46 protein-coding genes (1 of these 46 cut by a window edge) are annotated in these 57,671 nt (G+C 71.8%); 24 read left to right on the forward strand and 22 right to left on the reverse strand.

Translation table 11 applies throughout. The annotated features are described in order from the left end of the window. The first annotated feature begins 158 nt into the window (after window positions 1-158). From JW613_RS02505 to JW613_RS02515, 3 genes are all read left to right on the forward strand, one after another. Window positions 159-1,634, forward strand: coding sequence for an APC family permease (locus JW613_RS02505; RefSeq protein WP_209209009.1), 1,476 nt, complete (start codon window positions 159-161; stop codon window positions 1,632-1,634). A 275-nt stretch (window positions 1,635-1,909) separates the two neighbouring features. Further along, on the forward strand, window positions 1,910-2,830 hold the full coding sequence (locus tag JW613_RS02510; RefSeq protein WP_245224795.1) for a hypothetical protein: 921 nt from the start codon (window positions 1,910-1,912) through the stop codon (window positions 2,828-2,830). Next, window positions 2,827-3,996, forward strand: a complete 1,170-nt coding sequence (locus JW613_RS02515) for a S8 family peptidase (RefSeq protein ID WP_209209010.1) — start codon at window positions 2,827-2,829, stop codon at window positions 3,994-3,996. Before JW613_RS02510 ends, JW613_RS02515 begins: the two co-directional genes overlap by 4 nt. Window positions 3,997-4,066: 70 nt before the next feature. Here JW613_RS02515 and JW613_RS02520 read toward each other — a convergent pair whose 3' ends face one another. Together JW613_RS02520 and JW613_RS02525 are read right to left on the reverse strand one after the other, a co-directional pair. Next, complete coding sequence (locus JW613_RS02520) at window positions 4,067-5,422, reverse strand: CapA family protein (protein ID WP_245224796.1); 1,356 nt, start codon at window positions 5,420-5,422, stop codon at window positions 4,067-4,069. Window positions 5,423-5,660: 238 nt separating this feature from the next. Then, window positions 5,661-6,821: a polyprenyl synthetase family protein gene (locus tag JW613_RS02525; RefSeq protein ID WP_209209011.1), complete on the reverse strand. Its 1,161-nt coding sequence runs from the start codon at window positions 6,819-6,821 to the stop codon at window positions 5,661-5,663. A 372-nt stretch (window positions 6,822-7,193) separates the two neighbouring features. Here JW613_RS02525 and ku point away from each other — a divergent pair, with 372 nt between their 5' ends. From ku to nrfD, 4 genes are read left to right on the forward strand one after another with little or no spacing between them, the layout of a single operon-like run. Next, entirely contained in the window at window positions 7,194-8,234 is a 1,041-nt protein-coding gene (gene ku / locus JW613_RS02530; protein ID WP_209209012.1) for a non-homologous end joining protein Ku, read from the forward strand. A gap of 37 nt (window positions 8,235-8,271) precedes the next feature. Then, complete coding sequence (fdh, locus tag JW613_RS02535; RefSeq protein ID WP_209209013.1) at window positions 8,272-11,577, forward strand: formate dehydrogenase; 3,306 nt, start codon at window positions 8,272-8,274, stop codon at window positions 11,575-11,577. Further along, entirely contained in the window at window positions 11,574-12,530 is a 957-nt protein-coding gene (locus tag JW613_RS02540) for a 4Fe-4S dicluster domain-containing protein (RefSeq protein ID WP_245224797.1), read from the forward strand. Before fdh ends, JW613_RS02540 begins: the two co-directional genes overlap by 4 nt. Further along, a complete protein-coding gene (gene nrfD, locus JW613_RS02545; protein ID WP_209209014.1) occupies window positions 12,527-13,531 on the forward strand; it encodes an NrfD/PsrC family molybdoenzyme membrane anchor subunit in 1,005 nt (334 codons plus the stop codon). Before JW613_RS02540 ends, nrfD begins: the two co-directional genes overlap by 4 nt. On the opposite strand, the gene JW613_RS02550 is transcribed toward nrfD, so the two are convergent. After that, entirely contained in the window at window positions 13,511-14,035 is a 525-nt protein-coding gene (locus JW613_RS02550; protein ID WP_209209015.1) for a VOC family protein, read from the reverse strand. The two genes, nrfD and JW613_RS02550, sit on opposite strands and share 21 nt — an antisense overlap. 90 nt (window positions 14,036-14,125) lie before the next feature. Then, window positions 14,126-14,548: an ATP-binding protein gene (locus tag JW613_RS02555; protein ID WP_209209016.1), complete on the reverse strand. Its 423-nt coding sequence runs from the start codon at window positions 14,546-14,548 to the stop codon at window positions 14,126-14,128. Between the two features lie 487 nt (window positions 14,549-15,035). On the opposite strand from JW613_RS02555, the gene JW613_RS02560 reads away from it, so the two are divergent. The 3 genes from JW613_RS02560 (at window position 15,036) to JW613_RS02570 (ending at window position 17,909) form a co-directional block, all read left to right on the forward strand. Further along, entirely contained in the window at window positions 15,036-15,536 is a 501-nt protein-coding gene (locus JW613_RS02560; protein ID WP_209209017.1) for an STAS domain-containing protein, read from the forward strand. Window positions 15,537-15,649: 113 nt separating this feature from the next. Next, entirely contained in the window at window positions 15,650-16,909 is a 1,260-nt protein-coding gene (locus JW613_RS02565; protein ID WP_209209018.1) for a PP2C family protein-serine/threonine phosphatase, read from the forward strand. A gap of 151 nt (window positions 16,910-17,060) precedes the next feature. After that, window positions 17,061-17,909, forward strand: a complete 849-nt coding sequence (locus JW613_RS02570) for a metallophosphoesterase family protein (protein WP_209209019.1) — start codon at window positions 17,061-17,063, stop codon at window positions 17,907-17,909. A 38-nt stretch (window positions 17,910-17,947) separates the two neighbouring features. Here JW613_RS02570 and JW613_RS02575 read toward each other — a convergent pair whose 3' ends face one another. After that, a complete protein-coding gene (locus JW613_RS02575; RefSeq protein WP_209209020.1) occupies window positions 17,948-19,669 on the reverse strand; it encodes a hypothetical protein in 1,722 nt (573 codons plus the stop codon). Continuing rightward, window positions 19,666-20,394 (reverse strand): ABC transporter ATP-binding protein, encoded by a 729-nt coding sequence (locus tag JW613_RS02580; protein WP_209209021.1) that lies wholly within the window; start codon window positions 20,392-20,394, stop codon window positions 19,666-19,668. Before JW613_RS02580 ends, JW613_RS02575 begins: the two co-directional genes overlap by 4 nt. Before the next feature lie 343 nt (window positions 20,395-20,737). Here JW613_RS02580 and JW613_RS02585 point away from each other — a divergent pair, with 343 nt between their 5' ends. The 8 genes from JW613_RS02585 (at window position 20,738) to JW613_RS02620 (ending at window position 36,257) form a co-directional block, all read left to right on the forward strand. Then, window positions 20,738-23,119, forward strand: coding sequence for a fibronectin type III domain-containing protein (locus JW613_RS02585; RefSeq protein ID WP_209209022.1), 2,382 nt, complete (start codon window positions 20,738-20,740; stop codon window positions 23,117-23,119). After that, window positions 23,110-24,120, forward strand: a complete 1,011-nt coding sequence (locus tag JW613_RS02590) for an AAA family ATPase (protein ID WP_209209023.1) — start codon at window positions 23,110-23,112, stop codon at window positions 24,118-24,120. The genes JW613_RS02585 and JW613_RS02590 overlap by 10 nt, the downstream gene beginning before the upstream one ends. Continuing rightward, window positions 24,120-25,295: a DUF58 domain-containing protein gene (locus JW613_RS02595; RefSeq protein WP_209209024.1), complete on the forward strand. Its 1,176-nt coding sequence runs from the start codon at window positions 24,120-24,122 to the stop codon at window positions 25,293-25,295. The genes JW613_RS02590 and JW613_RS02595 overlap by 1 nt, the downstream gene beginning before the upstream one ends. After that, window positions 25,292-27,853, forward strand: coding sequence for a transglutaminase TgpA family protein (locus JW613_RS02600; RefSeq protein ID WP_209209025.1), 2,562 nt, complete (start codon window positions 25,292-25,294; stop codon window positions 27,851-27,853). Before JW613_RS02595 ends, JW613_RS02600 begins: the two co-directional genes overlap by 4 nt. Continuing rightward, window positions 27,850-29,400 (forward strand): serine/threonine-protein kinase, encoded by a 1,551-nt coding sequence (locus JW613_RS02605; protein ID WP_209209026.1) that lies wholly within the window; start codon window positions 27,850-27,852, stop codon window positions 29,398-29,400. Before JW613_RS02600 ends, JW613_RS02605 begins: the two co-directional genes overlap by 4 nt. A gap of 156 nt (window positions 29,401-29,556) precedes the next feature. Further along, window positions 29,557-31,572, forward strand: a complete 2,016-nt coding sequence (locus JW613_RS02610; protein WP_209209027.1) for a hypothetical protein — start codon at window positions 29,557-29,559, stop codon at window positions 31,570-31,572. A 14-nt stretch (window positions 31,573-31,586) separates the two neighbouring features. Beyond that, on the forward strand, window positions 31,587-31,835 hold the full coding sequence (locus JW613_RS02615) for a hypothetical protein (protein WP_209209028.1): 249 nt from the start codon (window positions 31,587-31,589) through the stop codon (window positions 31,833-31,835). A 21-nt stretch (window positions 31,836-31,856) separates the two neighbouring features. Then, window positions 31,857-36,257 (forward strand): FtsK/SpoIIIE domain-containing protein, encoded by a 4,401-nt coding sequence (locus JW613_RS02620; protein WP_209209029.1) that lies wholly within the window; start codon window positions 31,857-31,859, stop codon window positions 36,255-36,257. Between the two features lie 118 nt (window positions 36,258-36,375). On the opposite strand, the gene JW613_RS02625 is transcribed toward JW613_RS02620, so the two are convergent. Beyond that, window positions 36,376-36,642: a WXG100 family type VII secretion target gene (locus JW613_RS02625; protein ID WP_099885218.1), complete on the reverse strand. Its 267-nt coding sequence runs from the start codon at window positions 36,640-36,642 to the stop codon at window positions 36,376-36,378. 332 nt (window positions 36,643-36,974) lie between these two features. On the opposite strand from JW613_RS02625, the gene JW613_RS02630 reads away from it, so the two are divergent. Together JW613_RS02630 and JW613_RS02635 are read left to right on the forward strand one after the other, a co-directional pair. Next, on the forward strand, window positions 36,975-37,412 hold the full coding sequence (locus tag JW613_RS02630) for an SPW repeat protein (RefSeq protein ID WP_209209030.1): 438 nt from the start codon (window positions 36,975-36,977) through the stop codon (window positions 37,410-37,412). A 259-nt stretch (window positions 37,413-37,671) separates the two neighbouring features. Further along, entirely contained in the window at window positions 37,672-38,793 is a 1,122-nt protein-coding gene (locus tag JW613_RS02635; RefSeq protein ID WP_245224798.1) for a YihY/virulence factor BrkB family protein, read from the forward strand. Window positions 38,794-38,796: 3 nt separating this feature from the next. Here the strand turns inward: JW613_RS02635 and JW613_RS02640 are convergent, their stop codons facing one another. The 9 genes from JW613_RS02640 to JW613_RS02680 form a co-directional block, all read right to left on the reverse strand. Continuing rightward, the gene (locus JW613_RS02640; RefSeq protein ID WP_209209244.1) at window positions 38,797-39,021 is read right to left on the reverse strand and encodes a hypothetical protein; all 225 of its coding nucleotides are present in this window, start codon (window positions 39,019-39,021) and stop codon (window positions 38,797-38,799) included. 49 nt (window positions 39,022-39,070) lie between these two features. Continuing rightward, window positions 39,071-39,277: a hypothetical protein gene (locus JW613_RS02645; protein ID WP_209209031.1), complete on the reverse strand. Its 207-nt coding sequence runs from the start codon at window positions 39,275-39,277 to the stop codon at window positions 39,071-39,073. Window positions 39,278-39,299: 22 nt separating this feature from the next. Further along, entirely contained in the window at window positions 39,300-39,908 is a 609-nt protein-coding gene (locus JW613_RS02650) for a DUF5947 family protein (protein ID WP_209209032.1), read from the reverse strand. Continuing rightward, entirely contained in the window at window positions 39,905-40,453 is a 549-nt protein-coding gene (locus tag JW613_RS02655; RefSeq protein WP_209209033.1) for a NifU-related iron-sulfur-binding protein, read from the reverse strand. The genes JW613_RS02650 and JW613_RS02655 overlap by 4 nt, the downstream gene beginning before the upstream one ends. Next, complete coding sequence (locus JW613_RS02660; protein ID WP_209209034.1) at window positions 40,446-42,260, reverse strand: nickel-dependent hydrogenase large subunit; 1,815 nt, start codon at window positions 42,258-42,260, stop codon at window positions 40,446-40,448. Before JW613_RS02660 ends, JW613_RS02655 begins: the two co-directional genes overlap by 8 nt. A 52-nt stretch (window positions 42,261-42,312) precedes the next feature. Beyond that, entirely contained in the window at window positions 42,313-43,404 is a 1,092-nt protein-coding gene (locus JW613_RS02665; RefSeq protein WP_209209035.1) for an NADH-quinone oxidoreductase subunit B family protein, read from the reverse strand. Then, complete coding sequence (locus JW613_RS02670; RefSeq protein WP_209209036.1) at window positions 43,401-44,006, reverse strand: hemerythrin domain-containing protein; 606 nt, start codon at window positions 44,004-44,006, stop codon at window positions 43,401-43,403. Before JW613_RS02670 ends, JW613_RS02665 begins: the two co-directional genes overlap by 4 nt. Beyond that, entirely contained in the window at window positions 43,978-45,564 is a 1,587-nt protein-coding gene (locus tag JW613_RS02675) for a hypothetical protein (RefSeq protein WP_245224799.1), read from the reverse strand. Before JW613_RS02675 ends, JW613_RS02670 begins: the two co-directional genes overlap by 29 nt. Before the next feature lie 124 nt (window positions 45,565-45,688). After that, on the reverse strand, window positions 45,689-46,255 hold the full coding sequence (locus JW613_RS02680; protein WP_209209037.1) for a hemerythrin domain-containing protein: 567 nt from the start codon (window positions 46,253-46,255) through the stop codon (window positions 45,689-45,691). 186 nt (window positions 46,256-46,441) lie between these two features. On the opposite strand from JW613_RS02680, the gene JW613_RS02685 reads away from it, so the two are divergent. Continuing rightward, on the forward strand, window positions 46,442-47,074 hold the full coding sequence (locus tag JW613_RS02685; protein WP_307865758.1) for a HemK2/MTQ2 family protein methyltransferase: 633 nt from the start codon (window positions 46,442-46,444) through the stop codon (window positions 47,072-47,074). Beyond that, window positions 47,055-47,369 carry a CDGSH iron-sulfur domain-containing protein gene (locus JW613_RS02690; protein WP_307865759.1) on the forward strand — a complete coding sequence of 105 codons (315 nt, stop codon included), beginning with the start codon at window positions 47,055-47,057 and terminating at the stop codon, window positions 47,367-47,369. The genes JW613_RS02685 and JW613_RS02690 overlap by 20 nt, the downstream gene beginning before the upstream one ends. A gap of 27 nt (window positions 47,370-47,396) precedes the next feature. On the opposite strand, the gene JW613_RS02695 is transcribed toward JW613_RS02690, so the two are convergent. The 3 genes from JW613_RS02695 to JW613_RS02705 all read right to left on the reverse strand — a co-directional run bounded on the left by JW613_RS02695 (window position 47,397) and on the right by JW613_RS02705 (window position 51,697). Further along, window positions 47,397-48,299 (reverse strand): SDR family oxidoreductase, encoded by a 903-nt coding sequence (locus JW613_RS02695; protein WP_209209040.1) that lies wholly within the window; start codon window positions 48,297-48,299, stop codon window positions 47,397-47,399. A 103-nt stretch (window positions 48,300-48,402) separates the two neighbouring features. Further along, entirely contained in the window at window positions 48,403-50,670 is a 2,268-nt protein-coding gene (locus JW613_RS02700) for a catalase (protein ID WP_209209041.1), read from the reverse strand. Between the two features lie 160 nt (window positions 50,671-50,830). Beyond that, a complete protein-coding gene (locus tag JW613_RS02705) occupies window positions 50,831-51,697 on the reverse strand; it encodes a Rieske (2Fe-2S) protein (RefSeq protein WP_372447890.1) in 867 nt (288 codons plus the stop codon). 247 nt (window positions 51,698-51,944) lie between these two features. On the opposite strand from JW613_RS02705, the gene JW613_RS02710 reads away from it, so the two are divergent. Both JW613_RS02710 and qcrB read left to right on the forward strand, forming a co-directional pair. Beyond that, window positions 51,945-52,361 (forward strand): CBS domain-containing protein, encoded by a 417-nt coding sequence (locus JW613_RS02710; RefSeq protein ID WP_209209043.1) that lies wholly within the window; start codon window positions 51,945-51,947, stop codon window positions 52,359-52,361. A 204-nt stretch (window positions 52,362-52,565) separates the two neighbouring features. After that, window positions 52,566-54,263, forward strand: a complete 1,698-nt coding sequence (qcrB, locus tag JW613_RS02715) for a cytochrome bc1 complex cytochrome b subunit (RefSeq protein WP_209209044.1) — start codon at window positions 52,566-52,568, stop codon at window positions 54,261-54,263. Here the strand turns inward: qcrB and ctaF are convergent. The 3 genes from ctaF to JW613_RS02730 form a co-directional block, all read right to left on the reverse strand. After that, window positions 54,208-54,597, reverse strand: coding sequence for an aa3-type cytochrome oxidase subunit IV (ctaF, locus tag JW613_RS02720; protein WP_209209045.1), 390 nt, complete (start codon window positions 54,595-54,597; stop codon window positions 54,208-54,210). The genes qcrB and ctaF overlap by 56 nt on opposite strands. Beyond that, complete coding sequence (gene ctaD, locus JW613_RS02725; RefSeq protein ID WP_209209046.1) at window positions 54,594-56,312, reverse strand: aa3-type cytochrome oxidase subunit I; 1,719 nt, start codon at window positions 56,310-56,312, stop codon at window positions 54,594-54,596. Before ctaD ends, ctaF begins: the two co-directional genes overlap by 4 nt. 307 nt (window positions 56,313-56,619) lie before the next feature. Next, window positions 56,620-57,671, reverse strand: the final stretch of a protein-coding gene (locus JW613_RS02730; RefSeq protein ID WP_209209047.1) for an FAD-binding and (Fe-S)-binding domain-containing protein. Its footprint extends 2,122 nt past the window's final position; the window shows 1,052 of its 3,174 coding nt (coding positions 2,123-3,174); its start codon lies beyond the right edge, outside the window; its stop codon occupies window positions 56,620-56,622.

Genomic DNA, 57,671 nt, shown 5'->3' on the forward strand with positions numbered 1-57,671 from the left:
TCCGTTGAATGGAGGTCTTGACTCCGCTTCCCTTCAACAGCTTGTATGCGCGGACCGGAACGCGTTTTCCGGCACCACCACCCCCCGCACCACGGCTCGGTGCGCCACCGGAGGCGATACCGCTCCCCGCCCAGTACGCAGAGTACGAACGGACCAGCATGACCGACACGCTCGAAGACAACAGCAAGCCCAAGCTCACCCGCTCCATCGGTGTCGTGGGCGGCACGCTGCTCACCCTGTCCTGTCTGACCCCGGCGTCATCACTGTTCGTGATCGTGCCGGACTCCTTCAGCACACTGGGCACCGGCACGGCGCTCACCATCACCGTCGCCGCGCTGTTGTGTATCGGCGTCGCGTTCGCCTACTCCGAACTGGGCACGCTCATCCCGAGCTCGGGCGGTGAGTACGCCATGGTCGGCACCCTGATGGGGCGGCTGGCGGGCTGGCTGGTCTTCATCCTGTCGCTGATCGTTGTCATGATCGTGCCGCCGATCATCGCGTTGGGCACCGCGGACTATCTCGCACCGGTGGTACGCCTCGATACGGAGTTCGCAGCCGCCGCCGTCATGCTGCTCTCCACCGCCATGGGCCTGCTGGACCTGCGGGCCAACGCCTGGATCACCGGCGTCTTCCTGGCCCTGGAGGTCGTGGGAGCCGCCATCGTCGCCTTCCTGGGCTTCACCCACACCCAGCGCTCCGCCTCGGTGCTGGTGCACCCGGTCATGGACGGCGGTCAGGGCCACACCTCGCCGGTCACGGCCGGTCTGATCGTCGCCGGGCTGGCCACCGCGCTGTTCATCCTGCAGGGCTTCTCGACCGCCGTGTACCTCGCGGAGGAGATGGAGAACCCGCGGCGCACCGTCGCCCGCACCGTGCTGTGGACGCTCGCCATCGGGTTCGCGGTCGTCATCGTCCCCGTCGTCGCGATCACCCTGGGCGCACCCGACCTGCACGCCCTGGCGGGTGGCGACATCGCGGGCATGGTGCAGCAGTGGAGCAACTCGGCCGTCGGTACGTTCATCAGCCTGTGCATCGCGCTGGCGATCGTCAACGCGGCGATCGTCATGGTCATCCAGAACTCCCGGGTCGTCTTCGCCTCCGCCCGTGACTCGGCCTGGCCCACCCCGGTCAACCGCGCCCTCTCCCGGCTCGGCAAGCGCTTCGGCTCCCCGTGGGTGGCCACACTGGTGGTCGGCGTGCCGGGTGCGCTGCTGTGCTTCGTCGACCTCGGTGTGCTGAGCGAGGTCACCGGAGTGGCCGTGGCGGGGATGTACGTCTTCGTCGCACTCGGCGCCCTCGCCGCGCGCCGTACCGCCTTCAAGCACCGCGCCGCCTGGCGGATGCCGCTGTGGCCGGTGCTCCCCGCGCTGCTGATGGCGGTACTGCTGTGGGTGCTGTGGCAGCAGAGCACCGAGAGCCTCGCCATCACCGGCGGCATCATCCTCGTCGCGGTCGCCTATTGGGCGCTCTATCTGCGGCCGCGGCAGGACACCCACTGGGTGATCTCCGTGCCCGAGGACGAACAGGCCCCGGCCCCCTTCCACGACGCCGACAACGGAGACGGTGACGGTGACGCGGACGGGGACGACCGGGACGACCGCTCGGACGCCCTCCAGCCGGCCTCCCGGTCCTGAGCGGCCCCGCGCGTCCGAGCGGCCCCGCACGGCGCATTCCAGCCACCCGGAAAGGGTGTGTGCGCACAACGACCTTGTATGTCCGGAACTGTTCTGACCTGCGGTTCTGTGACACAGACGAGACTTGGGATCGATCGTCTTGTCACCGAACGTGGCCGATAGTGTCTGCTACGCAAAGGCGGGGGCCCGCGCGTTGAGCGAGTGTGCGCAGACGACTCCCCCCGCTGCTCAGCACCCGCGCACCGGGTGCCGAACACCGAGGAGGGAGCCGGAGCATGTCCTACCCGAGCCCGCCCGGAGCCCCCGGCAGCGCCGGGGGCTCCGGGCAGCAGCCGAGCCCACCTCCCCCGCCGCCGGAATACGGCCGTCACGCGTACCCGGCGGCGACACCCGGCGCCGGAATGCCCGGGGTAGCGACGCCGCTGCCGCCGCAGCCGAGGAAGAACACCGGCCGCAACTGCCTCACGGCCTTCCTCGGCATCGTCGGCGGTCTGGCTCTCCTCGCGGGCGGCGCACTGACCGCGCACACCGTCTCCAACGCCAACCAGGACATTCCCAACCGCTCCGGCTACGGCCCGGTGATGTGGCGCAACGAGCCGGTGGACAAGCTCTTCCCCAAGACCCTCGGCCCGAAGACCGACTCGCAGTCGGGTGCCGACGATCCGAAGAACGCCGAATGGCACCGCCTCGGGATATCCCCGCGGACCGACTGCGCCGAGGGGCTGACCGGAGCGCTGGCGGCCGAGGCGAAGAAGCGGGGCTGCAAAGCGGTGCTGCGCGCCACCTACACCGACCCGACGGGCAACCTCGTCGCCACCGTGGCGCTCATCGTCCTGCCGAAGGTCGACGACCCCGAGGACGGTATGGGCGCCTTCTTCGACGCGCAGCAGGACAAGCGCACCCCCGGCCACGGCGTCAAGACGTTCCCGGTGCCGGACTCCCTCGCCGCCGACTGGAAGGACGCCAACCGCAACGGCTCGGACGGCGTGCAGGTCGGCGGCCCGTCGCTGCCCTACGCCATCGCGGTCAGTGCCGGTTCCGTGGACGGCCGCAAGGCGGGCCGGCTGCCCGGCGAATGGGGCAGGACGCAACTGGACGCCAAGTCGGACCGGATGCCCTGGCGGGAGGCCGCCGCCACCCTCGCCGACGATCTGAACCTGCATCTCGGCGATCTGCTGCTCGAGGAGACCTCATGAACCGACGGCGCCTCGGCACGCTGGTCGTCGCCGCCTGGCTGGGTCCGCTGCTGTGCACGGCGACCGCGACGCCCGCCCGGGCCGACACGCCCACCAGTTGGGAAGCGCGGGCCCTCGGCCTGTCCTCCGCACAGCGGACCACCCAGGGAGACGGCGTCAAGGTCGCCGTCCTGGACAGCGGTGTCGAGAAGGACCATCCGGCTCTCGCGGGCAAGGTGACCACCGGCCCCGACTTCCTCAAGGACGGCCTCCGGCCCGGCGACCCGCGCTGGGGAGGCCACGGCACCGCCATGGCCTCGGACGTGCTCAAGGTCGCCCCGAAGGCCGACATCCTCTCGGTGCGGGTGATCGACGACAAGAAGGAGCACGACCCCGACGACTGGAAGACCGGCCCCAGCCCGGTGGCCCAGGGCATCGAGTACGCGGTCGACCACGGTGCCGACGTCATCTCCATGTCGCTGGGCGGCGACTCCTTCGGATCCAGCTTCAACGAGGAGGAGACCAAGGCCCTGGCCCACGCCGCCTACAAGGGCGTGACCGTGGTGGCCTCGGCGGGCAACGACGGCGACGTCCTCAACGACTCCTCCTACCCGGCCGGCTACCCGGGTGTCATCGCCGTCGCCGCCGTGCAACAGGGCGGCAGCCGCGCCGAGTTCTCCACCGTGCGGACGTACAACACCCTCGCGGCGCCCGGCGTCGGCATCGTCAGCGCGAAGAACACCGGCGGCTACGCACCCGTCAACGGCACCTCGCCCGCGGCGGCCCTCACCTCCGGTGTGGTCGCGCTGATGCTCGGCAAGGATCCCGAGCTCAGGCCCTCGCAGGTCCGCGCCATCCTCACCAGGACCGCCGAGCACCCGCCGGGCGGCTACGACCCCCGCGTCGGCCACGGGGTGGTGAACGCGGCGGCGGCCGTCCGCGCCGTCTCCGACCCACCGGCCGACGGAGCGGCGCCCGCCGAACACAAGGGCAGGTCGCAGCTGGTCTCCCCCGCCGACGTGGAGCCCACCGTGCATCCGCCGATGGAAACGGCACCGCTGACCGTCGGCCTCGCCGCGGCGGGTGTCGGGCTGCTGATGGTGGCCGGTGCCGTCCTCGTCAGCCGGGCGGGCCGGCGCCGCGCCGCCACCCCGGCCGCCGGCCCCCGGTTCCCCGGACCGCAGTAGGCGGTCCGACGGCGGCGCCGGGCCTCTTCCGGTCCGGCGCCGCCGCGCCGCGTCAGGGGGCCATGCCGCGTCAGGGGGCCATGCGCAGCCCGTCCTCCTTGGCGCCCCGGCTGAAGACCACCTTGCGGATGGACTCGTAGGCCTCGTCCTGCGCCGGATCGCCCGCGCTTCTGCTCGCCTTCGACGCGAGGTTGATCAGGGTGTGCCGGGGCGAGGTCTTCATCATGAAGGGGGTGAACCGGGCCTTGTCCACCCTCCAGGCACCGGCGCCCCGCCCACTGGCCGCACCGGCCTTGTCGTTCCTGCTGTTCTTGCTGTCCTTCTCGTTCCCGTCCGCCTTCGGGGGGACGAAGCGGAAGCGGGCCGCCGTACCCATGCTGCCGCGCGGGTCGTTCATCTTGCCGGCGATCTGGTCACCCATCCCGTAGACGACCCAGGTCCCGTTGATCTTCTCGTAGGCCTGGGGCACATGGGCGTGGGTGCCCAGGATCAGATCGATGTCCCGCCGCCCGTGGGAGCGGGAGGCGGTCAGCTTCTTGGCGACGGAGCGCTGCAGTTCGTCGGGGTCCTCCTGCCACTCGGTGCCCCAGTGCAGACTGGCCACCACCACGTCGGCGCCCGCGCGGCGCGCGGCACGGGCGTCCCGGATGATGCGTTCGGGCTCGATCAGGTTGACGAGCCAGGGCTTGTTCTCCGGGATGGAGATGCCGTTGGTCCCGTAGGTGTAGGAGAGCTGTGCGACCTTCGCGTCGCCCGCCCGCAGCATCGCGGGCCGGCTGCGCTCCCGGGCCGACCGGGCGGACCCCACATGCTTGAGGCCGACGGCGTCCATCGCCTTCAGGGTGCGGCCGACGCCGTCGGCGCTGTCGTCCAGGGTGTGGTTGGAGCCGGTCGAACACGAGTCGTAGCCCGCGTCCTTGACGGAGCGGGCGAGCTGCGGCGGCGTCTGGAAGAGGGGATAGCCGGTGAACGGGCCGCCGTCGGGTCCGTAGATGGTCTCCATGTGGCAGATGGCCACGTCCGCCTTCTTGGCCAGTGGCTCGGCGGCGGCGATCATACGACCGAAATCGTAGCCCGAGCCGCCCGCGTCGGCCCGGGCCTGACGGATGATCGAGTCGTGGACGAGCAGGTCGCCGGTGGCGAACAGCGAGAACCCGCGCCGGGCCTGCTCCGCACGCTCTCCGCGCGCCTGCGCGGCCTGCTGCCCGTCGCCCTGCCCGCTTCGGCCGCCGTCCCGGCCGGAGCCCGAGCCGCTGCCGGCCTCCCCGCACCCCGCGACGCCGCCGAGCAGCGCGGCGAGGGCCAGCGCCGCAGTGGCGTGCCGCAGCCGGGCGGGGGTCCGGTTCCGGCTGCGGGCCCCGGCTCGATACCCGGATCGGGCGCGGTGGCCGGCGTGGCCGGGTGCGGGAGGGTGGCTGGTGCGCATGGGAGCTCCTCCGGGACGCGAAAGTCATACAAGCCGATAAACGGACTGGTGATGACTCGTCCCCGTTGTCCCGCTGCCACACCGCACCTGAGGCCGAACGGCCTACAAGGTGCACCCGGTCGATCGTTCGACGCGGTGCTGAATGCGCACTGCTACCGGGGCCCCGGCGCCCCGAACGCAGCAGGGAACGGCCAGGTCAGCAACGGGACCCGGCCCACAGGAACCCCGGCGTGCCGGGTCAGGCGCGGGTGACGGTGTGCCGGAAGAGCACCCGGAGTGCGGCGTGCGAGGCGGGCGGAAGAGCTGCCTTGTCCAACTGCGTGTAGGCCTCCGACAGCTGCCAGGCGGATATCTCGTGCGCTGCGGCGCGCCCGCCCGCGTTCTCGATGAGGTCGGCCAGCTCGTCCGGCGGCGGTGGGCAGGCCGGGCCGCCGCCCAGCGACTGGGCGAGCGTACGGGCGGCCGGATTGCCCGCGCGCAGGGCCGCGATCAGCGGCAGGCTCGGGCCGCCCTCCCGTAAACCGCTCATGACGGGCCGTCCGCTCAGTCCCGTACCCGACCACAGATCCTCGATGTCGCGGGCCGCCTGCACGGCTATGCCCAGATGGTGACCGGCGCGGCTCAGCGCCTCGACGACCCGCTCCTCGGCACCGCCCAGCAGCGCCCCGCCCGCCAGCGCACACTCCAGCAGTGAACTGGTGCGCGCGGCAGCGACCGCCGCGTACTCCTCCACACTGATCCCCTCCGGGGCCCGGCGCCGCAGAGCCAGCTCGGCCGAACGGCCGCCGATCAGCCGCGAGGTGGTGCGGGTCAGCATCTGCAGTACGGCGGCGCGCGCCTGCCCGGCCGCCTCGGTTCCGGCAGGCTCCGCGCTCCGGGCACCGGACGGCTCCACGTCCAACGTCCCGCCCCCGGGTCCGTCCGTCGCCTCCGGCTCCGCGGACGCCAGCAGACAGCGGGTGGCCGCACCGAGCAGCGCGTCCCCGGCCAGCACCGCCCAGCCGGTGCCGTAGACGGCCCATACGGCAGAGCGGCCCCGGCGCAGCGCCTCGCCGTCCATCACGTCGTCGTGCAGCGCCGCCCAGTTGTGGACCAGTTCCACGGCCGCGGCCCCCGGCAGTGCCGCGGCCGTGGAGGCTTCGGGCAGCCCGCCGTCCCGCTCCGCCTCGCCCGCGCCCGCCGCGTGCAGGGTGAGCGCCGCGTGCGGATACGGACCCGGGGTGACGCCGTAGGTGGGACTGCCGTCCGGGCGGGTCCAGCCGAAGTGATAGCCGCAGACGCGCCGCAGTTCGGGCTGGAGCGCCCCGACGGCCTCCCTCAGTGCGGGTTCGGTCCGCTCGTGCGCGTACGCCAGCAGGGAGGGTGCGGCGGGGACGTCGGAGAGGTCGTGAGTCGTCATACCGGAGCGGCTTCTCCTTTCTCCGGCCCAGGCGCGCCAAGCAGCGCGAAGCGTGTGGGAATGGTGCGCTCTCAGTAATCGGCTTTCCCTCCCTCCGGCCCGGTGACTCCCACTCGGCGGGGCCAGTACGAAGCACGTGGGGGCGCAGGGGGCGGCAGGGCGCGGCAGGGGGCGGCCGGGTGCGGCGGGGCCCGCGGAATTCCCAGGTGTAAGGCGCGCATGGAGTGCAACCCGGGACGCATTTGCACGGCTCCCGGATGCGGGCGTGTGCGCCAGAGGCGAGAGTGAGAGCGCGTGCGCGCGCGATCGCAGCGGTCGGCGGGACACGTGACGTCTCGTACGCACAACGGGGCAGGAAGGGCAGGAGGAGCGATGGCACGTCCGGTCTGGAGCGGAGTGATCACCTTCGGGCTGGTCACGGTTCCGGTGCGGATGTACGCCGCGACCGAGGACCACACCACCCACTTCCACCAGCTGCAGCGCGGCACCAACGACCGGGTGCGCAACAAGCGGATCAACGAGCGCACCGGCAAGCGGGTCGAGTACGACGACATCGTCAAGGGGTACGAGATCGCCGAGGGCGAGTACGTCACCGTCGAGCCGGAGGAGCTGGCCGAGATCGCGCCCGGCAAGTCCCAGGTGATCGACGTCAGCGGATTCGTGGAGGCCGCGGAGATCGACCCGGTCCACTATGTGCGCGCCTACTACCTCTCCCCCAGCGGCGACCAGTATGGCAAGCCGTACGAGTTGCTGCGGGCGGCGCTCGCCGAGTCGGAGAAGACCGGTATCGCCACGTTCGTGATGCACAGCAAGGAGTACCTGGTGGCGCTGCGGGCCGGCGAGGAGGCGCTGACGCTGCACACCCTGCACTGGGCCGACGAGGTGCGCGACCCGCGCGAGGAGCTGCCCGAGCTGCCGAGCCGGGAGCGGTCCGGCAGCAAGGAGCTGAAGACGGCGCAGCAGTTGGTCGAGAGCATGAGCATCCCCTTCCGGCCCCAGGAGTACACCGACACCTACGAGGACCGGGTGCGCGCGCTCATCGAGGCCAAGGCCAACGGCGAGGAAGTCACCCCGGCGGAGGGGCCGCCCGAGGCCACCAACGTCGTCGACCTCAGCGAAGCCCTCAACCGCAGCATCGAGCGTGCCCGCTCGGGCAAGCCGGAGCCCAGGCGCAGGTCCGGATCGAAGGCCGGGTCCGGATCGAAGGCCGGGTCCGGATCGAAGGCCGGGTCCGGGTCCAAGGGCCGGGGCGCGGGCAAGGGCAGGAGCACCCCGCGCAAGGGCCCGGCGCTCACCGAACTCAGCAAGGACGAGCTGTACCAGCGCGCCACCGAGCGGGGCGTCAAGGGCCGTTCGAAGATGAGCCGAAAACAGCTGCTCGAAGCACTCGACGGCTCCCGCGAGGCCGCCTGAGCCGCCGGACCACCGAGTACGTGCAGGAGGACGTGGGATGGGCGTACGCACCTGGCTGAGCGAATGGCCCGTGTACCGGCAGCTGACCGGGGACGATCCGACGGGCCGGGGCGGCGCCGCCTCGTCCGCGTACACCCGCGCGCTGCGGTCCCGCACCGGCGACGCCGACCGGGTGGTCAAGTCGATCTGCCCCTACTGCGCCGTCGGCTGCGGCCAGCAGGTGTACGTCAAGGACGAACAGGTGGTCCAGATCGAGGGCGACCCGGACTCACCGGTCAGCAGGGGCAGGCTCTGCCCCAAGGGATCGGCCACGCTCCAGCTCACCACGGGCGACGCGCGCCGCCATGAGGTCCTCTACCGGCGCCCGTACGGCACCGAGTGGGAGCGGCTGGATCTGGAGACGGCCATGGACATGGTGGCCGACCGGGTCGTGCGCACCCGACGCGAGACTTGGGAGAGCGAGCGGGACGGCGTCCGCGTCCAGCGCACCCTCGGGCTGGCCTCGCTCGGCGGCGCGGCGCTGGACAACGAGGAGAACTACCTCATCAAAAAGCTGTTCACGGCGCTGGGCGTGGTGCAGATCGAGAATCAGGCGCGGGTCTGCCACAGTTCGACCGTCGCCGGGCTGGGCACCTCCTTCGGCCGCGGCGGGGCCACCACCTTCCTCCAGGACCTCCAGCACGCCGACTGCATCGTCATCGAGGGCTCGAACTTCGCCGAGGCGCACCCGGTCGGTTTCCAGTGGGTGATGGAGGCCAAGGCGCGCGGGGCGACCATCATCCACGTCGACCCGCGCTTCACCCGTACGAGTGCGCTGGCGGATCTGCACGTGCCGATCCGGGCCGGCACCGACATCGCCTTCCTCGGCGGCATCATCAACTACGTACTGACCCGGGAGGCCGACTTCCGCGAGTACGTTCTGGACTACACCAACGCCGCGACCATCGTGGGCGAGGACTTCCGCGACACCGAGGACCTGGCCGGCGTCTTCTCCGGACTCAACCAGGAGACCGGCCACTACGACGTGGCCAGTTGGCAGTACGAGGGCGACATCGTGCAGGCGGCGGCGGGGCAGCGGGACGCACTGTACGAGGAGCGCACCCAGCAGGGCCGTACGCTCGCCGGGGCGGGCAAACCCGAGTCGCACGGCTCCGGCGGCGCCCCCGTGGCCGGGAACCGGGAACACGACCGCACCCTGCGACATCCGCGCTGCGTCTACCAGATCCTCAAGCGGCACTACGCGCGCTACACGCCCGAGATGGTCGAGGAGACCTGCGGCATCCCGCGTGAGACGTTCGAGGCGGTGTGCCGGACGCTGGTGGACAACTCCGGCCGGGAGCGGACCTCGGCGTTCGCGTACGCCGTCGGCTGGACGCAGCACACGGTCGGCGCACAGTACATCCGGGCCGCGTGCGTGCTCCAACTGCTGCTCGGCAACATCGGCCGCCCCGGTGGCGGAATCCAGGCGCTGCGGGGACACGCCAGCATCCAGGGCTCCAGCGACATCCCCACCCTCTTCAACCTGCTGCCCGGCTACATCCCCATGCCGCACGCGCACCAGCACGAGGATCTGGACACCTTCGTGGAGGCGATGCGCGCCGACAAGGGGTACTGGGGCGAGCTGCGCTCCTATCTCGTCAGCCTGCTCAAGGCGTACTGGGGCGAGGCCGCCACCGCCGAGAACGACTACTGCTTCGGCCACCTCCCCCGGCTCACCGGCTCGCACAGCACGTACGACACCGTGCTCGCCCAGCTCGCCGGGGAGTGCAAGGGCTACTTCCTGCTGGGCGAGAACCCGGCCGTCGGCTCGGCCAACGCCAAGATGCAGCGGATGGGCATGGCCAATCTGGAGTGGCTGGTGGTCCGCGACTTCTCGCTGATCGAGTCGGCGACATGGTGGAAGGACGGCCCGGAGACGGAGACCGGCGAACTGCGCACCGAGGAGAACGGCACCGAGGTGTTCTTCTTCCCCGCCGCCTCGCACACCGAGAAGGCCGGCTCGTTCACCAACACCAACCGGATGCTCCAGTGGCACTACCCCGCCAAGGAGCCGGACGGCGAGGCACGCAGCGACCTGTGGTTCATGTACCACCTGGGGCGTCGCATCCGGGAGAAGCTGCGCGGCTCCACCGACCCGATCGACCGCCCGGTGCTCGATCTGACATGGGACTATCCCGTCGACGGGCCGCTCCAGGAGCCGGTCGCCGATGCGGTCCTCGCCGAGATCAACGGTCGGCACGCCGACGGCAGCCCGCTCTCGCGCTACCAACAGCTGCGCGACGACGGCTCGACCTCCTGCGGCTGCTGGATCTACTGCGGCGTCTACAAGGACGGCGTCAACCAGGCGGCCCGCAAGAAGCCGCACACCGAACAGGACTGGATCGCCGCCGAATGGGCCTGGTCGTGGCCCGACAACCGGCGCATCCTCTACAACCGCGCCTCCGCCGACCCGGACGGCCGCCCTTGGAGCCGGGCCAAGGCGCTGGTGTGGTGGGACGGCGAAGACGGCGAACCGGGTGAGGGGGCAAGGGCCGGGGCGCGGGGGAACGGGAAATGGAGCGGCTACGACGTCCCCGACTTCCCCGCCGACCGGCCGCCCTCCTACCGTCCGGCTGCCGACGCCACCGGGCCGGCGGCCCTCTCGGGCATCGACCCGTTCATCATGCAGGGTGACGGCAAGGGCTGGCTCTACGCTCCCGCGGGGCTGGTGGACGGCCCGCTGCCCACCCACTACGAGCCGCAGGACTCCCCCGTGCACAACCCGCTCCACCCCGGGCAGCAGCGCAATCCCGTGCGCGAGGCACATCCCCACCCGGCCAACGCGCACCACCCCAGCGGGCGGGAACCGGGCTCGGACGTCTACCCGTACGTGGTGACGACCTACCGGCTCACCGAACACTTCACCGCGGGGGGCATGAGCCGCTGGTCGCCGTATCTGTCGGAGCTGCAGCCGGAGTTCTTCTGCGAGGTCTCCCCGCAGCTCGCCGCCGAACGCGGGCTGGAGCACACCGGCTGGGCGACCGTGATCACCGCCCGGGGCGCCGTGGAAGCGCGTGTGCTGGTCACCGAGCGGATGCGGCCCCTGCGGGCCGGCGGCCGGGAGGTGCACCAGATCGGCCTCCCCTACCACTGGGGCCGCAACGGCTACGCGCGCGGGGACGCGGCCAACGAGCTGACGGCCATCGCGCTGGACCCCAACGTGCACATCCAGGAGGTCAAGGCGTTGACGGCCGACATCAGGCCGGGCCGCCGCCCCCGCGGCCCGGAGCTGCTGACCCTCCTGGAGAGCTACCGCGAACGCGCGGGCGTCACGGACCGCACGGGTACGGAGGTACGCGGATGACCCACTCCCACGACGCACCGGGTCCGGCCCGGACGGCGACCACCCCGGACACGGCGACGGCGACCGAACGTGTCGGCTTCTTCACCGACACCTCGGTGTGCATCGGCTGCAAGGCCTGCGAGGTGGCCTGCAAGGAGTGGAACGCCATCCCGGAGGACGGGATGGAGCTGACCGGGATGAGCTACGACAACACCCAGGGCCTCGGCGCCTCCACCTGGCGGCACGTCGCCTTCATCGAGCAGAGCAAGCCGCTGGTGGAGCGCGCGGAGCAGCAGCACCAGGCGGAGGGCGAGCAGGAAGGCGCCGACGTCTTCGCCCTGGCCGCACAGGGCTCCGGCTCCTCCGAGCTGCGCTGGCTGATGTCGTCGGACGTGTGCAAGCACTGCACACACGCCGCCTGCCTGGACGTGTGCCCGACCGGCTCCCTCTTCCGCACCGAGTTCGGCACCGTCGTGGTGCAGGAGGACATCTGCAACGGCTGCGGGTACTGCGTCCCCGCCTGCCCGTACGGCGTCATCGAGCAGCGGCCGCACGACGGGCGCGCCTTCAAGTGCACGCTGTGCTACGACCGGCTGGGCGAGGGACAGACACCCGCCTGCGCCAAGGCGTGCCCCACCGAGTCGATCCAGTTCGGTCCGCTGGAGGAGCTGCGCGAGCGTGCCGCGGCCCGCGTCGAGCAGCTGCACCGCGCGGGCGTCCCGGACGCGCGGCTGTACGGGCACGACCCGGACGACGGCGTGGGCGGCGACGGCGCGTTCTTCCTCCTCCTGGACGAGCCCGAGGTCTACGGGCTGCCGCCCGACCCCGTGGTGACGACACGGGACCTGCCCGCGATGTGGAAGCGGGCGGGAGCCGCAGCGCTCACCCTGCTGGGCGGCCTGGCCGCCGTCTTCGCGGCCGGCGAAGCGATCGGTGGCCCGAGCGGCCCCAACGGAAGGAGGCACCTTCGATGACAGCGGCCCCCGACGGCGGCAGGCGGCGCCGCAAGCGGCGGGGTGAACGAACGGTCGTCCCGGACGCCGAGTTCACCTCGTACTACGGCAAGCCCATCCTCAACACACCGGAGTGGAAGCCGCTGGACATCGGCGGCTACTTCTTCCTCGGCGGGCTCGCCGGCGCCGGATCGCTGCTGGCGGCGGGGGCCCGGCTCACCGGCCGACCGGCGACGGCGCGGGCGATGAAGGTCTCCTCCACGGTGGCCATCGCCGCGTCCACCGCGGCGCTCATCCACGATCTGGGCCGCCCCGCCCGGTTCGTCAACATGCTGCGGGTCATCAAGCCGACCTCCCCGATGAGTACGGGTTCCTGGCTGCTGGCCGCCTACGGGCCGCTCACCGGGGCGGCAGCCGTCTGCGATGTGGCCGGCGTGCTGCCCCGGGCCGGGGACGCCGCCACGGTGGGCGCGGCCCTGCTCGGTCCCGCCGTGGCGACCTACACCGCCGTGCTGGCCGCCGACACGGCCGTACCGGCCTGGCACGAGGGCTACCGGGAGCTGCCCTTCGTCTTCGCCGGGTCGGCCTCCGCCGCCGCGGCCGGAACGGCACTGCTGGCCGGACCCGTGCGGGAGAACCGCCCGACGCGGTACGCCGCGCTCTTCGGCGCCGGGCTGGAAGCGGTAGCCAGGCGCCGGATGGAGTCCCGGCTGGGCATGATCGCCGAGGCCTACCGTACGGGGCTCGCGGGGCGGCTGATGCGGTCGGCAGAGGTGCTGACGGCGGCCGGGGCGCTGGGCGGGGCACTCCTCGGCGGCCGGGGCCGGCCCCTGGCGGCGCTGAGCGGCGCCGCGCTGGTCGCCGGGTCGGCGTGCACCCGGCTGGGAGTCTTCCACGCGGGGAAGGCCACCATGGCCGACCCCAAGTACTCGGTGGTGCCCCAGCGTGAGCGCCTGCGCGCCCGCCGGGAGGCGGCAGCCGCCGTGGATCAGGGACGTGGGTCAGGGCCGCCAGCGGCGTAGCGGTGTGTGGCGCTCGTACGGCATGGGGTCGGGGTAGGTGAGCAGCTCCAGGGTGCTGCCCCAGGGCGTACGGCAGTAGACGAACCGGTTGCGCGGCCCGGCCTCGGGGCCGGGCAGGTCGTGCGGCTCGTCGAGCAGGCTCCCGCCCGCCTCGCGGACCGCCTCGCACGCGGCGGGCAGATCCTCCACGTAGCAGGCCAGATGCTGCCAGCCCAGATCGCTGGGGACGGCCGCCTCGCGCTGCCGGGGGCCGCGGAACTCGAACAGCTCCAGACCGGGGCCGTGCGGCAGGCGCAGCATGCGCATGGCGACCTGAGCGGTGCCGGGCGGCACACCCAGCCGCCGGGTGGTCTCCTGGTCGCCCTTCGGCCCTTTTGCACGCGGCAGCGTGTCGTACAGGCGCTCGGCGCCGAGCGTCCGGGCGAAGAAATCGGTCGCCTTCTCGATATCAGGGACGGTCACGCCGACATGATCGATTCCCCTGGGCACATGCGTATGCCGCATGTACGCGCTCCTTTCGTTCTCGAGGACGACGCGAGAACACCCGGACCGCATAAGGGAGTTCGGTACGGCGCGGCAGCGCTCACGGCACCGCTACAGCGGAATATCGGCGCAGACGGTCTTTCCGGTCTCCGGGTGTGCTCGAATGGTGACGTCCCGGGCCAGATGACAGACGATGGGCCAGCCGAACCCACCGTCTTCTCCCTCGGTGAAATCCTGCGGACTGCGGTCACGGGGCAGCACCGAACTGGAATCGGCTACTTCGACTGTGACGGTCTCGTGCCCGATGCTCAACCGGAAGTCCCGTACCCCGTCACCGTGCCGGAGCGCGTTGGTCACCAGCTCGGACACGACCAGCAGCACGGTCTCGGCGGCTTCGGACGAGGGTGGTGGTGAGAGCGTGGCCAGAAAATTGCGGGTGAGCCGACGCGCTTGAAAACTGCTGCGCAAATAACGCGTCCGCACTGTTCCGGTTGCAACACTCTCCCCGTCGCGAAGGTCCGCTACCTGTTCCATGCCTGTCTCCCGTCTCCGCAGGGCTGTTGCCACTGAAAGCGACCTGACCCGCGAATGTGGGGGTCTTTCCTCTCCCGGCGCGGTCTCGCACCTGCGCGAATACCTCGCCGCCCGCTGAACGGTGCCCCGTGTGAACGCTCGAACGGCTGCAGGGTCAGTTACCCGGGGCTTTCGTCTTCATGCATGGTTCGGCACGGATGGTACGGACAAGGAAAGGTCAGACCATTCCGGTGACGGTTGACGATCATCTCTTCGGATGTTCGTCGGCGCGGACCGAAGGGACGCCAGGGGCAGGTGCGAGAGCTGCGGCTGCTGGAAGGTGTCACCCCGTCCGGCGGCAGGACGTACGATCACTGCTGCGGGGAGGCGACGGCGGGCGAGAGGCCCGGTCCGGCCACCGCCGGATTTGGGATACTCGAAGGACCGCAGGTCCGCATCAGGGCGGGATGCGTACAAGACCGGCCCCGTGCCGGGGGACGGAGGCGGAGTGAGGTCGCGGGAGAACGACCGTCTGGCCATCACGCCGCTCGCCGTCAAGGACGAGTGCGCGGTCATCCGCTTCAGCGGGGAGCTGGACCAGGGGTCCGAGGAGTTCTACCTGGACCGCATCGGCGCCGTGGTCGCCACCGGGTACCGCCACCTGGTGCTGGATGTGACAGCCCTGGTCTTCTGCGACTCACGGGGGCTGAACTGCCTGCTGGCCCTGCGATGGCTGCTGCAGCGCCGGGAAGGCAGTCTGCTGCTCGCCTGCGTCGGACGGCGGCTCGCCGCGGTGCTCGCCCTCACCGGGAGCACCGACATGCTGCCCGTCTTCTCCAGCGTCAGCGAGGCGCTGCGCTCGCTGCCCGCCGACCAGCGTCCCGACTGGCCTCCCACCGAGAGCGCGGGCCCGGACATTCCGCTGCACAGCCCGGAGCCGCTGGAGACCTCCTGGCAGAAGGACGCCAACCCACACTTCCCCCGGGACCCCGAGGGCATGGACTCCTAGCCGCGGCCGCGGTGTCGCGGAGGGCGGTGGGCCGGGGGCGAGTGAGGATGGAGGGTCCGACCGCACACCCTCCAGCAGCGCAGTGTCGCCGCACCGCACCCTAGGAACAGGCCATGGAGCAGCAGCAACCGGCCGTCAAGCAGCCGCAGCAGTCCTTCGACCAGGCGCAGCGGGCCCTGGAGCACCCGCAGCCGAAATCGCTGTCCACCCGGGCGTTCCTGCTGTGGGGGCTCGGCCTCACCCTGCTGGTGGTCGGCCTCAGCCTGGTGGCGGGGTCCGAGGTGCGACTGGTGGGCCTGCTGATCTTCCTGCCGGCCATCGCGGCGAGCGTGGGCACCGTACGGCAGACGCAGGCCGCCTCCGGCTGGGCGACGGCCGGAGCCGTCGTGTCCATCGCACGCGCACCCGGCTACCACCTGGACGACGCCATCACTTTGGTGCTCACGCTGCTGTTCGCGGGGCTCGCCGTGTTCGGGGCGCGCTGGCGCATCGCGCGGGACACCGAGCTGCTGCGGCTGCGATCGACCGCCGCCGTCGTCCAACAGCACATCCTCCACCCGCTGCCCGAGGTGACGCCCCAGGTGCGGGTCGACGGGGTGTTCGAGCCGCTGCAGGAGGACAAGCTGTTCGGCGGCGACATCTACGACGTGGCCGCCACCCCCTTCGGGACCCGGGTGCTGATCGGCGATGTGCAGGGCAAGGGGCTGTCCGCGGTCGGTGCGGCCTTCGCCGTACTCGGCGGGTTCCGCGAAGCGGCCCACCGGGAGCCCACGCTGACGGGCCTGGTGGACGCGCTGGAGACGTCCGTCGTCCGCCACAACGCCTATGCCCGCCGCTCCGGTGAGCCCGAGCGGTTCATCACGGCCCTGGTGCTGTCGGTCGACCCGCTCGACCGGGGCACCGCACAGGTCGTCAACTGCGGTCATCTGCCGCCGTTCCTGGTGCGGGACTCCCGGCAGCCGTGTCAGGTGCGGCTCGGGGAGACGGGGGTGCCCCTCGGGCTGGCCTCGCTGGTGGGCGAGGAGCGCTCGGCAGCCGGTTTCAGCTTTCCGCCGGACTCGGTTCTGCTGCTGTACACCGACGGCCTCTCCGAGGCCCGGGACGGTGCGGGCACCTTCTATCCGCTCGCCGAGCGGCTCACCGCGCTGGTGAAGGGCGCCGACCCGGCCTCCCGGCCCGCTCCCGGCTCCGGGAGCGACGAGGCGCCCACCGAGCTGGCCCAAGCGCTGCGCGACGACGTACGTGCCTTCACCCACCCCTATCAGCAGGACGATCTCGCCATCCTCACCCTGCGGCGGCACCCCGCGACCGACCGCGCCGCCGGGGCGGCCGAGACGGCCGGCTCGACACCGCCCCGCCGCCAGGAGCCCTGAGGGCGGCGCCAGGAGCCACCGTCGGGCCCCGTGCGGCCTCCGGGACGGCGGCGCCCCTGCGGACAGCGGCGACGGCCGTTATCGTCGGTGCGGACGGGGACGGTGGCAGCGCCCGGGTGCTGCGCCGAGGGGGATACGGAGGGGGAAGCGCATGACGTCCGGCCGGGGTCGGCTGCTCGCCGTCAGCGACCTGCACGTGGGGATGGCGGCCAACAAGCCCGTCACCGAAGCCCTCCGCCCGCAGACCGACGACGACTGGCTGATCGTCGCGGGAGACGTGGCGGAGCACTTCGAGGAGGTGGCCTGGGCGCTACGGCTGCTCGCCGGGCGGTTCGCCCGCGTGGTGTGGACGCCGGGCAACCACGAGCTGTGGACACCGCGCGGCGACCCGGTGCAGCTGCGGGGCACCGAGCGGTACGCGCAACTGGTCGAACTGTGCCGGTCCTTGGGGGTGCTGACACCCGAGGACCCCTACCCGCGCTGGGTGGGGCCCGAGGGCGAGGTGGTGATCGCGCCGGTCTTCCAGCTGTACGACTACTCCTTCCGGCCGCCCGGCACCCACACCAAGGAGGAGTCGCTGGCCCGCGCCCACGCCTCGGGGGTCGTCTGTACGGACGAGTATCTGCTGCACCCCGACCCCTATCCCGCCGTCGACGACTGGTGCCGGGAGCGGGTGGCCGCCACCGAGAAGCGGCTGGACGCCCTGGACCCCGGCACCCCGCTGGTGCTCGTCAGCCACTGGCCGCTGCTGCGGGAGCCGACCGAGGTGATGTGGTATCCGGAGTTCGCGCAGTGGTGCGGCACCCAGCTGACCGCCGACTGGCACAAGAGGTACAACGTGGCCGTCTCCGTCTACGGCCATCTGCACATCCCCCGCACCACCGAGCACGACGGGGTCCGCTTCGAGGAGGTCTCCATCGGCTACCCCAGGGAGTGGCGCCGCCGGGGCCACCCGCGCGGGCTGCTGCGGCAGATCCTGCCCACGCCGGACGAGTACTGACGGGGACGGGCTGCCGCCGCGAGGGCGGGCCGCCCCTGTCAGCCGACCGGGCCGTGCAGCTTCCTCGCCCGGCGCACCGTGGCGAACAGCAGCGCCGAGGTGAGCCCGACAGCGGTCACCACGGGCCGCAGCATCGCCCCCGCCTGCGCCCCGGGGTCGAGAGCGCCGCTCAGCCCCAGCCCGGCGGTCAGCGAGGCGACCGCCGTCAGGAACGGTGCGGCGTACCAGAGCAGGAACACGAAGACGCTGGCGTCCCCGGCGGGAGTCACCAGGCCCAGGGACAGCAGATCCGTCCGCACCGGGCCGCGCGCCGCCGCCAGCACCGCCGCGGCTGCGAAGGGCGGCGCGCACAGCGGCATCAGCAGCAGCGCCCATCCGCCGCCGTGCAGCGCGAAGGGGACTGCCGCCAGCAGGGCGAACACGGCACCAACCAGTGCCGGGACGATCGCATGCTGCACCATCGAGGCGGCCAGGCTCGACGGCGACCAGGAGGAGCGCCGTACGTCGTCCGTCTCCAGCCGCGCGGTCTCCGCGAGCTTGCCGACCGCGAACCATCCCAGGCTCAGCGCCATGGCGAGTACGGCCACACGCGTCGTCCCCTCCAGCCGCACGGCCAGGCCCACCGTACCGGCTGCGGCGACCGTCCACAGCGCGGCGCTCGCCGCACGTCCCGGCGCACGCAGCAGGGCGACGGCATCCCGCCATACGACGACGAGCCGGCGGGAGCGCGGCAGGGGCAGCCGGCGCCGGATTCCGGGCGCGCCGTCCGCGAGTGCCTCGTCGATCGCCAGCTTGGCGACGCGCAGTTCGGCCGACCACAGCACCGAGGCGACGGTGGCCGCCGTGGCGGCGCGTGCCCGCAGCAGCCGGGTGGGGACCGTCCCGACCACCCCGACGGCGTGGGCGACGGCCGCGGCCGTACCGGCGAGCAGCAAGGCGAGGGCGAGCGGCCAGCCCGCTGCGCGCCCACCGGCCGCGTGCAGCACCGGCTGCGCGGCCCAGCCCCACGGTCCGGACCACAGTTCGACCGTCTCCACAAGCGTCGAGCGCCGTCCTGTCGCCGCCAGCGCCGCCTGCCCGGCGAGCAGGGTCAGCAGCAGCACGGCGTACGGGGTGAGCTCGCGCACCCGGCGCGCCGGCAGGGCGCCGCGTTCCACATGGAGGGCGAGCGTCGCGGCCAGCAGCGGCAAGCACACCCCGGCCGGCAGCCACAGCAAAGACGCGGGCCCCAGCTCGGCCAGTCCGATCAGCCGCAGCAGCACCGCGCCACCGACGGCACACAGCACCCCGCCGACCGTCATCAGGACCGCCGTCAGCCGGAACGCGGGCCGCAACACCCGTTCCCGGCGTATCGGTTGGGACAGCAGCCAGCCCACGTCGTGGCGCGGCACCAGCACGGGTCCGCGCCACAGCGCGTCCCGCGCCGCGAGCACTGCCAGTGCGCACGCCAGCAGGACCAGCACCGCCGGCAGGGCGCGGCGTATCGCCTCGGCGGTGTCGTCCTGCGCGGCGAGGTGCCCGAGCCGCTGGACGAAGCGGTGGCCCAGGGTGCTGCCGTAGCCGACGGCGAACAGCGCCACGGCGTAGCCGGTGACCGCCATGTCGCGGTTGCGTCGACTGCGGTGCGCCCGCCGCTTGTCGTGCAACAAGCGCAGGGTCTCCGGGGTGCGGTCGTCCGCCTCCGTCCACGCGGCACCGTCACTCTCGGCGGCGGTACCGTCGATCGGTTCGGTGGCGTCCCGCTGCGCTGCGCTGCTCATCGGGTGCCGTCCAGCTCCTCCAGCACACCGGGGCCGCCCTCGGCGAGCACCTTGCCGTCCTCCAGTACGAGCACATGGTCGGCCACGGCGTGCACGAGCTCGGCCTGGTGGGTGGCGAGGAGCACGGCCACACCGTCCCGGGTCTCACCGCGCAGCAGTTCGCCCAGGCGGGTGCGGGAGGCCGGGTCCAGGCGCTGTTCGGGTTCGTCCAGGACGAGCAGGTCCCGCGGTCTGACGAGCGCGGCGGCCAGTTGCAGGGCCTGGGTCTGGCCGGAGGAGAGGGCGGAGGGCAGCTGGTCCGCGTGACCGGCCAGGCGCCGGTCGGCCAGCACCTGGTCGATCCACATGTCCGCGTCGGCGACTCCGTGGGCCACGGTGATCAGTTCGAGGTGCTCACGGACGGTCAGGTCCGGGTAGAAGCCGGCGGTGTCCCCCGCGACCGCCACCCGGGCCCGTACCTGGGGGTCGTCCTCGTCGACCGGCCTACCGTCGAACAGCGCCGTGCCCGTGGTCGGCCGGTCCCGCCCGCACGCCAGGCGCAGCAGCGTCGACTTGCCCGACCCGTTGTGGCCGAACAGCGCGGTGCACGTCCCGGGGCGGACCTCCAGGTCGAGGGGGTGGAGCGCTTCCCGCTCCCCGTAGCGTCGGCTCACGCCGGTCAGCCGCAGCAGCGGCTCGGTCTGCCCGTCCGCCGGCGCCGCTCCGGTCGTGGGTGCGGCCGTCATCCCCCGTACTCCGATGTCGGCGGCCACCGCAGCAGCCGTTCCGTCCCGATGACAACTGCGTCCCCGCTCCTGTGCGCGGAGACCACCCCTCCGATCGGCCCCATGCGGATCATCTTCTCAGACGATCAGTCCACGTCCGGCGGCCCTGCGGACGCGGCCTTTGGCGGCGCCCGGTCCCGTCCTATGCGACAAGTGCGCAACGCAATGACTGCGTGGCGGGGACGTCATACTCCTGTCACAGCAGGGGCTCGGGCGCTGACCGGGAGACCGGTTGGTTGGCTAATCTGCAAGTGCGGCGCATTGCGGTCGGACGTGGATGCGGGTGACGGGGGAGGGACTGTCGATGCCGGATGCTCGGGGGAGCTCCGAAGAGGGCCGGACGCCGGGGCTGCGTCCGCGGCGGCTGGTCGACGAGGCGAAGAGCACCGACCGGGAGGTCGAACGGCGCGGGTTGGCGGCGCTGAAGGCGCGCGGCGCACGGCTGGCCGCTGCCGCCTGGGCGACCGTGCGGCCCAACAGGCGCCGCACGACCGGCTACATCGCGCTGTGCTCGGTGGGGGCGCTGGTCGGTACGTCCGTGGTGGTGGGCACCGGCAAGGCGGGGGCGGTGCCCGACCTGTCCGACATCGGCGCCTGGCTGACCAGTTCGCGCACCGGTGAGGCCGCGCACGCCAACGGCCTGACCGGGGACGTGGACGGCAAGGTCAAGCTCCCCGGGATGGGTGACCACCCGGTCACCATCTCGCAGGACGGCAAGACGGTGCTGGTCCTGGACGAGAAGACGGGCAAGCTCGTACGGATCGACCCCTCGCAGCTGACGGTCGAGCAGTCCTCCCGCTACGGGACGGGGCTGCAGTTGGTGTCCGGCGGCCGGTACGCCTATCTGGTCGATCCGGTCAAGGCCCGGGTCCAGCGCATCGATCCGGTACGTACGACTCCGATCGGCGCCCCCGTCGACCTGGGGGCCGGGCCGTTGGGCAAGGCCGTGGCGGACCCGAAGGGCACACTGTGGGTGCCGGTGCCCGGCAAGGGCAAGGTCGTACCCTTCCCACGCGGCAAGAAGGCGCCGGGCATCAAGGTGGCGGCGAAGAGCAACAAGCCCGCCACGCTGCTGATGACGCTCGCCGACAGCCGCCCCGTGGTGACCGACACCGAGGGCGGGACGGTCACCCTGCTCAAGCGCACGGGCCGCGGTATGCGCTTCAAGCTGCCCAGCAACATCACCAAGGCCCCGTCCGGTTCGGTGCTGGTGCCCTCGGCGACGACCGGCGACGTCGTGCCGGTGCTGGCGCGCAAGTCGGGCCGGATGGCGCTCGTCAACACCCGGACGGGCTCGCTGCTGACCGCGTCCCTGGGCGCCTCGGACGGCCGGTACGGCACCCCGCAGGTGCTGGGGTCCAAGGTGTATGTGCCCGACCAGGGCAACGGGACGCTGAAGGTGTACGACACCGAGGCGGCGGCGATCACCAAGCCGGTCAAGGTGACCGGCAAGCGCGGCAAGCTGAGCCTGTTCGTACGCGACGGACTGCTGTGGGTCAACGACGCGGACAACGCCACCGCCGTCGTGATCAACTCTTCCGGCCACGTCAAGCGCGTGCACAAGTACGACACCGATGTGCCCTCCGGCCGCAAGCCCCGGGACAAGGACCGCAGCGGCGACGACGGCAGGCGCGACCCGGCGCCGGGACCGGACGCGCCCGACCCGCTGCCCGAAGGCCCCGCCGGGCCGGGCCGGGACGACAAGCCCGCGCGCCCCGAGGCCCCGGCGGACAAGCCGGACCGGGACGGCACCGACGACAAGCCCGCGCCCGACCCGAAGCAGGATCCGAAGCCCGACCCCGACAAGCCCGATCCCGACCAGCCGGACGAGGACGAGCCCGCGAAGCCGCAGCCGCCCGGTGTCCCGCAGGCGGAATCCGGCCCCGGCACCATCCGCGTCTCCTTCGCGCCCTCCTCGGGCGTCAAGCCGACCGGATACCGGCTCAAGGGCGCACCGGCCGGCGCCGAGGTGAAGCCGACGAGGGTCGGTCCCGGCGGGCCGTTCACCTTCGAGGTGAAGGGCGGCTCCTGCGACCGGCAGTACACCTTCACCGTGGAGGCGGAGTTCTCGGACGGGCAGAAGGCCGAATCGGGCCGCTCCGGCCCCGCCCGCCCGTGTGTGGCGCCCGGCCAGCCGCAGAACGTCCGGCACGCCTTCCCGCAGGGCGGCAAGGGCATCAACCTCACCTGGCAGGCACCCGCCAACGCGGGGAACGGCACCACCTACACCGTCACCGGCGGAGGGCCCGACACGGACGGGAATTCGGGCAACACCCGGGCGACGCTGCGGAACCTGAAGAACTTCCGCACCTACACCCTCACCGTCGCCGCCAAGAACGCGGCCGGCTCGGGCGGCAGCGTCGTGGAGCGGGTGAATCTGTCGAACACGAGGAACATCCGCGTCGCGGACAATGTCGACGACGGGGACGACGTGGGTGTCCGTACCCAGCCCAACGGCATGGCAGGGTCGCGGGTGGGCTTCATCCCCAGCGGGCAGACGCCCATGCTCAAGGTGATCTGCCAGATCGAGGGCAGTGCGGAGACCCACGACACGTACGGCTGGAAGAGCGACAAGTGGGACCGCATCGAGTGGGAGGGCAAGACCGCCTACATCAGCGACCTGTGGGTCGGCACCAGCAACCATCGCAAGGGCGAGTTCTCCCCGGAGGTCTGGAAGTGCGAGTAGAACACCAGCAAGCAACCGCACCGGCCGCCACCGCAGCCTCCCCGGAGTCCGTCGCGCTGCTCGCCCAGTGCTTCCACGCGCTCGGCGACAACATCGAGCGGGTCGTCAAGGGCAAGCGGGAGACCGTCGAACTGGCGCTGGTGTGCCTGTTCTCGGAAGGGCATCTGCTCATCGAGGACGTGCCCGGGACCGGCAAGACGACGCTGGCACGCTGTCTGGCGGCCTCCCTCGAAGCGAGCTGGCACCGCGTGCAGTTCACGCCCGACCTGCTGCCCTCGGACATCACCGGGGTGACCATCTACCGGCAGAACACCGGGGCGTTCGAGTTTCTGCCGGGCCCGGTCTTCGCCAACGTCGTGCTCGGTGACGAGATCAACCGCGCCTCGCCCAAGACCCAGTCCGCGATGCTGGAGGTGATGGAGGAGCGACAGGTCACCGCGGACGGCAGCACCCACCCGGTGCCCCGCCCCTTCATGGTGATCGCCACCCAGAACTCGGTGGACATGGGCGGCACCTATCCGCTGCCGGAGGCCCAGCTCGATCGGTTCCTGATGCAGGTCACCCTCGGCTACCCGGATCATGCCTCGGAGGTCGCCGTCCTCTCGGGCGCCGGATCCCAGCCGGACATCGAGCAGTTGCCGACTATCGCGACGGGCCGGCACATCGCGGAGTTCATCCAGGTCGCCAAGCAGATCCAGGTGGCGCCGCAGCTGTACGACTATCTGGTGCGGGTGGTCGCGGCCACCCGGCAGCTGCCCGAGGTGCGGCTGGGCGCCAGCCCGCGCGGCTCGGTGGCGCTGCTGCGCGCCGTTCGGGTGCGGGCCGCCTCGCAGGGGCGCACCTACGCGCTGCCGGAGGACGTCAAGGCGCTGGCGGGTCCGGTGCTGGCACACCGGCTCATCCTCACCCCGGAGGCGGAGCTGAGCGGCCGCAGCGGCGCCGACGTCGTCGCGGAGGCGCTGGCCACCGTTCCGGTACCGCAGGCGGGGGCACAGGGCTGATGCTGTCGCCGACGGGTTGGGGGGCACTGGTCGGCGGGGCGGCACTCACGGGGGCCGGGTACGCGTTCGGCTATCCGGAAGCGGCGATCCTCGGGGCCGGCTGCCTGCTCGCGGTGGCCGCGGCCCTCGTCCGGACGGGGCGCTCACCGCAGCTGGCGGCGCGGCGCCGGGTCACCCCGCGGAAGGTGGCGCGCGGGGACCGGGCCGAGGGATCCGTCACCCTCACCAACACCGGGCGCCGCACCCGGCGCGGGCTGGATGTCACCGACAGGTGCGGCGAGCTGCCGCTCACGCTCCAGGTGCCGTCGCTGGCCGCGGGCGCTGAGCACACCGTGCGCTACGCGCTGCCCACCGAGCGGCGCGGCCGGATCGCGCTGGGCCCCCTGCGGCTGGAGCGCACCGACCCGCTCGGACTGGCCCGCAGGGTGCGGGTGTTCGGCCCCACGGACGGCGGGACGGACACCCTGCTGGTGCGGCCCCGGGTGTGTCTGCTGCCGGTCCTCCCCTCGGGCACGGCGCACCATGTGGAGGGGCCGAGCTCCGACACGGCGGACGAGGGGTCGCTGACCTTCCACGCGCTGCGCGAATACGTGCTGGGCGACGATCTGCGGCGGGTGCACTGGCGCTCCTCGGCGCGTACCGGAACGCTGATGGTCAAGCAGCTGGTGGATGTCTCGCTGCCGCACACCACGGTCGTGCTGGACACCCGGTCCGCCGCCTACCGCACCGAGGAGGACTTCGAGCTGGCCGTGGACACTGCGGCTTCCGTCGCGTTCGCCGCCGCCCGCTCCAACTTCCCGGTGGACGTGCTCAGCGAGACGGGCCCCGTGCTGCGTACGGACGGCGCGGGCGGCAACGACGCGGAGGCGCTGCTGGACCGGCTCGCGCTGGTGCGCCGTTCCGATCGTGCTTCGGCAGCGGGAGCCTTCGACGAGCTGGAGCGGGCGCGCCGCCGCGGCTCGCTCACCGTCGTCACCGGCACGGCCGATGTCAGCGGGCTGAGCGCGCTGGAGCGGGTGCGCCGCCGCTTCGACCGTACGGTGGTGCTGCGGGCGGGTTCCCGGGCGCAGGACGACCCGCACGAGCCGCCCGGCCTCGGCAGCGACGTTCCGCAGCTGCGGGTGACCGGACTCGATTCGCTGCCGGCCGCCTGGCGCCGGGAGGCGGTGCGATGAGCCCGGCATCCACGCCGCGCGCCACCGCACTGCCGGGCGTGCGTCCCACCGGTGGCGCCGGTCACGACGGTCCGTCCTGGGCGCCGCCACGGCCGACGGCGCCCGAGGCCTCTCCCCCGCCGGCACCGCTGTCGCCCGGCGACGGCGCGGGCGGGCCGGGCGACGGTGGGCGGGACGGCAGCCGGGTGACGACGGCGCCGGACGCGCCGCGTCAGCTCTCGCGCGGTCGCCGGTTGTGGTCGCTGCTGCCGGTCGCCGGGCTGCTGGCCAGTGCGGGGCTGGGCTTCCACCGGGTGTTCCGGCCGGGGCCGCTCCTTCCCGTGCTGGCGGTCGCCGTGCTGGTGCCGATGGCGGTGGCGGCCGGACTGTTCCTCGCGCAGAGCCGCAAGGGGCGCCCCGCGCCGCTGTGGCCGTCGCTGGTGCTGGGTGCCGTGGTGTGGCTGGTCGCGGTGCGGGTGACGCTCTTCCGCGACGCCGCGGGCGGGCTCGCCTCGGGCGGTGCGGTCACCGACATCTGGTCGGCCCTGCTGGACTCCCCGCACGCGATCCTCACCACGATCCTGCCCGCACCGTCCGGACCCGACTTCCTGGTGCTGCCGCACGCGGTGGTGTGGCTGGCCGCGCTCGCCGCCACCGAGCTGGCGCTGCGGACGCGTTCGCCGCTGCTGCCCGCGCTGCCCTGCGTGTTGGCGTTCGGCTTCCCGCTGGTGCTGGGGGTGACCGGGCCCGGTTCGAACACCCTGCCCGCCGTCGGCCTGGTGGTCTGCGCGGCGCTGCTGGTGCTGCTGCGGTCGCGGGCGTCCCGGCGCGGCACCGTCCGCGCGCTGGGCACGGGGCTGCCGCTGGTCGCGGTGCTCGCGCTGGCTGCCGCGCTCCTCGGGCCGAGGCTGCCGGGGCTCTCCGCGCGCGAGCCGTTGGACCTGCGCCAGGACGTGCGCCCGCCGACCGTCCACCCGCAGTCCACCAGCCCCCTCGACCAGGTGGCCGCCTGGCTGCAGCAGCCGCAGACCCGGCTGTTCACCGCGCGGAGCACGGCAGCCGACCGGAACTGGCGGCTCGCCGTGCTGGACCGCTACGACGGCGTGAAGTGGACGTCCGGCGCCGAACTGGAGCGCTCCGGCGGCCGTGTGCCTCCGCAGCCGGGCACCGATCCGGGTAGCCACCGGCGGGTGGAGCAGCGGGTGACCATCCAGAATCTGCCGGGCATCTGGCTTCCCGCGGTGGACCGGCCCTCGTCGGTGAAGATCACCGACGAGGGCGCCGAGGGCGACGGCAACCGGAACGGCGGCCAGGGCGACGGGTTCGGTGGGGACGGCGGGGAGGCCAGACAGCTCGCCGTCGATCCCGCCAGCGGTGTGCTGGCCCTCGGCAAGGGCGGCGCCACCGGCGCCCGGTCCCATCGCGGGCTGTCGTACACCGCCGTCTCGCAGGCTCCGGTCTACGACGCCGAGCGGCTTCGGTACGCGGCCGTTCCGGACGGATCCGCCTACACCTCGCTGCCGCGCACCGACGCGGTCGGCGAGCCGATCAAGGCCGTCGAGACGTTCTCGAAACTGGCGGCCACCGCCACGGCCGGCAGCAGCTATCCGTACGAGCAGGCGCACAAGCTGGCCGGCTGGCTGCGCGAGCACTACCGCTTCGACCCCAAGTCGGTCCCCGGGCACGGCTACCGCAATCTGGAGTTCTTCCTGACCACGGGCAAGCACGGCACCTCGGAGCAGTTCGCCGCCTCCTTCGCCGTGATGGCGCGGACGCTGGGGCTGCCGACGCGGGTCGCGGTCGGTTTCCGCGCGGACGGCGCCGGCGGCAAGGAGGCCGCGGGTCGGGGCTCCGGCGGGGACGGCGGTACCCGCCAGCTGACCGGGCGGGACGCGCTGGCCTGGCCCGAGGTCCGGTTCAAGGGCGTCGGCTGGGTGCCGTTCTACCCGACGCCCGGTCAGACTTCGCAGGACGGCTCGTCCGTACCGCCCGCCGGGCAGCCCGAGGAGCGTGAGAAGGCCGATCGCGACATCGCCGAGCAGCCCCGGCCCTCCGTGCCTCCCCAGCAGCAGGGCGGGGGCAAGGACGGCGACGGCCGGGCCGCACCGGCCGACGGCGGCGGGCTGCCCGCGTGGGTGTTCGCACCGCTGGCGGTGGCGCTGGTGCTGCTGGCCTACTGCGGCTATGCGGTCTGGGCCCCGTACCGCACCCGTACTCGGCGCCGCAGCGCGCGCGATCCCGGTCGGCGGGTGCTGGGCGCCTGGCAGCAGATCGTCGACCGGCTCACCGAGATCGGGCTGCCGGCCACCGCGGCGCACACCGCGACCGAGGTCGCGGCCTTCGGTGTCGAGCGGGTCGGCGGCAGTGCCAGCGAGCAACTGCCCGCCCTCGCCCGGCTGGTCAACGAGGTCGGCTACGGGGGCCGTACGCCCGATGAGGGCACCGCGGACGCCGCTTGGCGGCACTGCGACGCGATCGAGGAGGTCGTCGCGCGGACGCTACCGCGCCGGGAGCGGGTGAAGCGGGCGCTGCGGCCCCGTACGTTGATCCGTCACAGCCGATCAGGAGCACACCGGTGAAAGCCAACCCGAGCTGGGGACCCGGCGCGGTGGGCGGCACGACCGGCCCCCCGGCCGCGCCGCCCACCGCCCCGGCCGCGCCCGTCGCGCCCACCGCCCCGACCGCCTCCGCACCCGCCGCACCGCCGGCGCTGCCCGACGGCTACCGGCCGCAGCGCGTCCTGGGTGCCGGGGCGCGCGGCACCGTCGTGCTGTGCCAGGAGGTGTCGAGCGGCCGGGAGGTGGCCGTCAAGGTGCTGCCCGTGGCGGTGGAGGACCCCGCGCGCCGCCTGGCCGCGCACTCCGAGCTGCTGGCTGCGGGAGCTGCCGCCAGGCACCCGTGCGCCGTCACCGTCATGGACGCCGGCTCCACCGGCACGCAACAGCTGTACGTGGTGGAGGAGTGGTGTCCGGGCGGCTCGGCGCAGGACCGGCTGACCGCCTCCGGCCCGTTCCCGGTCGAGGACGTGCTGGTGATCGGCGTACGGCTGGCCCTGGCACTGCACTCCTCGCACCGTCGCGGGGTGTTGCACCTGGATGTGCGCCCGGCGACCGTCCTCTTCGACGCGCAGGGCGGTGCGTTGCTGACCGGGCACGCGCTCGGCCGTGTGCTCCAGCGGGCGGTCCCGTCGCTGGGTGCCGTCTTCGACCAGGCGTACGCGGCCCGGGAACTGTTCGGCTGGGAGGCCCCGGGGCCGGCGGCGGACGTGTACGCGCTGGGGGCCACGCTGTACGCGCTGCTGGTGGGCGAGCCCGCGCAGGCCGCGGCGGTGCGCGCGGGCGGCTCCGCCCCGTACGAGGCGGTGTTGGCCGGCGGGCTGCCCCGGCCCCCGAGGTCGGATGTGCCCGAGCCGCTGTACGCGCTGCTGCACCGGATGACGGCACCGCACGCGGAGGGGCGCCCGCCGCTGACGGAGGTGCACCGGGTGCTGCGGATGCTGCTGCCGCTCTCCTGCGCCCCGCGTGTCCCGGATCTGCAGCCGGAGGCCGGGCCCGAGCCCCCGCTGCCGGGCTGGGACCCGGCCGACGACGCCCTCACCCAGCCGCCGCCCGAGACGGACGACGACCCGGACTCCGCGGAGGCCGTCGCCCGGCGGCGTCGCACCCGCAACCGGATCCTCGCCGCATGCGGAGCGCTGCTGCTGGCGGGTGGCGCGGGGTTGGCCCTGTTCCTGGTGCGCGCCGCGAACGAGGCCGGGCCCGACCCTGCCGCGAAGCCCCCGAAGAAGCCCGCCCAGTCGGCGCATCCGCTGCCCAAGGGGCAGGTCCCGGACTTCCAGGCCCAGGAGGTGAAGGTCACCCGGGTCGGCCGGCAGGTCCAGGTCGCCTGGAGCAGGCCGAAGAAGCCGCAGGCCGTCTACGGCTACGCCGTCACCGCCCAGTCGCCGGACGGCGAGACGGTGAAGGTGAAGAACACCAACGCGGACGAGCCGAGTGTCGTCTTCTCATCCCCGCCCGTGAAGGCCGGCTCCTGCTACGTGGTCACCTCGCTGGTGCAGACGGCCGACGGCAGCGTGGGGCTGGCCTCGGCCGAGTCGGTGTGCGACCGGGGGGAGCAGGGCGACTGAGCGGGAAGGCGGGAATGTCACAGGCGGACGTCACAATGGAGGAACACAGCTTCTGCTTCACGTCGTGGAGCGGGGAGAATGCTGTGCTGATCAACTGTCCGGCATACGGCGGAGCGTGTACCGCGCCGTCGGCCGGCATCGGGGGGAGCAAGCGGAATGGGTGAGTTCACCGGAGTCGATCCTCTTCGGCTGCGCGAGTTGGCCAATGCGCTGCAGGGCTTGGCGGACGCGCTCGACACGGAAGGCACCACCATCCGTGATCTGTTCTCGAAGTGGGGAGGAACGCTCAGCCAGTCCGTACTGACGCAGCAGACGACCCAGGTCGGCGAGGACGCGACCAACATGGCGCTGCGGGCCGACCTGGCGTACGGCCTGTTCCTGCAGCCCCGGTTCGTCAACCCGGGCAGCCCGCACTCCGACTGGGTCAACATCGAGTGGGACGTCTCGAAGATCGACGTCACGGCGCAGGGGCAGCGGGAGGCCCTGAGCCTGCTGGAGGCGTTGAACGACCCCGACAATCCGCAGTCGCGCACCACCATCCAGTATCTGTCGCAGTCCCTGGCCGACCACGCGAACGACCCCGAGTACCTAGAGGCGTTCATGAACGCGGGCGGCCTGGACGCCTCGGTGCGCGCGGCGCGGTTCCTGCACGGCCAGGACGGCACCCACGGCAGCACCGTGCTCTCCCAGGACTCGCAGGAGATCCTCGCCAGATTCGGGCTGGCCGTGCAGTCAGCGACCAGCCTCGCCGAGCAGGGACAGATCCAGCTCCCCGCCAACTACCTGCAGAAACTCACGGACCCGCCGAACGGCGACATGTGGTCCGTCGGCATGCTCTTCCAGTACGGCCCGAAGGGCGACAAGTGGGACCCGAACGTGCTGTCCACGGTCGGCGGCGCGATGCTGGACTGGCGCGCGGAGCAGCAGATGCGCCCCAACTACTCCGAGCCCTTCATCGCCGGCACCAGTTATGTGCCCGGCGGTTACGTCGAATCGGACAACCCCTGGTACGACAGCCTGGGTCTGGACGTCTCCTACCTCACGGTGGGCGCCGACGACGCCGCCGAACGCATCCAGGCCATCGCCGCCAACGACCCCTCGGTCATCCTCATGCAGCGGGTCAGCGAGAACCCGGACGCGTCCCGGCAGCTGTTGACCGGCGCCGACGGCGCGAAGTACGCCGGGATCCTGGTCGACGACAAGTGGCATACGCCGGGCCCCCAGTCGTTCAACGAGGCGCAGTGGCCCGCCGCCGTGATCACCGCCGCCACCTCGGACCGGACCGGCCATCCGGCGGAGTCGGCGGAGGCGGCGGCCAACGTCATCAACGCGGGCGCGGCCGAATACGGCGACGAGAAGGGCAAGAGCGACTACGACAAGTCGCAGTATCCGGTGTCCGGCCAGATCACCCACGCCCTCGCGCAGGTGTTCGCCACGTATGTACCCGACTTCGCCCAGTCCAACGGCATGCCGGCGGACCAGGCGGCGGCTCCGGCGACCGGCGCGGACAACCAGGGCATGCTGATCGTGGGCCATCAAACGGCGCTGGACTTCATCAGCATGATCGCGCAGAACAGCGGCGACGCCGGGCATCTGGTCAACGCCGTCAACTCGCAGATCTCGCTGACGGCCGCCGGCGGCATGGACAGCCCCGATGGGCAGACGTACCTGAACAATCTGGCCGAACTGCAGGGTGTGGTGACCGCCGGTGCCCACCAGGTGGGCCTGAATGCGGAGAAGCTGAAAGACGAGGCGAACAAGAAGACGGTGCTGTGGGTGGACTCCGTCGGTGGTGCCATCACCGCGATCCCGGGACTGCCGGTCCAAGCCGAGTGGGTCCAGACGGCCATCGCGGCGGGCCTGCCCGCGGTGAAGGACAGTTTCTCGACGGACAACGCCCAGAAGTACCAGGAGGCGGCAGGCTCGAAGTTCTACGACGACCAGTCCTCCATGCGGCTTCCGCTGATGCAGGGCCTGGTCACCAGCGGTCAGATCGAGCCTCCCGCGGACCACCCGGAATGGGCGAACGGTCAGATCACCCTCCAGGACGCGAACGATCTGACGGACTTCAACAGCTGGTGGCAGCAGGTCGCGCGGCAGCAAGGCGGCCAGTTGGACGACTTCGACGACGAGATGCGCGACGCCTTCGAACGCGGAAACAGCGCCAACTAGCGAGGGGGACGGCCATGGGTATGTCGGATGCCGATCTGTGCAGGCAGGACATGGCGAAGATCGGGACGGCGGTGGACAACATCCGGATCGCCGTGCAGAAGGTGACCAATCTGATGGGCGCCGACACCTGGGCGGGCACCGCCGCGGACACCTGGGCCGGGGACTTCAACGGCCGTATGAGTTCGCTGAACTACCTGTTCGAGTCCTACCCGGCGGAGGAACAGGCGCTCATCACCAAGGCTGAACAGAATGAGCCGAAGTAGCGACGGCGACGGGGGGCTCCTATGGAACTGCGGCTGACCGCCGTCGACGGCGCGGGCGGACGGAGCGCCGATCTGCTGGTGGACGTGGAGCCCGACGCCGCCGTCGGGTCCGTAGCCCGGGAAATCGTCCGGCACCTGGGCGGCGGCACCCCGGGCGAGCCGGGCGAGGCGCCCGCGCTGTTCGTCAACGGATACCCGCTCGCCCCGGCCCTCCCGGTGGCCGACTCCCCCGTCCGGGACGGCGCCACGGTCTTCGTGGGGGCGCCGGGCGCCGGTCCGCGGCCGGAGGCCCAGGGCACCGTGGAGGTACGGGTCGTGGGCGGCCCCGACGCCGGGCGGGTCCACCGGCTGGGGCCGGGCGTCGCCGTCCTCGGCAGCGGCCCGGAGGCGTGGGTGCGGCCGGCGGACAGCACGCTGCCCAGCTCCGCGTGCGAGATCGATGTGGCCGTCGACGGCACGGTGACGCTCACCCCCGCCTTCGGCAGCAGCGTCACGATGGACGGCCGGCAGTTGGAGCAGCCCGCGACCTGGCGGCAGCGGGGTGTCGTCGCCGCCGGGCACTCGCTGTTCGAGCTGCGCGAGCCCACCTTCCCGGACGCCGCGCTCAAGCCCTCGCAGGACGGTACGGGGCTGGACTACAACCGGCCCCCGCGGATCAAGCCCTCCGCCCACAAGACGCAGTTCCAGCTGCCGCCCAAGCCCAAGCAGTCCGAGACCCGGCCCCTGCCGTGGGCCGTCGCGCTGGCACCGATGCTGGCCGCCGTCGCCATGGTGGTGCTGCTGGGCAGCGCCATCTATCTGATCATGGCGGTGCTCACCCCGGTCACCCTCGTCGCCAACCACTTCTACGACCGCCGGCACGGCAGGACGTCGCACCGCCGCAAGCGTCGCGAGTACGAGCAGCACAAGGTCTCCATCGAGTACCAGGCGCGCAAGGCGATGGCCGAGGAGACAGCGGCGCGCCGACTGGCCTGCCCCGACCCGGCCGAGCTGTACCTGGTCGCCACCGGCCCCGGACAGCGGCTGTGGGAACGGCGGCTGGAGGACGACGACTACGGCCGGCTCCGGGTCGGCACCGGCACGCTGCCCTCCGAGGTGGAGGTGAGCGACCCGAATCAGCAGGAGCACCGCCGTACCGAGCCGCGGATGCTGAGCGACGTCCCGGTGAGCGTCCCGCTGCGCACCCACGGCATTCTCGGCGTCGCCGGGCGCGGCGAACTGCCCCGCGCCATCGGCCGCTGGCTCGTCGCGCAGGCGTCGGTGCTGCACAGCCCGGCGGATCTCAGCATCTGTGTGCTGACCGACCCTTCGGGCAGCGAGTGCTGGGAGTGGGTGCGGTGGCTGCCGCACGCCCGCGGCCGGGAGGGACACGGCGCGGTGGCGCTGCTGGGCACCGAGACGGAGAGCGTGGCGCGCCGGATCAGCGAGCTGCTGGCGCTGCTGGGCGCCCGTCAGGAGAACGCCGGGGAGAGCCGGCCGGGCTCGGACGAGGTGTGGCGCGGCCCGTCCGTCCTCGTGGTGCTGGACGGCTCCCGCAGGCTGCGTGCCCTGCCGGGGCTGACCCAACTGCTGCGCGAGGGACCCCGCTTCGGCATCCATCTGGTGTGTCTGGACGCCGACCGCGGGCTGCTGCCCGAGGAGTGCCGGGCGCTGGTGGAGGAGGACCACTTCGGGCTGTTGCAGGTGTCGCAGTTCGGCGAGACCCCGGTGCAGTCGGTACGGCCGGATTGTGTGCCGCCCACCTGGTGCGAGGCGGTGGCCCGCGCCATGGCGCCGGTCCGCGACGTGAGCGAGAAGGAGACCGGTGCCCTGCCGGACGCCTGCCGGCTGCTGGATCTGCTGGAGCTGGAGCCGCCGTCGGCCGCCGCGATCACGGCGCGCTGGGCGGCGGGCGGGCGCTCGACCGGCGCCGTGGTCGGCGCCTCGTTCGACGGCCCGTTCACCATCGACCTGGTGCGCGACGGGCCGCACGGGCTGGTCGCCGGCACCACCGGGTCCGGCAAGTCGGAGCTGCTGCAGACGCTGGTGGCGTCCTTGGCCGTCGCCAACCGGCCGGACGCGATGAACTTCGTGCTGGTCGACTACAAGGGCGGGGCCGCCTTCAAGGGCTGTGAGCAACTGCCGCACACCGTCGGCATGGTGACGGACCTCGACTCGCACCTGGTGAAGCGGGCGCTGGTCTCGCTCGACGCGGAGGTGCGCCGCCGCGAGCGGATCCTGGAGCCGCTGGGCGCCAAGGACATCGAGGCCTACGAGCGGGCTGCCCGGCGCGACCCGTCGCTGGCGCCGCTGCCCCGGCTGCTGATCGTCGTCGACGAGTTCGCCTCGATGGCCCGTGAACTGCCGGACTTCGTCACCGGGCTGGTCAACATCGCCCAGCGGGGCCGGTCGTTGGGCATTCACCTCATTCTCGCCACCCAGCGGCCCAGCGGTGTGGTCTCGCCCGAGATCCGTGCCAACACCAATCTGCGGATCGCGCTGCGGGTGACCGACAACGCCGAGAGCCAGGACGTCATCGACGCGCCCGACTCCGCGTACATCGCCAAGAGCACGCCGGGGCGTGCGCTGGTGCGGCTGGGTGCCTCCTCGCTGCTGCCGTTCCAGTCCGGCCGGGTCGGCGGGCGGCGGCCGCAGACGGCGGCCGAGGTGACCACGCAGCCGTGGGCGGTGCCGGTGGAGTGGTCGGATCTGGGCCGCCCCGCACCCACCCGGCCCAAGCCGCCGGGCGGCCAGGACGACGACCCGCTCACGGATCTGGCGCTGCTGGTGGAGGCCGTACGCGCGAGCGCCACCGCCCTCGGGTGCGAGGAGCCCTACCGGCCCTGGCTGGAGCCGCTGACCGACCTGGTGACGCTCGACGAGGTGCCGCGGCCCGCGGCCGAGCGCCGGGGCGACGTCCCGCCCGCCGTGTTCGGTGTCACCGACGTACCGGCACGACAGGCCCGCGAGCCGCTGGTCCTGGACCTGGTGGACGGGGACCATCTGCTGCTGGTCGGCGGGCCGCGCTCGGGCCGTTCGACGGCGCTGCGGACGATCGCCGGCTCCCTGGCCGACCTCGCCTCCCCCGCCGACGTCCATCTGTACGGAGTGGACTGCGGCTCCAACGCGCTGGTGCCGCTCTCGGTGCTCCCGCACTGCGGCGCCGTCGTCACCCGCGACCAGACCGACCGGCTCACCCGGCTGCTGGCCAGGCTCCAGGCGGAGATCGCCCGCCGCCAGCAGATCCTGGCCCGGGCCGGTGCCGCGAACGTCGCCGAACAGCGCGCCTCCGCCGCCACTCCCGACGAGCGGCTGCCATGGCTGGTGCTGCTGCTGGACGGCTGGGAGAGCTACACCGCCGCCTTCGAGTCGTACGACTACGGCAAGCTCACCGACGCCATGGCGCAGCTGTTCCGCGAGGGTCCGTCCGTCGGTCTGCGGGTGGTGATGTCCGCGGGGCGCAGCGGTCTGTCGGGCGTGGTCTCCTCATCCTTCGGCGATCGGCTCGTCCTGCGGCTGGCCGACTCCAACGACTACAGCACGGCCGGTATGACCGCCCGGGACGTCCCCTCGCACCTTCCGCCGGGCCGCGCGCTCCGGCCGGGCGACGACGGCTTGCTGGAGAGCCAGGTAGCGCTGCTGGACGCCGATCCCTCCGGACAGGCGCAGGTGAGTGCGATCCGGCGGATCGCCGAGCGGGCCGCAGCGGTGCACGGCCGTCCGCCCCGTGCGCTGCGCCCGATGCGGGTGGACGCGCTCCCGGGGCGCGCCACGGCGCGGGAGGCGCTGGCGCTGGACCCGGAGTTCACGCCGCCGTCCCCGCTGTGGGCGCTGGTGGGCGTGGGCGGCGACGAACTCGGCCCGCTGGGTGTGGATCTCTCCCAGCACGGCCCCGGCTTCGTCATCGCCGGTCCGCCCAAGTCCGGACGCTCGACGGCGGTGTGCGCGGCGGCACGGTCGTTGCTGCGCGCGGGCCTGCCCCTGATCGTCGTCACGCCCAAGCGCTCCCCGCTGCGCGAGCTGGAGGGCGAACCGGGAGTGCTGGGCGCGCTGCGGGAGATGGCGGACGCGGCGCAGTTGAAGGAGCTGCTGGATCGCGCGGGTGCCGATGGCGCTCGCTACGCGGTGGTCGTGGACGACGCCGAGTTGGTGTACGACACCCCGCTGGACTCCGTGTTGGAGTCGGTGGTGCGCAGTGGTGTGGACGGCGGCCACGGGCTGGTGGCGGCCGGCACCACGGACTCGCTGACCTCGCAGTACCGGGGTTTCCTCCGGGAGGCCCGCCGCGCCCGCAGCGGTCTGCTGCTCTCGCCGCAGAACAACTCGGAGGGGGAGCTGTTCAGCATCCGGCTGCCCCGCGCCACCGCCTCCGGTGTGGCGGGACGCGGACTGCTGGTGCTCAGCGGCGAGATGACTCCCGTGCAGGCGGTCACCGACGAGTGAGGGGGTGCCCCGCGGTCGGCGGGGCACCCCGACGGCGGACGGGGGGCGCACACGAGCCGGCGGGCCGCAGCCGGATCGGCTGCGGCCCGCCGGGTGATGGGCCGGCTTCGGCGTCGGGTCAGTTGGTGACCTGGTCGATGTTGTCCGCGTTGGTCCGGGCGGCGGTTCCCGCGTCCCGGAGCGTCTCCACGAACCTGTCGAACGTCGGCTTCAGCCCCTCCCACTCGCTGCGGAACTGCTGTGCCTTGCCACCGGTCCAGTACCCGCCACTGTCGTTGCAGGCGCTCTGCAGACTGGTGATCAGCCCCTGGAGCTGGTTCGCGTCACCGTCGAACTTGCTGGCCAGCTCCCGCAGTCGCTCAAGGTCGGCACCGTTCATTCCCATAAGGAATCCTCCCCGTTATCCGGTTTTGACGCGTCTGGCAGCACGGTAACGCACTTCACGTCCGTGCTGGACCTGTTCGTGTCACAGCCGGTCAACAGCCTTGTACCCGCCGGGAGGGGCCGTGGATCCGCCAGGCGCCGCCCTCCGGGCGGCCCCTTCGAGGCCGTTCACCCTTCCCGCCTCGTTACCGAAAGTAGCCAAAGCCCCCCTTTGGTGTATTGTGACCTAAATCACACCTATTGAGGTGATTTTCCCCTTTGCCGGGTCACTCGGGGTAGGTGGTGGACGACCTCGCATGTCCGCCCCGAGCGTTCCTAGGAAGGAGGACGACCATGGCAGCGCCTACGACCGGCAGCACCATCGAGCACCACCCGGACCTGGTGGAGATGCGTGCCCGGTACGAGAAGGCCGGATCCACTCCGACCGCTCAGCTCGTGGAGGGGCTGACCTTCCTCACGGGTCTCTACATCGCGATCTCGCCGTGGGTGGTCGGGTTCAACGGGTCGACCACCCTGACGGTGAGCAACCTCATCGTGGGGCTGGCCTTCGCGGTGCTCGCCCTCGGATTCGGTTCCGCCTACGAGCGGACGCATCTGCTGGGCTGGACCGCGCCGCTGCTCGGAGTCTGGGTGATCATCTCGCAGTGGGTGATCAACGACGCTCCCAGCACGGCACAGATCGTGGTCAACAATGTGATCGCTGGAGGTGTGGCAGCACTCTGCGGACTCGCGGTCATGGGGTTGGCGGCCATGGGCAAGCGGAAATCATGACTCCCAGCGCCTGACACGCGACGCTCAGCAGGAACACGCGCGTGCACCTCGCGCGTGAGGACGGGCGGAGCGGCCTGCGAACGGCCGCGCCGCCCGTTTCGGCTGCGCGGCCCCCCGCACACGGCCCGCCGGATGGCCGCGAGCGGGTGCACCCCGGTCCGGACTGGGGTTGGCTGGGAACACAAGGACACACCCGCGGCGACAAGCGGCACACGGACAGCGACGCACTACAGGCAGTCGAGGAGGCGTCCGACGGGCCATGGGCATGGGCACGGCGCAGCGGATCGACGCCTTTCAGCAGCGGCACCGCTGGGCGGGTCTGCCCCTCGCCGTCGTCTACAAGGTCTTCGACGACCAGGCCCTCTATCTGGTCGCCCTGCTCACTTACTACACCTTTCTGTCGATCTTCCCCGTGCTGCTGCTGTTCGTCTCGGGGCTCGGCTTCTTCCTGGAGGACAACCCGGAACTGCAGCGGCGGCTGCTGAACTCGGTGCTCGGCGAGTTCCCGGTGCTCGGGGACCAGCTCCGGGGGCGTATCCACGCCTTCAGCAGCAACGGCGTCGCCCTCGCGGTCGGTGTCGCCGGCAGTCTCTACGGCAGCCTGGGGGCCGCGCAGGCCGCGCAGTACAGCCTCAACAAGATGTGGGCGGTGCCCCGGTACCAGCGGCACGACCCCTTCAAGTCGCGGCTGAAGGGGATGCTGTTCTTGATGACGGTGGCGGGCGGGCTGTGCGTGACGCTGCTGCTGTCGCTGGCGACCGCGGAGTCCCGGGCGTTCGGCACCGATCTGGGCACCGGGCTCCGCGCGACGATCACCCTGGTGGCCGTGGCCGTCAACGCCGGGCTGCTGCTGGCCACCTACAGCTTCCTCACCCATCATCAGGTGGCGCTGCGACGGCTGTGGGCGGAGTCCGTCGGCGGTGCCTGCGCCTGGCAGCTGCTGCAGTGGGCCGGCGGGTACTACGCCACGAACGTGCTGCGCGGGGCGAGCCTGACCTACGGGATGTTCGGGATCGTGCTCGGTCTCCTCGGCTGGATCTACCTGGGCGCGTTGATCTTCGTGGTGGCGGCCGAGGTGAGCGTGGTGCGGGCTCATCGGCTGTGGCCCCGCAGCCTGCTGACGCCGTTCACCGACCGGGTGTGGCTCAGTTGGGCCGACCGGAAGGCGTACACCTCCTACGCCACGACGGAGACCTTCAAGGGCTTCGAGACCGTCACCGTGGAGTTCGACCAGCGACCGCCCGCGGGCGCCCCGCCCAGGGAGGACCCGCCCGAGGAGGGCGGGCCGCCTGCGGACGAATCGCCCGAGGCGGAGTCACCCGGGCGGCAGCCGCCGCCGGCCGACGGGCAGTCTCCGCCCGGTCGGCCGTCCGGAGGCTGAGTCTCACCTGGGGTGGCGGGATCCGGCGCCGAAGCCGATCATCCGCCAGATCCGGATCTCACGCCGGAGGCCGGGCAGCTCCCGGAGGAACATCGCCAGGCCGAGCGTGCCGAGCACGGCGAGCTGGCCGACGAGAATCCGCTTGGCCCGGCACGGACCGGAGCCCGCGGCGTGGGTGGGACGCCGGAAGGGCGCCGCGGAACGCCGGGCACGGGAAGGTGGGGTCAACTGTGGGATGAGGCGTCGGGACGGGAGGCCTCGCTGCATGGTGCGCTCCTCAGCCGGGCGAGATGTTGGGCATGATCTTCATGATGGAGTTGTGCTTCTTCCAGTGGATGCCGGTCGAGCGCCGGGCGTCCGCGGTGCCGTCCTTGTGGTGGCCCGGCTGGCGGTTGTAGAGGCCCTTGTTGCCCTGGTGCATGCCCCACACGTGGGTAGGGGTGTCCGGCTTCACGTGGGGTCTTCCGACGCGGATACGGCCCATGGCGTCCTCCTTGCTGGTCGCGTCACCCTCGCTGCTCGGTCAGTTCGGCGAAGAACCGGTCGATCTCGGGCCACACCCGGCTGCCACCGGAGAGGCCCTGCCACTCCCGCCGGACGACGGCCACCATGCGGAAGCAGTCGTCGATCGGGACGATCCAGTGCTGGGAGCGGCCCTGGACGGTGTTGACGAGCAGTGCCTCGACGTCGGCCGTCAGGGTTGCCAGGTCGGGGCAGTGTGCGACGGTCGCCCGCCAGGCCTCGGGGGCGATCTCCCACCGGGTCGCGCCGGCGGGGCTGGGGTAGTGGGCGCGTACGCTCCCGTCGGCGCGCGGTACGAAGAAGGCGAGCCCGACCGGGACGCCCAGCGGCTCGGTGGGGACCGGTGCCAGCCTCCGTCGCCGGTGCCCGATCAGCAGATAGTGCCCTTGACCGGCGCCGTCGCGGACGAACAGCAGCGAGCACGGCCGGCAGACGCACAGCACCTGGTCCGCCGTGGTGTCCAGCAGATGCCGGTGGCCTTCGGGCACCGGGTCGCCGCACAGGTCGCAGCGTTCGGCGTCCTTGCCCACGGCGTGCTCGCCGGGCTGGTCGGTGGCCTCGCGGATGACGCGGGCCAGCGCGCCGGCGGTCATCGCGGCCCCCCGGCCGGTGCGGTGGCGGGCAGCAGCGACTCCAGCGGTACGAAGGCGGGGGCCGCCGCCTCCTGCGGGGCCGTGCGGACCTCGGCCAGTTCGGGCGCCGCGGCCAGTACCGCCTCGCGCACCGCTTCCTCGATCCCGGAGGAGGAGGTACCGCACCCCTTGGTGGTGAGCCGGACGGTGGCCACCGGTCCGTCGATGCCGACGAGTTCGATCGTGGCGCCGCGGCGGCGCAGCACCTCCGCGATGGATTCGACGGCGGCGGCGACCCGGCGCTCGACCGGGTCGGGGTGCAGTCCGTGCAGGACGAGAAGGTGGTGGAGCAGCTGATCGCCGGCCAGTCGGCGGACCAGCTCGGGCCCGGCGAGGTCGCCGACCCGCGCCAGCGCCTCGCCGTAGAGCTCCGTCAGCCCTCGTACGGCCGCGCGGGCGGCGTCGGCTGTCGGCCCGGCCACCTTCTCCACCCGTTCGAGGAGTTCGTCGAGGCGGGCCAGGCGCTGTTCGACCTCCGCGTCCGCCAGCCGGGGCGGGTCACCCATGACCGGCTCCGGTCCCGGCACCCGCGCCGAACATCGGTGAGTGCGTCTGCTGCAGCTCCTTGCCCTTGCCGAGGTACATATGGACGCCGCAGGGCAGGCAGGGGTCGAAGCTGCGGACGGTGCGCATGATGTCGACGCCCTTGAAGTCCTCCGGGCCGTTCTCCTCGAAGATCGGCTGGCCCTGGACGGCGTCCTCGTACGGGCCCAGGTTGCCGTAGCTGTCCTGCGGACTGGCGTTCCAGGGGGTCGGCGGATACGGGTGGTAGTTGGCGATCTTCTTGTCCTTGATCACCAGGTGGTGCGAGAGCACACCGCGTACCGCCTCGTGGAAGCCGCAGCCGATGGCCTCGTCCGGCAGTTCGTAGTCGTTGAAGATCTTGGTGTCGCCCGCCCGTACCAGGTTCAGTGCCCGATCCACGAAGTCGAAGGCCATGGCGGCCGAGTAGGCGACGAAGTAGGGGCGGGCCCGGTCGCGCTCCAGGGTGTTCGACCACTTGGGGATCTGCCACTCCAGCGTCATCTCCGGAAGCCGGCTGCTCTTCGGGAGGGTGATCTGCACGCTGTGCCCGGTGGCCTTGACGTAGTCGGTCTCCACCAGCCCGTTGAGCGCCGTCGACCACAGCCGGGCCAGTGGGCCGCCGCCGGTGTCCAGCGCCAGGTGGTCGCCGGTGCCCTTGTCGAACCATCGGGGGCTCATCACCCAGCTGTAGTTGCCCTCGAAGTCGCGCTTCTGCGGCGCGGGCACGGTCGTCTGGTTCCAGGGGTGGCGCATGTCCACCGGGTTGCCCAGCGGATCGTGGGTGACGAACGGCTCCTCGTTCACCCAGTCCTCGTAGTAGGAGCTGCCCAGCAGGATGCGCATACCGAGGTTGATGTCGACGAGGTTGTTGGTGACCAGCTTGCCGTCGACGACGATGCCGGGGGTGACGTACATCGCCTTGCCCCAGGTGTTCATGTTCTCGTACCGGTAGTCGCACGTCTGGTAGTGCTGCCAGGCGCCCCAGCAGCCGAGCATGATGCGGCGGCGGCCGACTTCCTCGTACCCGGGCAGCGCCTCGTAGAAGAAGTCGAAGACGTCGTCGTTCATCACGACGGACTTCTTGACGAAGTCGAGGATCTTCATCAAGCGGCTGAGGTAGTCGGTGAAGGTCGTGGGTTCCGGCATGGTGCCCACGCCGCCCGGATACAGCGTGGAGGGGTGCACGTGGCGCCCTTCCATCTTGCAGAACATCTCACGTGTGACGCGGCTGATGTGCAGCGCCTCCTTGTAGACCGCTCCCTCGAACGGGTTGAAGGCACGCATGAGGTCGGCGATGGTGCGATAGCCGTGGATGTGGCCGTGCGGTGCCGGGGTCTGCTCCGCCTTGGCCAGCACGCCGGGGTTGGTGGCCTTGACCATCGCCTCGCAGAAGTCGACGAACACCATGTTGTCCTGGAAAATGGTGTGGTCGAACATGTACTCGGCGGCTTCGCCGAGGTTGGTGATGTGCTCGGCGAGCGGCGGCGGTTTGACCCCGTAGGCCATTTGCTGCGCGTAGTTGGAGCAGGTGGTGTGGTTGTCGCCGCAGATTCCGCAGATACGGCTGGTGATGAAGCCGGCGTCCCGCGGGTCCTTCCCCCGCATGAACACCGAATAGCCACGGAACAGCGACGAGGTGCTGCGGCACTCGGTCACCTCGCGATTGGCGAAATCGACCTTGGTGTAGATGCCGAGATTGCCGATGATCCGGGTGATCGGGTCCCAGGACATGTCGACCACTTGCGGGGTCTTGCGCCCCGCCTCGGGCCGGGCCGCCGTTGCCGTCATCTCAGTCCTTGTCTCGTCGGTCGCGATGGGTGTCGGGCGCCGTCCGGAAATGTCAGGGGCGCCAGCGCGGGTCGTAGCCGCTGGTGAGTTCGGGCCGGTTGTGGTGCCATTTCGGTTCCTGGTTCACCGCGATGTTGGTGATGCCGCGCATCCGCCGGATGAACGCGCCGTAGGGGCGGATCAGGATGGAGGAGAGGCTGCCGCCGGTCGGCTCGTCCATGAACGGCATGAACGCGTCGGGGAAGCCGGGCATCGTGCATCCGATGCAGATGCCGCCCACGTTGGGGCAGCCGCCCACCCCCGACATCCAGCCGCGCTTGGGCACGTTGCAGTTGACCACCGGGCCCCAACAGCCCACCTTCACCTGGCACTTGGGCGAGTTGTAGTCCTTGGCGAAGTCGCCCTGCTCGTAGTAGGCGGCCCGGTCGCAGCCCTCGTGCACGGTCTTCCCGAACAGCCACTGGGGGCGCAGCATGTGGTCCAGCGGCGGTGGCGGGGCGGCGCCGGCCGCGTGGTGGAGCACCCAGACCAGGGTCTCCATGAAGTTCTCCGGCTGGATCGGGCAGCCGGGGACATTGACCACCGGCAGCGCGCCCTGCGACTTGAAGTCCCAGCCCAGGTAGTCCGCGAGCCCCATGGCGCCGGTGGGGTTCCCCGCCATCGCGTGGATACCGCCGTACGTGGCGCAGGTGCCCGCCGCGACCACCGCCCAGGCCCGGTGTGCGAGCCGGTCCAGCCACCAGTTGAGGGTCAGCGGCTCGCCGGTCTCCTCGTCGTTGCCGAAGGACGTCCAGTAGCCGTCGCCCTCGATGATGTTCTGGTTGGGGATCGAGCCTTCGATGACGAGGATGAAGGGCCGCTCGGCCTCGCCGCGGGCCGCCGCCCGGAACGGTGCCAGGAACTCCTCACCGCCGGTGGTGGGCGAGAGCACCTTGTTGTGGAGGTTCACCTTCGGCAGGCCGGGGACGAGGCCTCGCACCAGGTCCTCGATGGCGGGCTGCCCGGAGGCCGTCATCGACACGGTGTCGCCGTCGCAGCTCATCCCCTCCGAGATCCAGAGGATGTCGATCTCCTCGAATCCCGCCCGCTTCTCGGCTTTCGACGGATGCTCACTCGTCCGGGTGATGCCGCTCTCGATGGTCATGTTCTCGGCCTCCCTTGCAGCCGGTCACGCATCCGGTCGTAGACGTTGGCGACCGGTGCCGCCATGGCGAGCGCCGGTGGTGTGTCGGGGGCGTGCGGGTGCGGTCTGCTGGGCGCGGTGCGTTTCGCCTTCTCCAGCGCGCGGCCCAGCTCGTCGAGGGTCTGCTGGTCGACGGCCTCGCGCAGCATCGGCATCAGCCGGCCCTCCTCCTCGGCCACATGCTCCTCGATCTCCCGCTGCAGCTCGGCCATCAGCCGGTCGGTCCGCTCGAAGACCTGCTCGTCGCCCTCCCCGCCGCGGTGCCCGTCCGGGTAGGTGTCGCTGTGCCGGTCGGCGGTGGGGAGCTGGTCCAAGGCGAGGAGCGTCTTCTTCACTCCCATGTGCTCGGCGAGGTGCTCGTCGATCTCCTGCTGTCCGTCCGGCAGGACCTTCCTGGCCAGCGGGTAGACCATCAGCTCCTCGACCGCCGCGTGCTTGGACAGTTCGCGGATCACCGTCTCGACCACGGCGCGGCGCTGGCGTGCGGAGGCGGCCCCGCGGTAGTCGCGGAACAGCTGCTCGACCATCCGATGGTCATGCTTCAACAGTTCGATGGCATCCATCGGACCTCTCTTCGTCGGGGGAGGCGGTACCGGCGCCGACCAACGGCTGGACCTCATCGGGGCGGAAGTAGCAGAACCGGCCGTACCAGGCGTTCAGTTCGGCGGCGGGGTCGTCCTCGACCGACACGGCGAGATGCACGCTGCCGTCCACGTCGTGGAAGACGCCTTCCACCCGGGCCGTGCGCCCCACGAGGAACATGTCCTGCGCGTCGGCGCCCCGGCCCCGGGGACACAGCCGCACCCGGTGGCCGCGCGCCACCTCGACCCCGTCGATCGGCACGCTGTCGGTCGACGGGCTCAGCCCCTCGTCCCCGCCCTCCCGCCACCAGGGGATGCGCTCACCGGCCACGGGCTCGGCCCGTTCGGGCCGGGCGGGCCGGGGAGGCTGGAGGAGCTGGGCCGGTTCCGGCGAGCGCATCGCACCGTGCAGCTGTGCGAAGACCTCCTGCGGCATGTTCTCGACCCGGTCGAGAATGGCAGCGGCACGCGGGTCGGTGGCTCGCGCCTCCCGCTTCTCCTCGTCGGTCAGCAGCAGCGTACGCAGCGAGAGGATCTCGTCGATCTCGGCGGCGTCGTGCAGATCGCCCGGGCTCTCGGGGGCGATCTGCGGATGGTCGCCCAGCAGGATCGGTGAGGAGAACATCGTTCGCGCGGTGCCCTCCTCCCCCGCCAGGACAGGGAAGGTGCGCACGTTCCGGCATGCCCGGGTGTGCGCCGCTGCCCAATCCGGCGGGTCGATCAGGGAGCAGAACCGCGGGCCGTCGCCGCCGAGCAAGGTGTGGGTGGCCAGGAGCGAGTGGCTCAGCGCCACTTCGCGGGAGGCCTCCGGGGAGGGAGAGTCGCCGGTGTTCTCCGTACGGACGGTCAGGCGGTACGTTCCCTCCGGGCCGTCGAGCCGCTCGGCCCGCAGGGTGGTACGGGCGCGCACCGGGTGTCGACGGCGTACGATTCGGCCGACGGTGCCCCCGGCGCTGGCCAGCGGGGCGGTCTCCAGGCCGCTCGGCGCGCCGACCGGGTACGTCCGTTCACCGGCCAGCAGCTCGGTGAGCGGCACCTCCAGGTCGGTCTCGCGCGGTACCGCCTCGTCGAACGTCAGATGGAGCGCGCCGTCCACATCCAGGGTCTCCACGGCCTCCCAGCCGTCGCCCACGCCGGTGCGCCGCTCCGCGGTCTTGCGCTGGGCCTGGAGGTAGCGCACCCGGACGCGCAGTACGGCATCGGGCACGGCCTCGAACAGGCACTCGGTCTGCTGGTACCAGGACTCGGCAGCGCCGGAGACGCCGGGCTGCTCGGTCAGGTGCGCCTCGGCCCAGACGCGCGGCACCAGCACCCCGAACTGCCAGCGCACCCGGTTCTTCGGTGAGCTGCGGCGGTACGGGTAGAGCAGATATCCCTCGTAGCAGATGGCGTCGGCGACAGCGCGCACCCGCGCGAAGTCCGCGTCCGCCGCTGACCTGCCGCACTGCTCCTGGGCCGGAGCGGCCTGAGCCGGACCGTCCACCCGCACCTCCCGGACCACCGGCGCGACCGCGCCTCCTCCACACACACCGGCGTCCATATTTGCACTCTTTATTCACATTTGCTCGCTCTGGCGCCGCCGGTGTGGCGGAGGGTGGGCAGTGGACCGCGGGTGGCGGCGGAGAGTGACCGCAGACGGCGGAAGGGGTCGGCTCAGTCGCCGCTCACTCCTGGCCCTTGCCGCGGCCGGTGAGCATGTCGCGGGCCCGGTCGACGAGGCCGACGCCCGGAGCCATGGCCTTCAGGGCCGGGGGCTCATGGGGGCCGGCGGGGTGCGGACGGGTGGGAGCGGTCTTCTTGGCCTGCCGGACCTTGTCGCCGAGCTCGGTGAGCTCCAGGCGCGGCAGGACCTCCTTGAGCCGGGGGAAGAGGTTGCCCTCCTCGTCACTCACATGGGTGCGGATCTCCTGGATCAGACTGGTCAGGATCTGGTCGAAGGCCGGGTCGCCGGCGTTCAGCCCCTCCAGATCCTTCATCAGCCGCTCGGCGCCCTTGTGGTCCTCCAGCTCCTTGTCCGCGAGTTCGTCCCCGTCGGGCACATGGGCACGTACGGCCGGGTACAGGTACTCCTCCTCGGCGATGGAGTGCCGCACCAGTTCGATCGTGGCCTGCTCCGCGTACTTCTTGCGCTTCTCGTCACCGGGCGGGAGGGCTTCGATCTTGGCGAAGAGCTCCTCCACCTCGCGGTGGTCGGTGGTGAGTTCCTCGATGACCGTTCCGCCGTGTCCCATGGTGTCTCCTCCAGTGCCCTGTTTCGGTGGCCGCGACTGCTTGCGAAGCTTCGAGGACACCGGGTCCCCCCGAGGCGGGCCGGGCTAACCTACGGGCCGACCTACCGCCCATTCGGTGAGGAACCGCGTTTAACCGGCGCACCCCCTGGAACTCCGTGGCCCGTGTGGCTCCTGAGACCGCCGGGGGTGTACGCCCCGCAAGGCGATACCGAACTGCTGATCGAAGCGCTGACCGATGCCGCCGTCCCCCGGGGCGCCCGGATGCTGGATGTGTGCACCGGCACCGGCGTGGTGGCCCTGACCGGCGCGCGGCTGGGCGCCGCCGAGGTGCACGCCGTCGACGTCTCCACCCGGGCGGCCCTGGCCTCCGCCTGGAACGCTCGGCTGCGGGGACTGCCCGTCCGGGCCCACCGCGGTGACTTCCTGGAGCGCGCCGAGGGCCGCTTCGACGTGGTGACGGCCAATCCCCCGTATGTGCCGCACGCACCGACCGACGAGCGGGACGGCGGGCGCCGGGCCCGCGCCTGGAACGCGGGGCGGGACGGACGCAGGGTGCTGGACCGGTTGTGCGCGGCCGCGCCCCGGCTGCTGGCCCGCAACGGTGTCCTGCTGGTGGTGCATTCCGCGCTCAGCGGACCGCAGCGGACACTGGACCTGCTGCACGACGCCGGGCTCAAGGCGGCGGTGACCTCCCGCCGTACCCAGCCGTTCGGTCCCGTACTGCGCGCACGCGCGCAGTGGCTGGAGGAACAGGAACTGATCGTCCCCGGACAACGACACGAGGAATTGGTGGTCATCCGTGCCGACCTCACCCGATGAGCCGCACCCGCGGCGCCGCGAAAGGCGCCGTGTGACGCTGGAGCAGGGCGGGCCCGTGCTGGTGGAGGGGCCCGTGGAGGTCCGGCTCGACGACGGCACCACGGTCGTCTCCGACCGCTTCATGACAGCCCTGTGCACCTGCCGCCGCAGCCGCACCTACCCCTGGTGCGACACCAGCCACCGCCGCCGCTCCCGGACCCGCTCCGGCACGACCGGCTCCCCGACGACGGAGACGAACGACGCTCCCGGGCCCGCGCGGGCCCGGGAGTCCGACCCCCGGAATCCCGGGAGGTGACCGGTAGATGGTTCGCCCCGCTGTGGGTCAGGGCAGCGGGGTGCCGCCGGTGGCGTTGAGGATCTCGGCCGTCACGTAGTTGGCGTCCTCGGAGGCGAGGAAGACATAGCCCGGTGCCATCTCGGCGGGCTGCGCGGGCCGCTGCAGCAGGCTCTTCGCCCCGAACTCGGAGGTGTCCGGGAGCGTCGAGGGGATCAGCGGCGTCCATACGGGCCCCGGCGCGACGGCGTTGACGCGGATGCCGCGCTCGGCCAGGTTCTGGGCGAGGCCCTGGGTGAAGGTGACGATGCCGCCCTTGGTCATGGCGTAGTCCAGCAGATGCGGCTTGGGCTGGTACGCCTGTACGGAGGTGCTGTTGATGATGCAGCCGCCCTCCGGGATGTGGGCGAGCGCCAACTTGGTGATGAAGAACATGCCGTAGAGGTTCGTGCGCACCACGCGGTCGAACTGCTCGGTGCTGATGTCGTCGATCCCGCCGGACTGCGCCATCTGGTAGGCGGCGTTGTTGACGAGTACGTCGATCCGGCCGAACTCTCCCGCCACCCGCTCCACCAGGCGGCGGCACTCGGCCTCCTGGCGGATGTCGCAGGGTACGGCCACCGCGCGGCGGCCGGCCTCCTCCACCAGCCGGATGGTCTCCTGGGCCTCGTTCTCCTCCTCCGGCAGATGGCTGAAGGCGACGTCGGCGCCCTCCCGGGCGTAGGCCAGCGCGACGGCACGTCCGATGCCCGAGTCCCCGCCGGTGATCAGGGTGCGCCGGTCGGTCAGCCGGCCGCTTCCCCGGTAGGTGCGCTCACCGTGGTCCGGGCGCGGCTCCATCGCCTCGGTGTCACCCGGATGGGTCTGGCCCTGCTGCGGAAACTCCGGCTTGGGGTGCTTGTCAGCGGGGTGTCCGCCGGTTGCCGGGGTGTCGTTGCCGTCTGCGCTCATCTCTCCTCCTGGCGGTGGTCGGTTCGGTCGGTGCGGGTCGGTGCGCGGCCCGCCCACCCCGGCGGGCGGGGTGGGCGGTGTTGTCCCGGTCCCGCCGCCGAGGTCAGCCGACGGACGCGGGGAAGCGGTCCCAGGCGCGGTGCTCGGCCAGCAGCCCGGTGATCCGCTCGAAGACGGACTGCGGGTCGTCGGCCACCACGACGCCTGCCGCGTCCTGTGGGCACCCGGCGGCGGCGAGCACATCGGCGCCGTCGCCCCAGGCGCCCAGCGCCTTGGCGTGCCGGAACGCCTCGGAGATCAGCAGCAGGACCCGCGGGTCGATGCCGCCGCTGCCGGTGTGCAGGCCCGCCTTGGCGTCCCGGGCTCCATAGGCGTCCTTGCCGGTGCCGGGCGCTCCGGCGATCAGTACGGCGTCGAACTCGACGGAGCGGGCGTTGGCGAAGGTCCGCTGGATGACGACGGAACCGCCCCCGCCCGTCAGTTCGCCGCCGTGCGGGGCGATGACGAGCGGGACCATGCCCTGGTCGCCGATGGTGGTGCGCAGCGTGGCCAGCGCGGCCAGGTCGCTGTTCTCGTCGGCGACGATGCCGATGACGCGGCCGTCGGTCGGCCAGGTGTGGCCGAGCTGGGAGAGCGCCGGGCTGGGCTCCACCTCGGGCAGCGGGCCCGAGGGCTCGGGCGCGGGCAGTCCGAGACCGGCCGCCACTCCGGCACACAGCTCCGGGTCGATGTCGGCGAGCACCCGAAGTTGGCGTTCCTTGATGGACTGCTCGTAGCACTTGCTCAGCTCGAAGGTGTACGCGGCGATGACGTGTTCCCGCTCGACCGGGCTGAGGCTGAGGTAGAAGCGCCGTGGGTGGCTGGTGTGGTCGCTGAAGGACGCGGGGGCCGCCCGCACCTTGGACGACTGCGGAACGGTGACCGGGGCCTCCACATAGGCGCCCTCGCCGGCCCCCGCCAGGAAGGGGCAGCCGCCGTCCAGCGAGTTGGGACGGTAGGGGGCCACCCCTCGGTGCACGGCCGTCTGGTGCATGCCGTCGCGCGTCATGTCGTTGATCGGGGCGTGCGGCCGGTTGATGGGCAGCTGGGCGAAGTTGGGTCCGCCGAGGCGGGTGATCTGGGTGTCGATGTACGAGAAGAGCCGGCCGGCCAGCAGCGGGTCGTCCGTGATGTCGATGCCGGGCACCAGATGGCCGGGGTGGAAGGCGACCTGTTCGGTCTCGGCGAAGAAGTTGGAGGGGTTGGCGGTCAGCGTCATCAGCCCGATGGGCTGCACCGGCGCCCACTCCTCGGGCACGATCTTCGTCGGGTCGAGCAGATCGATGCCCTGGAAGGTCTGCTCGGGCGTGTCGGGGAAGGTCTGGATGCCCAGTTCCCACTCCGGGAAGGCGCCCGCCTCGATGGCGTCGGCCAGGTCGCGGCGGTGGAAGTCGGGGTCCACACCGTTGGTGATCTGGGCCTCTTCCCAGGTCATCGAGTGGACGCCCAGCTTGGGCTTCCAGTGGAACTTCACCAGGGTGGTGCCGCCCTCCTCGTCGACCAGCCGGAAGGTGTGGACGCCGAAGCCCTCCATCATCCGGAACGAGCGCGGGATGCCGCGGTCGGACATGTTCCAGATGGTGTGGTGGGCGGCCTCGGTGTGCAGCGAGACGAAGTCCCAGAAGGTGTCGTGCGCGCTCTGCGCCTGCGGGATCTCCCGGTCCGGATGCGGCTTGCCGGCGTGGATGACGTCGGGGAACTTGATGGCGTCCTGGATGAAGAAGACCGGGATGTTGTTGCCGACCAGATCGAAGGTGCCCTGCCCGGTGTAGAACTTCGTCGCGAAGCCGCGGGTGTCGCGCACCGTGTCGGCGGAGCCGCGGGAGCCGAGCACGGTGGAGAACCGGACGAAGACGGGCGTCTCGACGTCCTTGCCGAGGAAGGCCGCCTTGCAGATCTTCGACGCGGTGCCGTAGCCGCGGAAGACACCGTGCGCGGCGGCGCCACGGGCGTGCACCACCCGCTCCGGGATGCGTTCGTGGTCGAAGTGGGTGATCTTCTCACGGAGATGGTGGTCCTGGAGGAGTACGGGTCCGCGCTCACCGGCCTTGAGGGAGTGGTCGGTGTCGTAGAGCCGCAGGCCCTGGGCCGTGGTCAGCCGGCTGCCCGTCTGGGCCCGCACCGCCGGGTCCACTCCCCCGGCCCCCGGCCCTGAGGTGCTTCCAGGGTGCTCGCCGGTGGCGGAGTAGACCTCGGGTCCCGACTGGTCCTGCTTGGGCGGCAGGGGCTCGCGCGGAGTGGTCGGCTGCTCGACGGGGGGCGCTTCGGGCGCGGGACGGCCGGGGATGAACGGCTCCCCTTCGTGCTGGTTCTCGTGCGTGGGGCCGGCCATGGGAGGACCTCCAAGAGCGTGAGAGACGGACCACCGCAGGGGTAACCGGGCCGTCCAGCTCCGAAACGGGAGGAGTCGGAAGTAACCGCTGATGCCACAGGGCGCCGACCGCCGGCCGGTGGCGGGCCGTCACCGGCCGGCCCCCGGACATGTCACCCCGTCAGTCCGCCTCCGGCAGGCGCACCTCCAGCACCCCGTCGTCCCGCACCCGCGTCTCGAAGCTGGGCTGCGGCGCCGTGGCCGGGCCGCGGACGTTCCAGCCGTCCGAGAGCCGGAAGGTGCTGCCGTGCCACGGACAGGTGACACAGCCTTCGGCCACCGTCCCCTGCGACAGCGGCCCCGACTGGTGGCTGCACCGGTCGGCCAGCACCCGCACCCCGCCGGAGGGCTCGCGGTAGACCAGCAGCTTGACCTCGCCCAGCGAAGCGCTCGCCGCCTGGCCGACCGGAAAACCGTCCACCTTGCCCACCGGGTGCCAGCCCGGCTCCACCAGGTGCTGCACCGGTTCGGCCTTGTTGGGGCCCACCGCCTGCCGGTAGGCCAGATGCCCGCCGATCAGCCCACCGAGTCCGGCGGCGGTCAGCCCGCCGAAACCCAGCAGCCGTCCCCGGCACTCGCGGCCGCGCATCCGGGCCGCCAGCGAGGCCGCGTACAGCCCCAGTGCGGCGGAGTTGGCCAGCGCGTGGACGAGACCGGTGCGCAGCTGCGGCTTGTGCAGCTCGGCCCAGTCGGCGGCGCCCGTCCAGGCGGCCGGGAGCGCGGCCACCATCCCGGTGCCGATCAGCACCCGGCTGGCGCGGCGTGTGCCGGGCAGCAGGTCGAGCACCCCCGCCGACATCCAGGCGCCGATGGGCAGCTGCACCAGTGCGGGGTGCAGCGGGTGGCCGAGCCATCGGCCGTGCAGTACGTCGCGCAGTCCGCCCAGCGGGAGCTTCTTGACGGCGTTCTGCAGCGGGCTGATCGCCGGATCGAGAGCGGTGGCCCTGCCCAGCGCGTCGAGCGGCCCGGCGAGGGGCAGCCGGTCCAGGCCGTTCTCCACGGCGCGAACGGCCGGAGGGAGCTTCTCCTGCTCGTCGCTCACCGGATTTTCGTTACTCAGCGCTTCGGAGGACATACCGCTCCGGTTGCCACACCTGGCCGCGGACAAACGGTCTGCGGCGCGCACCACTCCGTCAGCCGCCGGTCCGACACGCCCTTGGCCGGGCCCGCCCCCTGTTTCGGCGCCGCACCCCGGGGGGACCCGGCTGAGGTCCACTGAGCAGAGAGGAGTCGAGATGACTACGGCACGCGACATCATGACCCCGGGCGCCGACTGTGTGCAGTCCGACCAGACAGCGGCGGACGCGGCGGAACTGATGACCGAGCTGGGCGTGGGCGCGCTGCCCATCTGCGGGAAGGACAACAAGCTCAAGGGCGTCGTCACCGACCGCGATCTGGTGGTCAAGGTGCTGGGGCCCGGCCGCGACCCGGCCACCTTCCCCGCCGGCAGCCTGAACCAGGCGGAGGCCGTCACCATCGGCGCCGACGACAGCGCCGAGGAGATCCTGGAGACCATGTCGCAGCACAAGGTGCGGCGTCTCCCGGTGATCGACGGCGATCAGCTCGTCGGGATGGTCGCGGTCGCCGATGTCGCCCGCTCCCTTCCGCACACGGACACGGGCCGGCTGGTGGACGCCCTCTCGGAGGACTGAGCGGGCAGCACTCGCCGCGGCCGCTCGGCACCCCCGGGCTCCTCCCCCGCGGGCCGCCCCGGCCCGCGGGTTCGGGCTGTCCGGATCCGGTGGGCCGCCGTTGGTGTGCCACGGCGGGGGCGTACGAGGCAACGGGCAACCTGGGAAGTTTGCCCCCGGGGCGGCGGGGCACTGAGGTATGCGGTCTTCAAGGAGGGCGACCGCATGACACACTCTCGGGCCCGTGCCGCCCGGCGGGCCGCGCTGCGCAAGGCCGCCGAGCGCGGCTTCGAGGCCGCGGAACAAAGACTGCCCGTGGCGGCGGGCGGCAAGGCACTGCTGCGCAAGGCGTTCCCCGAGCACTGGTCCTTCCTGCTCGGGGAACTGGCTCTCTACAGCTTTGTGGTGCTGTTGCTGACGGGGGTCTATCTCACCCTCTTCTTCGACGCGAACATGACCGAGATCCGCTATCACGGCGCCTACCGGCCGCTGCGCGGCGAGCTGATGTCGGCGGCGTACGCGTCGACGTTGAAGATCAGTTTCGAGGTGCGGGGCGGACTGCTGGTCCGTCAGGTCCACCACTGGGCCGCGCTGATCTTCGTGGGCGCCATCGGGCTGCACATGCTGCGGATCTTCTTCACCGGGGCCTTCCGCAAGCCCCGGGACGTCAACTGGGTGATCGGGCTGACGCTCTTCGTCCTGGCGCTCGCCGAGGGCTTCTCCGGCTATTCGCTCCCCGACGACCTGCTCTCGGGCACGGGACTGCGCATCGCGGAGGGCATCATGCTCTCCATCCCCGTGGTGGGTACGTACATCGCGCTGTTCGTCTTCGGCGGTCAGTATCCCGGGCACGAGATCATCGACCGGCTCTATCCGCTGCACATCCTGCTGATCCCGGGGCTGCTGGTCGGGCTGATCGTGGTCCACCTCATCCTCGTCGTCGTCCTCAAGCACACGCACTGGAGCGGACCGGGGAGAACCGACAAGAACGTGGTCGGGCATGCGATGGTGCCGCAGTTCGCCGCCCGTTCGACGGGGCTGTTCTTCATGGTCGCGGGGGTGCTGGCCCTCCTGGGCGCGGTGGCGCAGATCAACCCGGTCTGGAACTACGGGCCCTACAAGACCCACCAGGTCTCGACCGCCGCGCAACCGGACTGGTACGTCGGCTTCTTGGAGGGATCGCTGCGGCTGATGCCGCCGTTCGAGACGACGCTGTTCGGGCACACCGTGATGTGGAACGTGCTGGTGCCCGCCGTCATCCTGCCCGCGCTGCTGTTCCTGGTGCTGTACATGTATCCGTTCTTCGAGCGGTGGATCACCGGCGGGGACGAGACACCGCATGTGTGCGACCGGCCCAGGAACCGCCCCGTGCGCACCGCGCTGGGCGTCGCCGGAATCACCTTCTACGGTGTTCTGCTCATGGCCGGCGGCAACGACGTCCTCGCCTTCACCTTCGACATCTCCTTGAACGGGCTGACGTGGGCGTTCCGCGCGCTGCTCGTGGTGGGCCCGCCGCTGGCGTACCTGCTGACGAAACGGCTGTGCCTGTCCTTGCAGCAGCGGGACGCCGAACGCGTCATCGAGGGCGAGGAGACCAGCCATGTGCGGCAGTCGGTGGAAGGCACCTTCAGCGCCGATCACGAACCGCTGCCCCAGGGGGAGAAGTTCCGGCTGGCGGCCCAGCGCTTCCCGCCTCCGCTGGAGGTGGACGCGGCGGCGAGCCGCCCCGCCCGGCTGCGGGCCGCACTCAGCCGGTGGTACTACGCGGATTCACCGGCCCGGCAGTGGCGGACCATCGACCACCAGCGCCAGCGCGCCCAGACCGCGGTCTCCGGGCTGCGGGCCGAGCAGCGCGAGGGCCGCTCGGTCAGCGATCGGTCTGCGCGTACTGGAAAACGAAGCCGAACACTCCGGCGCCGGTGACACCGGCACCGATCAGGGCCAGCCACAGCCCGAAGACGGTGCCGGTGCCCAGCACCGCCACGCCCAGCGCGGTCAGCACCGGGTAGGGGCTGCCGGCCGGGAAGAAGCCCATCGGCCCGCCGCGTTCGTGGATCTCCCCGTTCCTGCGGTCCTCGGGCCGGACACCGCGGCGCTTGTGCTGCACCGCGAGGAAGAACGAGACCAGCGAGGCCATCAGGCAGGCGATCAGCACGGCGGCGGTGCCCGCCGGGTCGTCGCCGTAGAGCGCGTAGGGAATGGTGACGCAGGCGAAGAAGAGTGCGACGCCCGCGAAGAGGGTGGCTTCGAGCTTCATGAGGGCAGCCTCTTGGTCGGTGTGTTCTTGGAGGCGGGATCCTGCAGGCCGGGCGTTGCGGAGGTGGGTGGTCCGGCGTCGGCGTCGGGGCGCACTCCTGGGCTCTCCGGGGCGTCCGGGGCCACGATCGCCACGTCCTCCTGTGCCTCGGGGTGGTGCAGCCAGAAGGCCGGCGAGTCGGAGCGGATGTTGGGCAGTGCGACGAAGTTGTGCCGGGGCGGCGGGCAGGAGGTGGCCCACTCCAGGGAGCGCCCGAAGCCCCAGGGGTCGTGCTCGGTGACCTTCTCGGCGTGCGTCGTCGTCCACCAGACGTTGTAGAGGAAGACCAGGGTGGAGACGCCGAGGGTGAACGCGCCGATCGAGGAGACGGTGTTGAGCACGGTGAAGCCGTCGGCGGGCAGATAGTCGGCGTACCGGCGGGGCATGCCCTCGGCTCCGAGCCAGTGCTGCACCAGAAACGTGACCTGGAAGCCGACGAGCGTCAGCCAGAAGTGCACCTTGCCCAGGCGTTCGCCCAGCATCCGCCCGGTCAGCTTCGGCCACCAGAAGTAGAAGCCGCCGAACATGGCGAAGACGACCGTGCCGAAGAGGACGTAGTGCAGATGCGCCACGATGAAGTAGCTGTCGGTGGCGTGGAAGTCCAGCGGCGGGGAGGCGATCAGCACACCGCTGAGCCCGCCGAGGAGGAAGGTGACGAGGAATCCGATGGCCCACAGCATCGGCGTCTCGAAACTGAGCGAGCCCTTCCACATGGTGCCGATCCAGTTGAAGAACTTCACCCCTGTCGGCACGGCGATCAGGAAGGACATCAGGGAGAAGAACGGCAGCAGCACGGCCCCGGTGGCGAACATGTGGTGTGCCCACACCACGGCGGAGAGCATGGTGATGGTGGCCGTGGCGCCGACCAGCCCGATGTAGCCGAACAGCGGTTTGCGGCTGAAGACCGGCAGGATCTCGCTGACGATGCCGAAGAACGGCAGCGCGACGATGTAGACCTCCGGATGCCCGAAGAACCAGAACAGGTGCTGCCACAGGATCGCCCCGCCGTTGGACGGGTCGAAGATGTGGCTGCCGAACTTCCGGTCCGCCTCCAGCGCCAGCAGCGCCGCCGACAGCACGGGGAAGGCGAACAGCGCCAGGATCGAGGTGAACAGCACGTTCCAGGTGAACAGCGGCATCCGGAACATCGTCATCCCCGGGGCGCGCAGGCAGATGATGGTGGTGATGAAGTTGACCGCCCCGAGGATGGTGCTCAGTCCGGCCACGGACAGCCCCATGGTCCACAGGTCACCGCCGGTACTGGGGCTGTACTTCGGCCCGTTGAGCGGCGCGTAGGCGAACCAGCCGAAGTCCGCGGCGCCGTTGGGCGTCAGGAATCCGCCGATCACCATGAGGCCGCCGAACAGATAGACCCAGTAGGTGAAGGCGTTGAGCCGCGGGAAGGCCACATCGGGCGCACCGATCTGCAGCGGCATGATGGCGTTGGCGAACCCGGCGAACAGCGGCGTGGCGAACAGCAGCATCATGATGGTGCCGTGCACCGTGAACAACTGGTTGTACTGCTCCTGGGAGACGACCTGCATCCCGGGGTGGGCCAGCTCGGCCCGCATCACCATGGCCATCGCGCCCGCGGCGAGGAAGAAGCAGAAGGACGTGACGAGATACAGGTTGCCGATCACCTTGTGGTCGGTCGTCGTCAACCACCGCAGCACCATGCCGCCTCCGTGATTTGGCCGAACAGTGTGGCCGGCCCGTCGGCTCGTCCGCCGGGCCCTCGCCGTGGTCGCGCGTCGCCGTGCCGGGGGGAAGGTCACGGGGGCCGCGCCCCCGCCCCGGCAACCTGCGAGCACCGCGATCGGCGCGCTCGGCCGACCCGCCGGACGGGCTCAGGCTCAGGTAGGAGTAGCCCGCTCGCCGATACCGAAACCGGATCGGCGCGAGATGAACACCGCTGCCTGTGAACCACCCCGTGCGGGCGAGCGTGTGCCCGCACGGGACCGGCCCGCCCGTCGCCCGTACGGGCTAGCGGCCCCGGGCGCCGCGCAGGGCGCGGCCCGCGGCGAACGCTGCCCCCGCGGCCACGGCGGCGGGTGCGGCCAGACGCGCGGCGCGGCGGGGCCAGGCCGGCGCGGGCTTCCGGGTCGGCTCGGTGGCACCGCTGGTGCCCTGGTAGGCGCGCTTGACCAGTTCGGCGAGGTGCACCGGTTCGCTCCCGACGCCGGCGGCGCCCAGCTGGGTCTTGCAGGAGAACCCGTTGGCCACCACTGTCGTGCCCGGGGCGGCGTCGCGGACGGCGGGCAGCAGCGCCTGTTCGCCGCAGTCCATGGAGATGCCGTACTTGCCCTGTTCGAAGCCCCAGGACCCGGCCAGTCCGCAGCAGCCGCCGGTCAGGTTCTCGGTGCGCAGACCGAGCTTGTCCAGCAGTTTCCGGTCGGCTTCCGTGCCGCCGGTGGCGCGCTGGTGGCAGTGGCCCCACAGCAGGGCGTCGCCCGCGCCGGTCCCGGCCAGCCGGGGTGGGGTGATGCCGTAGGTGTCGAAGAACTCGGCGAAGTGCAGGGCGTTGGCCGCCAGCCGGCGGGCGTCGTTGTCGTGCGGGAGCAGCTTGGTCAGCTCGTCCTTGAAGACGGCCAGGCAGCTGGGTTCCATGCCGACGACGGGGGTGTCGGCGCGCAGGTGGGGGCGGAGCGTGTCCAGGACGTTGTGCAGATAGCGTTCGGCGGCGTCCAGGAAGCCGTAGTCGTACAGCGGGCGCCCGCAGCACACGTGCTGCTCGGGCATGACGACCGACCAGCCGGCTGCTTCGATCGCCTCGACGCAGGCGACGCCGACGTCCGTGTCGAAGTAGTTGTTGAAGGTGTCGGGGAACAGCACGACCGGACGACCGCCGGGGTTGGCCGTGCCGCCGCGCTGCCGGAACCACTGCTGGAGCGTCATCGGGGCGAAGGTCGGCAGCGGCCTGCGCCGGTCGATGCCCGCGACGAGCTTGGCGATCCGGCCGAGCAGCGGGGCGTGGGTGACCAGGTTGGCGGCCTCCGGCAGCCGGGAGGCGAGGCGGGACGCCTGGTCGATGAAGC

It is taken from the genome of Streptomyces smyrnaeus, assembly GCF_017676345.1.
GTDB lineage: Bacteria > Actinomycetota > Actinomycetes > Streptomycetales > Streptomycetaceae > Streptomyces > Streptomyces smyrnaeus.

Coding starts and splice junctions, on each gene's coding strand:
- qcrB (WP_209209044.1), top strand. CDS start 52,566: ATGACACACTCTCGGGCCCGTGCCGCCCGGCGGGCCGCGCTGCGCAAG.
- ku (WP_209209012.1), top strand. CDS start 7,194: ATGGCACGTCCGGTCTGGAGCGGAGTGATCACCTTCGGGCTGGTCACG.
- JW613_RS02645 (WP_209209031.1), bottom strand. CDS start 39,277: ATGGGCCGTATCCGCGTCGGAAGACCCCACGTGAAGCCGGACACCCCT.
- nrfD (WP_209209014.1), top strand. CDS start 12,527: ATGACAGCGGCCCCCGACGGCGGCAGGCGGCGCCGCAAGCGGCGGGGT.
- JW613_RS02550 (WP_209209015.1), bottom strand. CDS start 14,035: ATGCGGCATACGCATGTGCCCAGGGGAATCGATCATGTCGGCGTGACC.
- JW613_RS02615 (WP_209209028.1), top strand. CDS start 31,587: ATGGGTATGTCGGATGCCGATCTGTGCAGGCAGGACATGGCGAAGATC.
- JW613_RS02655 (WP_209209033.1), bottom strand. CDS start 40,453: ATGGGTGACCCGCCCCGGCTGGCGGACGCGGAGGTCGAACAGCGCCTG.
- JW613_RS02620 (WP_209209029.1), top strand. CDS start 31,857: ATGGAACTGCGGCTGACCGCCGTCGACGGCGCGGGCGGACGGAGCGCC.
- JW613_RS02595 (WP_209209024.1), top strand. CDS start 24,120: ATGCTGTCGCCGACGGGTTGGGGGGCACTGGTCGGCGGGGCGGCACTC.
- JW613_RS02520 (WP_245224796.1), bottom strand. CDS start 5,422: ATGCGCACCAGCCACCCTCCCGCACCCGGCCACGCCGGCCACCGCGCC.
- JW613_RS02575 (WP_209209020.1), bottom strand. CDS start 19,669: ATGAGCAGCGCAGCGCAGCGGGACGCCACCGAACCGATCGACGGTACC.
- JW613_RS02675 (WP_245224799.1), bottom strand. CDS start 45,564: ATGGACGCCGGTGTGTGTGGAGGAGGCGCGGTCGCGCCGGTGGTCCGG.
- JW613_RS02565 (WP_209209018.1), top strand. CDS start 15,650: ATGGAGCAGCAGCAACCGGCCGTCAAGCAGCCGCAGCAGTCCTTCGAC.
- JW613_RS02710 (WP_209209043.1), top strand. CDS start 51,945: ATGACTACGGCACGCGACATCATGACCCCGGGCGCCGACTGTGTGCAG.
- JW613_RS02700 (WP_209209041.1), bottom strand. CDS start 50,670: ATGGCCGGCCCCACGCACGAGAACCAGCACGAAGGGGAGCCGTTCATC.
- JW613_RS02650 (WP_209209032.1), bottom strand. CDS start 39,908: ATGACCGCCGGCGCGCTGGCCCGCGTCATCCGCGAGGCCACCGACCAG.
- JW613_RS02580 (WP_209209021.1), bottom strand. CDS start 20,394: ATGACGGCCGCACCCACGACCGGAGCGGCGCCGGCGGACGGGCAGACC.
- JW613_RS02670 (WP_209209036.1), bottom strand. CDS start 44,006: ATGGATGCCATCGAACTGTTGAAGCATGACCATCGGATGGTCGAGCAG.
- JW613_RS02665 (WP_209209035.1), bottom strand. CDS start 43,404: ATGACCATCGAGAGCGGCATCACCCGGACGAGTGAGCATCCGTCGAAA.
- JW613_RS02625 (WP_099885218.1), bottom strand. CDS start 36,642: ATGGGAATGAACGGTGCCGACCTTGAGCGACTGCGGGAGCTGGCCAGC.
- JW613_RS02515 (WP_209209010.1), top strand. CDS start 2,827: ATGAACCGACGGCGCCTCGGCACGCTGGTCGTCGCCGCCTGGCTGGGT.
- JW613_RS02680 (WP_209209037.1), bottom strand. CDS start 46,255: ATGGGACACGGCGGAACGGTCATCGAGGAACTCACCACCGACCACCGC.
- JW613_RS02585 (WP_209209022.1), top strand. CDS start 20,738: ATGCCGGATGCTCGGGGGAGCTCCGAAGAGGGCCGGACGCCGGGGCTG.
- JW613_RS02510 (WP_245224795.1), top strand. CDS start 1,910: ATGTCCTACCCGAGCCCGCCCGGAGCCCCCGGCAGCGCCGGGGGCTCC.
- JW613_RS02695 (WP_209209040.1), bottom strand. CDS start 48,299: ATGAGCGCAGACGGCAACGACACCCCGGCAACCGGCGGACACCCCGCT.
- fdh (WP_209209013.1), top strand. CDS start 8,272: ATGGGCGTACGCACCTGGCTGAGCGAATGGCCCGTGTACCGGCAGCTG.
- JW613_RS02630 (WP_209209030.1), top strand. CDS start 36,975: ATGGCAGCGCCTACGACCGGCAGCACCATCGAGCACCACCCGGACCTG.
- JW613_RS02505 (WP_209209009.1), top strand. CDS start 159: ATGACCGACACGCTCGAAGACAACAGCAAGCCCAAGCTCACCCGCTCC.
- JW613_RS02540 (WP_245224797.1), top strand. CDS start 11,574: ATGACCCACTCCCACGACGCACCGGGTCCGGCCCGGACGGCGACCACC.
- ctaD (WP_209209046.1), bottom strand. CDS start 56,312: ATGGTGCTGCGGTGGTTGACGACGACCGACCACAAGGTGATCGGCAAC.
- JW613_RS02610 (WP_209209027.1), top strand. CDS start 29,557: ATGGGTGAGTTCACCGGAGTCGATCCTCTTCGGCTGCGCGAGTTGGCC.
- JW613_RS02600 (WP_209209025.1), top strand. CDS start 25,292: ATGAGCCCGGCATCCACGCCGCGCGCCACCGCACTGCCGGGCGTGCGT.
- JW613_RS02570 (WP_209209019.1), top strand. CDS start 17,061: ATGACGTCCGGCCGGGGTCGGCTGCTCGCCGTCAGCGACCTGCACGTG.
- JW613_RS02525 (WP_209209011.1), bottom strand. CDS start 6,821: ATGACGACTCACGACCTCTCCGACGTCCCCGCCGCACCCTCCCTGCTG.
- ctaF (WP_209209045.1), bottom strand. CDS start 54,597: ATGAAGCTCGAAGCCACCCTCTTCGCGGGCGTCGCACTCTTCTTCGCC.
- JW613_RS02555 (WP_209209016.1), bottom strand. CDS start 14,548: ATGGAACAGGTAGCGGACCTTCGCGACGGGGAGAGTGTTGCAACCGGA.
- JW613_RS02635 (WP_245224798.1), top strand. CDS start 37,672: ATGGGCATGGGCACGGCGCAGCGGATCGACGCCTTTCAGCAGCGGCAC.
- JW613_RS02660 (WP_209209034.1), bottom strand. CDS start 42,260: ATGACGGCAACGGCGGCCCGGCCCGAGGCGGGGCGCAAGACCCCGCAA.